This is a genomic window from Coralloluteibacterium thermophilum (assembly GCF_042654365.1).
Classification (GTDB): domain Bacteria; phylum Pseudomonadota; class Gammaproteobacteria; order Xanthomonadales; family Xanthomonadaceae; genus Coralloluteibacterium; species Coralloluteibacterium thermophilum.
This window is the reverse complement of sequence record NZ_JBHSGG010000022.1, coordinates 1-55,136: the sequence shown is the minus strand read 5'-3', so window position 1 is coordinate 55,136 and position 55,136 is coordinate 1. Positions and strand designations below refer to the sequence as shown.

Here is a 55,136-nt window from a genome sequence, read left to right as displayed (position 1 = left end):
ACGCCTCCGCAAGCCCGCCCCTTCCCCCGCCTGCGAGGGGAAGGCCGGGATGGGGGTGAGCGCGCGAAGCGCGTGCGTCGCGGCGCTGGAGCCAACAGCAGCGCAAAGGCGCCTCCACCCCAGCCCTCCTCCGCATCGCGGGGGAGGGAGCCGACGCGCTGCGCGGGAGGCGCCTCGCCATGCGAGGCGACGGTGTCCACAGTGGACAGGAACGGCTCCACGGCGGATGCCCGCACCACACGTCACGCAAGACAGCCCCTTCCCCCGCTGCGAGGGGAAGGCCGGGATGGGGGTGAGCGCGCCCAGCGCGTGCGTCCGCGGCGCTGGAGACAGCAGCAGAGCAAAAGCGCCCCCACCCCAGCCCTCCCCCGCATCGCGGGGGAGGGAGCCGACGCGCTGCGCGGGAGGCGCGTCGCCATGCGAGGCGACGGTGTCCACGGTGGACAGGAACGGCTCCACGGCGGATGCCGCACCACACGCCTACGCAAGCCCGCTCCTTCCCCCGCCTGCGGGGGAAGGCTGGGATGGGGGTGAGCGCGCAGCGCTGCTTGAGGAGCGGGTGAAGAGGAGTGAGGAACAGGTACGAGCAACCGCTTCCTCTGTTTCTCGTTCCTCTCCACTCACTCCTGCAGCATCACCGGACGGGGGCGAAGAACTGCTGGACGTAGCGTGTGCGGATGGGTTCGGCGTCGGGGGCGTGCGGGCGCGCTTCGATGTCGAAGGTGAGGCTGGGCTGGCGTCCTTCGCCGAGGCGGGCCTGGCCGAGATAGGACACCGCGCCGGCTTCGTCGATCGCGCGCATCTGCAGCGTCTGGCTGCGGCCGGTGTCGCCGGTGGCCGTCACCCGGACCTCGGCCGGAACCGGGGTCGGGTAGCCGGGACGCTCGCGCTTCTGGAGCGAGACCGTCAGCACCACGTTGGACGGGGACTGCACGATGGCGTAGCGACGCGCGACTTCGCGGGGCAGTTGCGTGCTCGGCATCGCGTTGTAGTGCAGCAGATAGGTCCCGGACTGCTGCAGGTTCTGCGCCGCCACGGCGGGCGCGGCGGAGAGAAGGGCGAGGGCGACGAGGCGGCGCATGGCGGGAGTGTGGGGTTGGGGTTTGGGGTTTGGGGTTTGGGTTTTGGGTTTTGGGTTTGGGCTCGGGGCTCGGGGCTTACTAGGGCTCAGGGCTCAGGGCTCAGGAAAGGGGCGTCGGGGGCTTCTTCGCCGCTCGTTCCTCATGCCTCCGCTCCCTCCTGCGCAGCAGGTACCACCAATCCGTTCCGGGCGTCCACCAGTCCGTGTGCGCGCAGCCAGGCGAAGGCCTCCTGCGCGTCCTGCTCGACGTAGGCGCGGGCGCTGCCCAGGCGGAAGGTGTAGCCCCAGGCGTCGAGGTCGGCGCAGGCGTGGTCGCGGCCGACGCCCAGGGCCTCGGCCAGCAGGACCTGCAGCACGCAGACCGCGTCCTCCTCGGCCACGGAGTCGGTCGCGTCCGTATGCACCCGGGCGCGCCGCTCCGGCGGCAGCACGATGAGGTGGCAGCTTTCGTGCAGGAGCGAGTGCATCGGCGTGTCGTCGCGCGCGTACACGCGGCTGCCGATGATGCCGGCCTCGGGCTCGCCCCAGTAGCTGCCGGGGATCGGCGCTCCGGCCGGGACCCGTTCGAGGTCCAGGCCGTAGCGCCGGAGCAGGGCCGCGACGGGCGCCCAGCCGAACTCGCCCAGCGTCAGCACGGCGCGGGGGGAGTCCATCGTGCGCGTCGGCTCAGGCCCGGGGCGAGGCCGCGGGGCGGCGGTCGTCGCTGTCCGGCAGCGAGACCGAGATGTCGAGCACGTCGTGGTCGCCGTCCTTCACCAGGTCGACCTTGACCGCATCGACGTCCACCGAGACGTACTTCTGGATGACCTCCAGCAGTTCGCGCTGCAGCAGCGGCAGATAGTCCGGGCCACCGCGCGAGCTGCGCTCCTGCGCGACGATGATGCGCAGGCGCTCCTTGGCGACGTTGGCGGACGGGGTCTTCGGGCGGGTGCGCAGGAAATCGAGAATGCCCATGCGTCAGCTCCCGAACAGCTTGGAGAAGAAGCCCTTCTTGTCGGCGCTGGTGAAGCGCATGGGGCGGTCCTCGCCGAGCAGGCGCGCCACGGCGTCGTCGTACGCCTGGCCGGCCTTGGCGTCCTCGGCGAGGATCACCGGCACGCCGGAGTTGGACGCGGAGAGCACCTCCGCCGATTCCGGGATGACGCCGATGGCCTTCAGCCCGAGCACTTCCTCGACATCCGCGATGCTCATCATCTCGCCCGCCTCGACGCGCTCCGGGCTGTAGCGGGTCAGCAGCAGGTGCTCGGTCACGCGGCCGCCGCTCTCCGCCTTGCGCGTCTTGGACGCGAGCAGGCCCAGGATGCGGTCGGAGTCGCGCACGGAGGACACCTCCGGGTTGACCACGACGACCGCGCGGTCGGCGAAGTACATCGCGAGGTAGGCACCCTTCTCGATGCCGGCCGGCGAGTCGCAGATGACGTACTCGAAGCCCTCCTCGGCGAGCTCCTTGAGCACCTTCTCCACGCCCTCCATCGTCAGCGCGTCCTTGTCGCGCGTCTGCGAGGCGGCGAGCACGAAGAGGTTCTCGAAGCGCTTGTCCTTGATGAGCGCCTGGCGCAGCGTCGCCTCGCCCTGCACGACGTTGACGAAGTCGTACACGACGCGACGCTCGCAGCCCATGATGAGGTCGAGATTGCGCAGGCCGACGTCGAAGTCGATCACCGCGACCTTCTTGCCGCGCTTGGCGAGGCCGTTGGCGATGCTCGCGCTGGAGGTGGTCTTGCCCACGCCGCCCTTGCCGGACGTCACCACGATGATTTCTGTCACTGATCGATTCTCCAGGGGGGTCTTGCCGTCGCGCGGGGGGAGGGGGCGCGTGCGGCGGGGTCTAGCTAGTTGAGTTCTTCGATGCGGAGATTGCCGTTGTCGAGCCACACCTGCACGGCCTTGCCGTGCAGCGCCTGCGGGATCTCCTCGAGCACCTTGTAGTGCCCGGCGATGGCGACCAGCTCGGCGTGGAACTCGCGGCAGAAGATGCGGGCCTGCTCGTTGCCCTGCGCGCCCGCCAGCGCACGGCCGCGCAGCACGCCGTAGACGTGGACGGACCCGTCGGCGATGACCTCCGAGCCGGCCCCGACCGTTGCGCAGACGGTGAGGTCGCCGCCCTGGGCGTAGATCTGCTGGCCCGAGCGCACCGGCGCCAGGTGCATGCGCGGCCCGCCCGCGGGCGCGGCCGGGGGCGGCGCGGGTGCGGGCGCCGGCGGTGGCGGAGGGGCGGGCGCGGGCGGAGCCGAGGCCGACTCGTACTGCGCGCGGAACTTGGCCAGGACCGGCAGGCCGAGGGCGGCGGCGAGCGCCTCGCTCTCGCTGCTGCCGTAGGCCAGGGCCACCGGCAGCACGCCGGCGCCGGTCAGGCCGTCGATGAGTTCGCGCGCCTGCGCCGGGCTGGGCAGGCGCGGAAGCCCGCCGAAATCCACGATGACCGCGGCCCGGGCGAAGAGCTTGGGCGCCCGTTCCACCCGTTCGCGCATCTCCTGCACCAGGCGCGGCACGTCGAGCAGACGCACGCGCAGGTTGGCGATGCCGACCTGGCCGATCTTCAGTTCGCCGGCCTGTTCGTAATCCGGTAAAGCTGCACCCATGTCTCTTCAGGTTCCCGTCGCGCGCGAGGCGCCGCCCGCAGGCCGGCGGCGGCCGGCCAGCCAGGGCACGTCCGGCAGTTCGTCGCCGTAGGTCTCGCGCACCCATTCGTAACTGCACAGGGTCTTGGCCAGCAGGCTGACGCGCCGGCCCGGACCCTCCATCACCTGCTGCCCGACCTCGCCGTACCCGAAGGTGCCGTGGAAGAGCAGGGCCGCGTCGCTGCCCTCGTCGAGGAAGACCTCGGAGGTCAGCATGGGCACCCGCACTTCCGCGTAGCTCTGCACGTCCGCGTAGAACACGCGGCCCACGCCCGCACCGCGGCGGGTGGTGGCCACGACGATGCGGTCCACGTAGAGGAAGGCGTCGTAGCGCTCGCGGAACCAGCGGAAGTTCGGGCTGTCGTAGTCGGCCGAGCGGTCCATGGCGATCAGGAAGCCGGCGAGCAGGCCGTCCACCTCGGCCACGCGGAAGTAGTCCGCGATCGACCAGAGGCGGTGCAGGGCAGGTGCATCGAGAGCGAGGATCGAGGGTCCGGCGGTGTTGTTGAGCGCGAGTACCGAATCCAGTTCGTGCTCGCGCACGTCGCGGACGAGGATCGTCATGGGGGGCTCCAGCCTGCTTGCGAGACGGCCCGGCCAGTCCTTGCGGCCGCGGCGGGGCAAGTATCGCACGCCCGGGCGCGGCCTTGGCATGCCGGGCATGACTTGCGTCCCGTGCCGCGGCGGGGCCGCCGACCTATGCTTGGTCGATGTACCAGCGCCTTAGCCACATCCAGCTGCTGCGCTTCGCCGGCCTGTTCACGTGGGCGATGGTGGGGCTGCCGCTGGTCTACAGCTGGTACTTCCCGGAGCAGTCCACCCTGCCGGCGCGGCCCCACGACGGCTGGCTGCTGGCGGCCTACCTGCCGTTCGGCGCGATCTACTGGTGGGTGACCCGGGGCCTGGGCACCCGGCGCCCGGGCTGGTCGGACGACCTGTTCCTGATCGCGCTCACGGTCTCGGCGCTGGCGGTGACCTACCTCAGCGTGTCCGGCCTGGGCGCGGTGCTGCTCATGGTGGTGGCCTGCGTGCTGCCCTGGCTGCTGCCGCTGACCATCGGCATGGTCTCGCTGATCATGGCGCACCTGGCGGTACTGCTGCTGTTCGAGAAGCTCCTGGCCCTGCCGCTGTTCGAGGCGGCGATGCAGTCGCTGCTCTACCTGGGCTTCTCGGGCTTCATCTTCGTGACGGGCTGGGTCGCCAAGCAGCAGGCCGAGGCCCGCGACGAGCAGCGCCGGCTCAACGCGGAGCTGCGTGCGACCCGGGCGCTGCTCGCGGAAAGCACCCGCCTGAACGAGCGCACCCGCATCTCGCGCGAGCTGCACGACCTGCTCGGCCACCACCTGACCGCGCTCAGCCTCAACCTGGAGGTGGCCGGGCATCTCTCGACCGGCAAGGTGCAGGAGCACGTGCGCAAGTCGCACACCCTGGCGCGCCTGCTGCTGACCGACGTGCGCGAGGCCGTCAGCCACCTGCGCGGCAGCGGGGCGATCGAGCTCACCATGGCGCTGCGGACCCTGGCCGAGGGCGTGCCGGGGCTGGACGTCCGGCTCGAACTGCCCGAGCACTTCGCCCTGGACGACCCGGAGCGCGCGCACGTGCTGCTGCGCTGCACCCAGGAGATCATCACCAACGCGGTGCGGCATGCCGAGGCGCGGACCCTGTGGCTGCGCTTCGAGCGCCGCAACGATGCCCTGCACGTGCAGGCCCGCGACGACGGCCGCGGCGCCGCCCAGGGCTTCTCGCCGGGCAACGGCCTGCGCGGCATGCGCGAACGCCTGCGCGCCCACGGCGGCGACCTCGAAGTGGTGGACACGCAGGGGACGGGCTTCGGCCTCGACCTGCGCCTGCCGCTGGCGGGATTCGACGCCGTGGCCCAGCATTCCCCGGACCCGTCCGGGTCCACGGACGCCGCGGCAGGGGCCGCCGGCGCCGATCCATCGCAGTCGAGGTGAGCATGATCCGCGTGTGTCTGGTCGACGATCAGACCCTGGTCCGCCAGGGCATCCGTTCCCTGCTCGAACTGGCGAACGACATCGAGGTGGTGGCGGAGGCCGGCGACGGCCGCCAGGCAGTCGAGCTGATCCCGCAGGTGCGCCCGGACGTGGTGCTGATGGACATGCGCATGCCGGTCATGTCCGGGCTCGAGGCGCTGCAGGCGCTCGGCGGCAGCGGCCGCCTGCCGCCGACGATCATCCTCACCACCTTCGACGACGACCAGCTCGTCCTGGCGGGCATCAAGGCGGGCGCCAAGGGCTACCTGCTGAAGGACGTCTCCCTGGAGCAGCTCGTCGACGCCATCCAGACCGTGGCCCAGGGCGGCTCCCTGGTCCAGCCGGCGGTGACCCAGCGCCTGCTTTCCGGCCTGGAGCACATGCAGAACGAGTTCGTGAGCCTGGACCGGCCGGACCCGCTGACGGAGCGGGAGACCGAGATCCTCCGCCTGATGGCCGGCGGCTTCAGCAACAAGGAGATCGCGAACTCCCTCGGCGTGGCGGAGGGAACCGTGAAGAACCACGTCTCCAACATCCTCTCCAAGCTCGGCGTCCGCGACCGCACCCGCGCGGTGCTCAAGGCCTTCGAGCTCAAGCTGGTCTGAGAGGTGTCCGCTCCTTCGATCCCCGACCTTCCCGATCCCCGCACCGGACGGTGCGACGACAGCTACATCCCTGCTAGCATGTGGGGCCCTGTGCGCCCGTCCGAAGTCCGGGCGCGCAGGCCGTCTTCTGGAGACCCCGAATGACCCGTTTTCTCGAGTTCGTCCTCGCGCTGCTGCTCGTGGCAGTGCTTTTCGTAGTGGTGGGCCTGCTGCTGCCCGCGGAGCGCAGCCTTAGCCACAGGGCGGAGAGCAATCGTCCGCAGCAGATCGTGTTCGACGTCCTGAACAGCTTCAGCCGCTTCAAGGACTGGAATCCGTTGCGCCAGAACGACCCGCAGGTGCGCTACACCACCTCCGGCCCGGTCTCCGGCGAAGGCGCCCGTCTCGAGTACTCCTCGCCGAACCGCCGCGGCGTCGGCAGCGGCGCCTGGGAGATCGTCGAGTCCGAGCCGCGCCAGCGCGTGGTCTATCGCCTCGAGAACGATGCCCGCGGCCGCGAGAAGACGATGACCTTCGAGCTGCGCCCGGTGGGCCGCAACGCGCGCAACGTCGAGCTGACCCAGACCTACAACGTCAAGTACGGCTACGACCTGCTCGGCCGCTACGCGGGGCTGTACCTCAACCGCACCGTCGGCAACGACATGAAGCGCGGCCTGGGCAACCTCAGCAACCTGCTGTCGACCATCCCGCGCTTCGACTACAGCACGCTCGAGCGCCCGGTGCAGATCGCCGAGATCGCCTCGAAGAACGTGCTGCTGGTGCCGACCAACGCGCCGCGCACGACCGAGGGCATCACCCTGGCGATCAACAACAACATGCAGTGGATCCGCCAGGTGATGGAGAAGAACCGCCTGGAGGCCGACGGCCCGCTGCGCCTGGTCACCACCGAGTACGGCGCCGAGAACTACGCGTTCGACCTGGTCCAGCCGGTGCGCGAGCGCCAGGGCACGGGTTCCGCCGCCCCGGCCGCCGGCCAGCGTGCCGAGTCGGACGAGGACGACGCGGCCGATGCCGCCGACGGCGACGTGCCGCGCCTGGTCAGGCTGCCCGAGAACTGGGCGGGTGCAGAGGGCGACGGCGCGCCGCTGCCGCAGCTCGAGATCGACCTCGAGGGCCCGGTGCAGTACACCCAGAGCTACGGTGGCCGCGCCGCCTACACGGTCGCCATCGGCCACCCGGCGGGCCTGCCGGCGGTGCGCGACCAGATCCGCGCATGGCTGCTGGTGCACGGCGAGGAGACCCAGGACCGTCCGTTCGACGAGTACCTGCGCGGTCCGCAGGACAGCTTCGCGGCGGACGCCGAGTTCGTCGTGTACTGGCCGATCAAGACCGCGGATCGTCCGGACTGGGTCGCGCCGACGCCGGTCGGCGGCGAGCAGGCCGACGAGAACGGTGAGAACGGCGAGGAGGCGGCCGGCGGCTCCCGCTGACGGCAGCCGCAGGCTGGACGCCCGATCCAACGAGGCCCCGGACCGACGGTCCGGGGCCTTCTCGTTTCAGGAAGCCGCGCCGCGGCTTCGCGATCGTCTGGAGGAACGCATGTCCGGATCCCACGGAAGCCCGGCCCTTCCGCAGCGGGCGCTGGCCGCCGCCGGTGCGGTGCTGTGCGCGCTCGCCGTCGGCCTCGCCGCCTACGCCTCGCACGGCGTCGATGGCCTGGCCCAGCAGCGGCTCGGTACGGCCGCCCTGTTCGCCTTCGGTCATGGGCTGGCGCTGGCCGCGCTGGCGCCGCATGCGCGCCGCCCGCTGGGGCGGCTCGCGCTGTGCGTGGTGCTGCTGGGGGTCCTGCTCTTCGCGGGCACCCTGGCGGCCTCGGTGCTGCTCGGGACCGGGACCCGTCTTGCGCCCACCGGCGGCAGCGCCCTGATGGTCGGCTGGCTGCTGTGGGCGGTCGCCGCGTCGGCGGCGAAGGAGTAGGGGAGCGCGTGCGGGGGAGGCCACCGCACGCAGCGCGACCTCGTACCGCCAGGAAGACGTCGAGGACCTCCCGGCGCCTCACTTCGCCGGGTCGGCGCCTCCCTGCGCCCAGCACCAGTGCCACGGCTCGTAGACGATGCCGTGCGGGTTGTCCCGCGGGTAGCTCAGGCGGAAGCCGATGCGCCCCGCGTTCGCCTGCAGCCATGCGAAGGCGGGCGTGGCCTCGAAGCTCTCCTCGGCCGGCGGCTCGCCGGGCGTGCCGATGTCCAGCGCGCGGCCGCTGTGGTGCTCGCTGTAGCCCGGTGCGGCGTTGACCGCGAGGATCGCGTCCATCGACAGTCCGCGCGCGCGCTTCCGCTGCACGATGCCGAGCTGGTAGGCGTGGCTGCGGTAGCCCGAGATGGCCTGCAGCACCACGCCGTCGCGCAGCGCCGCCTCGCGCAGGCGGCGCCAGGCGCGTGCCGCGGGTGCGAGCAGCCACAGCGGTCGCCGGAAGCGGTCGCGTCCCGCGTAGGCGAGGCGGCCCGGCTCGGGCACTTCCGCCAGGCCCGTGCGCGCGGCATAGGCGCCGGCGTCGAGCGCGAGCGCATCGAGGTGGGCGTGCAGCCGGTCGAGCGTGAGCGGGGCGTCCGACGGCGTGCCGCCGGCGTGCAGGAGATCCAGCGCATCGAGCGCCGCCTCGGCGCCCGCTCCGCGCAGCCAGTGCGGCAGCAGCGGCACCACGCCGTCGGGCCGTGCCGCGGCGAGATAGCGCCCGTCGACCTTGCGCCGGAGCAGCCAGTCCGCGCCCGCGAGCAGGCGTGCGTCGCGGTTGCCGCGCGCACGCAGCAGGCCCGCCGGCCAGAGCTCGATGTCGGGGGTGTTGACGAGGAACCGCGGGGCGCTGCGCATCGGCGGAAGGGTAGCAGGGGGGAGGAGCGGGAACGGGGAATGGGCAACAGGGACTCGGAATCGGGAATGGGAGCCGTCCGTTCCTCGACCCGATTCGCTCGTTGTTCTTCGCTCACTCCCCGGATCGCTCGCTCCCCGACACCCTCACGTCCCCGATCCATGCCGCAACGTCGTCCAGGAGAGCCCCATCCACGGTGCCGGCCTGCGCGTACTCGGCAGGGCCGGGCGGGCCCTCGCCGGCGATGAGCAGGTGGTTGAGCGCCGGATGGAGGCGCAGGGTCGCGCGCGGGTCGTCGCCGAAGGCCGCCTGCCAGCGCGCGTAGTCGTCGTCGGGGGTGACCTGGTAGTCGCGGCCGCCCTGCAGGACCAGCAGCGGCTGCGGGAGGCCGCGCGCGGTCTCCACGGGATCGTAGTCGCGCAGGTCGACCCAGTACGCGCCGGGCAGCCCGAGGAGGTTCTCGCCGGCGGGGCTGTCCGCGGTCAGGTCGGCCACCGCGGCCGCCCTGGCGCGCGCGTCGTCGATGGCGGCCTGTTCCTCGGCGCTGGTCTCGCCGTCGAGGCCGGCGAGCAGGGCGATCTGCGCGACGTACACGTCCTGCAGCGGCCGTGCCGGCGCCGCGGCCAGGATCAGGCCGGCGACCTCCGGCGCCCGCGCGCCGATGCGCGGCGCCATCTGCGCGCCGAGGCTGTGGCCGAGCACGAACACGCGCGCCGGGTCGATGGCCTCGTGCGCGCGCAGCAGGGCGACGGCCGCCAGCGCGTCGTCCACGACCTCGTCGTCCACCGTGAAGCTGCCGCCGAAGGCGTCCGGCGCGCTGCGACTGCGCTTGTCGTAGCGCAGGCTGGCGATGCCGCGCTCCGCGAGCCCGTGGGCGATGTCGCGCAGCGGACGGTTGGGTCCGACGGTTCCGTCGCGATCCTGCGGCCCGGAGCCGTGCACCAGGACGACGGCAGGAAAGGGCGCCTCGCCGGCCGGCAGGAGGAGGGTGCCGGGCAGGGCGTGTGCGCCGAGCGACACCGCATGCTCGACCGCGCCCGCCGGCGCCGGGGCGAGGGTTCCGGCGTCCACGCGCACGGCGGCCGGAACGACGCGGAAGCCGTCGATGTGGCCGTCCGCGTCCACCGCGACGCGGATGTCGATGGGCGTCATCGCGAAGTCCTGGGTCGCCGTGGTGACGAGGCGGCTGCCGATCCGTTCGCCGCGCCAGGGACCGCGCGCGCCGGGCGCGCCGAGGCGCTCCGGAAGGGTGTCCCACACCTCCGCCAGCCTGCTCGCGGTCAGGGCGGACGCGACGGCCGGCGCGAGCATGGCGTGCGCGTCGTCCCAGCGGCCGGCGTCGAGGTGGTCGACGAAGGTGCGGGCGACCGCGGCGGTGTCCGGATCCAGCTCGGCCGGCGTGGCCGCCGTCGTCAGGCTGCGCAGACCGAACCAGAACCCCGCGCCGATCAGCAGGCAGACGAGGGCGGCGATCGAGAACAGCAGCGTGCGGCGCATCGTCGTCCCCCTCAGCGCCGACGCTTTAGGAAGAACTTCAGCGCCGCGCCCATCCACACCGAGGACACCAGTTCCCAGCCTTGGGCGCCCTCGCGGTTGAGCAGCTCGGCGAGCCTGTCCGGCTTGGTCTCGCCCATGCCCCAGCGGTTCCTGGGCGCGAGCACCTTGTACTCCCAACGGTCGTTCATGCGTGGTCCTCCCCTCTTTGGTCGTCGGAATGCGGTGGCGGCTTCAGCCGCCCGTCGCGGCGCAGGGCGTCGCGCAGCACGTATTCGATCTGCGCGTTGACCGAGCGCAGCTCATCGTCGGCCCAGCGCTGCATCGCCGCCAGCACCTCGGCGTTGATGCGCAGCGGATAGGCCTTCTTCGCGCTCATCGCGGTACCGCCCCTGCGTCGTCCATCAGTACAGCGAGCCCGTGTTGACCACCGGCTGCGGCGCGCGGTCGGAGCAGAGCACCACCAGCAGGTTGCTGACCATGGCGGCGCGCCGCTCCTCGTCGAGCTCCACGGCCCCCGACTTCTGCAGCTCCTCGAGCGCCATCTGCACCATGCTGACCGCGCCGAACACGATGCGCGTGCGCGCGGCGACCACGGCATTGGCCTGCTGGCGCTGGAGCATGGCCTGGGCGATCTCCTGCGCGTAGGCGAGGTGGCTGATGCGCGCCTCGATCACGTCCACGCCGGCCTTGGCCAGGCGCTCCTGGATCTGCTCCTGCAGGTGGAGGGAGACCTCGGCCGGGTGGCTGCGCAGCGAGATCTGCCCGTCCTCGTGCTGGTCGTAGGGATAGCTCGAGGCCATGGCGCGCAGGGCGGCCTCGGACTGGATGTGCACGAAGCTCTCGTAGTCGTCGACGTTGTAGACCGCCTCGGCCGAGTCCACCACCTGCCACACGATCACCGCGGCGATCTCGATCGGGCTGCCGTCCAGCTCGTTGACCTTGAGCCGGCCGCTCTCGAAGTTGCGCACGCGCAGCGACACCTTGCGCTGCGAGTAGAAGGGGTTGTTCCAGCGCAGGCCCTGGTCCTTGACCGTGCCCACGTACTTGCCGAACAGGCTCTGCACGGCAGCCTGGTTGGGCTCGACCATGTAGAAGCCGCCGCAGGCGACCAGCAGCAGGAGGATGGCGAGCACGGCGATGCCGATGCCGAGCCCGTCGCCGCGCTGCAGGGCGGCCACCAGCAGCCAGACGGCGAGCGCGATGGCGCCGAGGATGCACACGAGGACGGGAATGCCGGAAACCGAACGGATGGGAGCCTCTTTCATGGCGATGGACCTTCGTGGGTGGACGGGGCCGGGAGGGGCGGACGGGAGGGGCAGGACCGGCGTGCGGCGGGGAGTTCGATCACCGCCCCCGGATGATTGATATCCAATTGATATCTCCCCCGCAAGTGCCCCATCGGGCTGGCAGGCGTGAAGGCGCCGCGTACACTCGCGCATCCGCATCGATCAGGAGTCGCCGTGTCGTCCAGCCCGTCCCCGTCCGTCAGTCTCGGCACCCCGCTCACCGCCGATGCCACCCGCGTCCTGCTGCTGGGGTCGGGCGAGCTGGGCAAGGAGGTCGCCATCGAGCTGCAGCGGCTGGGCGTGGAGGTGATCGCCGCCGACCGCTACGCGGACGCGCCGGCCATGCAGGTGGCGCACCGCAGCCACGTGCTCGACATGCTCGATCCCGAGGCGCTGCGCGCGCTGATCGCCGAGGAGATGCCGGACCTGGTGGTCCCGGAGATCGAGGCCCTGCACACCGAGACCCTGGTGGAGCTCGAACGCGACGAGGGCCTGCGGGTGATCCCGACCGCGCGCGCGGCCCGGCTCACCATGGACCGCGAGGGCATCCGCCGCCTCGCCGCGGAGACGCTCGGGCTGCCGACCTCGCCCTATCGCTTCGTCGACAGCCTGGAGGACTTCCGCGCCGCGGTGCGCGAGATCGGCCTGCCCTGCGTGGCCAAGCCGGTGATGAGCTCCTCCGGCAAGGGCCAGAGCACGCTGCGCAGCGAGGCCGACATCGACGCCGCCTGGGACTACGCGCAGACCGGCGGCCGCGCGGGGCGGGGTCGGGTGATCGTCGAGGGCTTCATCGACTTCGACTACGAGATCACCCTGCTGACCGTGCGCCACCGCGACGGCACCGCGTTCTGCGCGCCGATCGGCCACACCCAGGTCGACGGCGACTACCGCGAGAGCTGGCAGCCGCAGCCCATGAGCGACGCGGCGCTGGCGGCTTCGGAGGCGATCGCGCGCGCCGTCACCGAGGCCCTCGGCGGCTGGGGGCTGTTCGGTGTCGAGCTGTTCGTGAAGGGCGATGCGGTGTGGTTCTCCGAGGTCTCCCCGCGCCCGCACGACACCGGCCTGGTGACCCTGGTCTCGCAGGAACTCTCCGAGTTCGCCCTGCACGCCCGCGCCATCCTCGGCCTGCCGGTGCCGGTCGTCCGCCAGCAGGGGCCCTCGGCCTCCTGCGCGCTGCTGGCCGAAGGACAGGGCGTGCCTGTGTTCGGCGGGCTGGAGCGGGCGCTGTCGGCGCCGGACACGGCGCTGCGCCTGTTCGGCAAGCCGCGCGTGGAGGGCCGCAGGCGCGTCGGTGTCGCCCTGGCCCGCGCCGACGACATCGACACCGCCCGCGCCCGCGCGCGCGAGGCGGCCGCCGCCATCGACATCGCCCTGCGCTGAGCGGTCGCCGGGGCCGGGAGCGGCCCCCGGATGGGGCGGCTTCCGGCAGGAGCGGCTTCGGCCGCGGCCGGTCCATTCCGGCACGATCCGCCTCGTCGGTCGCGGCTGAAGCCGCTCCCACACCACTACGTGCCTCATCCAGTCGTGGCACGCGCCTCGATGCGCTTCAGCCTTCCTTGCCGGGATCGAGCGCCCGCCACGTGCCGTCGATGAGCGCCTCCAGCGGCCGGTAGCGGCGCTTGTAGTCCATCTTCGGGTGGCCGGCGATCCAGAAGCCCAGGTAGAGGTGGCCGCGGCCGGTCCCGCGGGCATGCAGGATCTGGCGCAGGATCGCCAGGGTGCCGAGGCCGCGCGCGGCCAGGGTCGGCTCGAAGAAGGTGTACACCGCCGACAGCGCGTCCCGGGCCACGTCGGTGACCGCGACCGCGACCAGTCGCCCGTCCAGCCGGAACTCGTAGAAGCGGGTCGGGCTCCATGTGCCCGCGAGGAAGCCGTCGAAATCCTCCGGCGCCGGTGCGTCCATGCCGCCGCCGGCGTGGCGCGCGGCGAGGTAGCGTTCGTAGAGGGCGAAGCGCTCCCCGGTATGGCCGGGGGCGCAGTCGGTCATCGCGATGTCCGCATTGCGCGCCAGGCAGCGACGCTGTGCGCGGTCGGGCGCGAAGGCGGCCACGGGCACCCGGACCGGCACGCAGGCGCGGCACTGCCGGCAGTGCGGCCGGTACACGTGGGCGCCGGAGCGGCGATAGCCCTGGGCGAGCGCGGACGGATAGGCCCGCGGCAGGCGCGGGTCGGCGGGGTCCAGCACCAGGTCGCGCGCCTCCCGGTCGTCGAAGTAGCCGCAGGGATGCGTCCCGGTCAGGTAGAGCCGCATCGGCCCGGACAGCGACATCGGTGCCTCCCTGCGTGCGCGGTGCGCGTCAGCCGGCGCCCTGCAGCTGGAAGGTGCCGGTCTCCACGGCCTCGGCGGGCGCCTCCTCCGGCTGCTGGCCGCCGAACACCTGGTACATGCCGCCGGCGATGATCGCCGCGGTCACGATGAGCAGGGCGATCTTGATGCGCTGGGTCATGGCGCGGCGGCGGCGGTTGGAGTCGCCGATGCCCGGCGCCGGCGGCGGCGTGAAGGAGTTGGGCAGGAAGCTGTCGGGGCGCGTGGTGTCGATCAGCCCCGCCTCGCGCAGCAGCTCGCGGGCGCGGACCTGGTCGCCGGTGTGCACCACCCAGACCGCCGGCTGCGGCTTGCCGCCGGGGCTCTCCCGGTAGCTGAACTGGCTGCGGCGGCCGCCCTTGTAGGAGCGGCCCTGGCTGATCCAGGTCTCGATGCCGTTGTCGTTGAGGAGGCGGGCGACGCCCTCGACGTTCTCGAGGCGGAGAGAGGAGAAGATCTGACGCATTTCAGGCCTTCGCGGTGCGGTCGATCACGCGGATCAGCCCTTCCTGGGCGGTGGAGGCGACCAGCCGGCCGTTGCGGTCGAAGATCTGCCCGCGCGCCAGCCCGCGCGCGCCCGAGGCGCTGGGGCTGTCGCAGGCGTAGAGCAGCCACTCGTCGACGCGGAAGGGGCGGTGGAACCACAGCGCGTGGTCGAGCGAGGCCATCTGCACGCCCGGCTGGTAGTAGCTGATGCCGTGCGGGAAGGTCGCCGTGCCGAGCAGCTGGAAATCCGACGCGTAGGCCAGCAGGGCCTGGTGCAGCAGGGGGTTGTCGTCCACCCGCTCGGTCAGGCGGAACCACACCTGCTGGAAGGGCGGCCGCTTCGGCGGCCTGAGCGGGTCGCGCGGATAGACGTGGCGGAAGTCGAAGGGGCCTTCCTTGGTCAGCCAGCGCTGGATCTTGGCCGGCAGCCTGGCGATGAGTTCCTCGGGAATGCCGGGGCCGGACTCCAGGTCCTCAGGGGCGGGGACCTCGGGCATCGAGGTCTGGTGCTCGGCGCCGGGCTCGGGCTGCTGGAACGAGCAGGTCATGACGAAGATCGGCTGCCCGTGCTGGATGGCGGTCATGCGCCGCACCGAGAAGCTGCCGCCGTCGCGCGTGCGCTCCACCGTGTAGACGATGGGATGCTCGATGTCGCCGGCGCGCAGGAAGTAGGCGTGCAGCGAGTGCACGCAGCGGGCGGTGTCGGTCAGCGTGCGCTGCGCCGCCGCCAGCGCCTGGCCCAGCACCTGCCCGCCGAACACGTACTTGGTGCCGATGTCGCGGCTCTGGCCGCGGAACAGGTTGTCCTCGAGGCGCTCGAGCGCGAGCAGGTCGGTCAGTTCGGCGACGACGGAGTCGGTCATGGACGGCGGGGACGGGCGGAATGCGGCCCACCAGTATACCGGGGGCCCTGCGGCGGCCCGGTGGGGACGGACGCCGCGGTTCAGTCCCCGTCGGCGCGGTCGATCCCGGCGGGCAGGCGCTGCAGCCCGCTGGCCGCGAGCACCCGCGGCCAGGGAAACCGCGGGCCCGGGTCGCGCTTGCGGAAGACGCGTCGGGTGGGGTCGTCGCTGGCCGGCTCCGTGCGGGTGTCGAGATCCTCATGGCCGGCGATGCCGCTCAGGGCCGGCAGCTCGCGGCGCAGCGCCGCCAGCAGGTCGATCAGGGTCCGGATCTGCGCTTCGGTGTAGGGCTCGTCCATGTCCTGGTGGCGCGAGTCCAGCCAGTGCGGATAGCGCCCGCTGTTGACCAGCTCGATGCCGACCGAGCGCTCGTTGTAGCCGCGGGTGTGGTGGGCGATGCGCTCCGGGCGCACGTAGACGTGCAGGGTGCCGTCGCGGTCGATGTAGTAGTGCCCGCTGTTGCCCGTGCCGCTGCCCGGGTACAGCACGGCCTCGCCGAAGCGCCGCGCGCTGGCGAGGTCGGGGGTCTCGGTGCAGTGGACGATCACCAGGTCGATGGCGCTGCGCGGGCGCTCGGCCAGGCGCAGTTCGTAGGGCAGGGGGGCGACGTGGGCTGTGGCGAGGACGTCGGCGGGCGGCAGGTCGGCAGGCATGCCGGAGATGGTGTCGCAGATCGGCGCGCCGCGCACGCCGTCGGGCGTGTCCTGCCCGTCGAGACGGCTGTCCGCCCATCAACGGGCGCTTCCGTCGTCGCGACGGCGCGACCGTGCGGGCTGGCGGGGAGCGGCCCCGGGTCCGCCGCGCTTCGCATTTGCGTCGAGGTGAGAAGTACATCGCGCGCGCGAGGCCCTATCATCGCCGCCCTCATGCGCAAGACCCGCCCCCATCCCGATTCCCCGCTCGGCCGCCTGCTCGCGACGTTGCCGCGGCCCGGCCGCGTGGAGTGGATCGGCCTGCGCCCGGCGCGCGAGGCGCCGATGCGCGTCGTCGATGCCGTCGTGGCGGTGGTGGGCGCCGGCCTCGACGGCGACCGCTATGAGGGCCGCAGCGGCACGCGCGAGGTCACCCTCATCCAGGCGGAGCACCTGCCGGTGATCGCCGCCCTGGCCGGACTCGACGCGCTGCCGCCGGAGCTGCTGCGGCGCAATCTGGTGGTGAGCCGCATCCCCCTGGTCGCGCTGGGCGGGCGCCGCTTCCGCATCGGCACGGCGCTGCTGGAGGGGACCGGTCCCTGCGATCCCTGCTCGAAGATGGAGGCCGCGCTCGGGCGCGGCGGCTACAACGCCATGCGCGGGCATGGCGGCATCACCGCGCGCGTGGTCGAGAGCGGCCTCATCCGTCTGGGCGACGCGCTGTGCCCGGTGGACGAGCGCCCGCTGCCCTCGGACATCGCCCAGCACGCCCTGTTCTGATCAGCCGGAGAGACCGACGCATGAAAGGCCACGTCATCCTGTCGCACGGGCTCGAGAGCAGCCCCAACGCCACCAAGGTGAGCGCGCTCGCGGCGGTCGCCGAACGGCTGGGCTGGAGCCACGAGCGACCGGACTATTCCGACATCGACGCAGGCCGCCGGGTCGCCGACATCGACCTGCGCATCGCGCGCCTGCGCGAACGCGCGGAAGCCGCCTGCGGCAAGGGCCCGGTGGTGCTGGCCGGCTCCAGCATGGGCGCCTTCGTCTCGGGCTTCGTCTCGCAGGAACTGCCCACGGCCGGGCTGTTCCTGATGGCGCCGCCGATCGCGATCGACGGCTTCCCGCGGCGCTTCGACGCCGCGCGCGTGCCGACTCGCATCGTCCACGGCTGGGACGACGAACTCATCCCCGCGCAGGCGGTGATCGACTGGGCCTACCCGCGCCGCGACGGTCTCGTGCTGGTCGCCGACAGCCACCGCCTCGCCGCGCACGTGGAGTTCTGCGCCGAGGAGTTCGGGCGCTTCCTGCAGGGGCTGTAGGGCGCCCGCGCGCGCCGGGGCGAGGCAGGACGCGCTTCGCCTGCGGTCGGGGGGCCGGGAATCTTCGGGCCGCCGGGCCAGGCCGCGGCACGGTGCCGCGGCCTGGCGGTCCCTCAGCGCGTCGGCGGCGGGAACACCGTCGGCGCGGGCGGGGCGACGACGGGGCGTACCGGGTTGGCCTCGAGCTCGCGCAGCAGGACCTGCACGGCCTGCTCGATGCTCGGGTCGCGGCCGGCTGCGACGAGTTCCGGGCGGTCGATCACCTCGATGTCCGGGGCCACGCCTTCGTTCTCCACCGCCCAGTTGCCCTCGGTGTCCATGAAGCTGAAGGTCGGCGTCAGCACCGCGCCGTTGTCCGCCAGGCGCGGCGTGCCCGAGAGGCCGATCAGGCCGCCCCAGGTGCGGGTGCCGATGAGGGTGCCCAGGCCCAGCTTGCGGAAGTAGTAGGGCAGGGCGTCGCCGCCGGAGCTGGACAGGCCGTTGATGAGCATGGCCTTGGGCCCGCGGTGCGACAGCAGCGGCGTGGCGTTGGGGTCGAGGCCGCGCCGCTTCCAGTAGTTGAGCGGTTCCCGCGCGAGCAGCTCGACCAGCCGGTCGGGGATGAAGCCGCCGCCGTTGTAGCGGTCGTCGATGATCAGCGCCTCCTTGTCCGCGTAGGCGACCAGGCCCTTGAACATCTCGCGGCTGCCCTCGACCGCGGTGTTGGGCACGTGGATGTAGCCGATGCGGCCGCCGGAGAGCCGGTCCACCAGGGCCCGGCGCTGCTGTACCCAGTCGGCGTAGCGCAGTTCCTGCTCCGACTCGATCGTCCGTACCCGTACCTCGCGCGCGCCGCGCTCGCTCGGGCTGCCGTTGACGCGCAGGGTCACCACCTTGCCGCCGGTGTTCTCCAGCAACCGGTAGACGTTGCCCACGCTGCGGGCATCCACGCCGTTGACCGCCAGGATGTAGTCGCCGTCGCGCACGTCCACGCCCGGCGCCGAAAGCGGCGAGCGCGCGGCGACGTCGCTGGCGTCCTCGGGGAAGATGCGCGCGATGCGGAAATAGCCCGAGGCATGGGCCTCGATCTCCGCGCCGAGCAGGCCGCCCGGCCGGCGTTCGACCTTGGGCTGGTCGCCGGACTCGACGTAGACGTGGCCGGCGTTGGCTTCGCCCGCGAGCTCGGAGAGCAGGTAGTCCAGGTCGGCGCGCGCGTTGACGTGGGGCAGCAGCACCTCGTACCGGGCGCGGATCGCCGGCCAGTCCTGGCCGTGCATGCCGGGGTCGTAGAACCAGTCGCGCATGATCCGCCAGGCGTCGACGAACATCTGGTTCCACTCGCGGCGCGGATCGATGCGCAGTTCCCAGGCGTCGGTCTTGAGGCGGTTCTGTTCGGCGCGCGAGGCCAGGGCGTCTCCCTCGGCGCCGGTCGCGTCGACGATGGAGAAGTTGCGGCCCTGCTGGACGAGCACCTTCTCGCCGTTGGCCGAGAGCGCGTAGTTGCGCACGCCGGCGGCGACGTTCGCCGGACGCTCGCCCTCGGTCTCCAGGAAACGCAGGGTGCCGGGCTCGCCCGGGCGGTCGCCGCCGGTGAGGAAGAACACGCCCTTGGCGTTGGCCTTGAGGTTCGAGTAGGAGCCCGCCTCGGCCTTGAGCGGCTGCACGCGCTCGGCGAAGCCCTCGATGTCGATGCGCACCTGCCTCGCCGGCTCGGCCGGCGCCGCCTCGCCTGCGCCCTCGATGGCGGTCTCGTCGCTCCTGGGCAGGAACAGCGCCGGGCCGTCGGCCTGCAGCGCCGCCGCGTAGATGCGCGTGGACCTGTTGTACAGCCAGTTGAACTCGTAGCTGCTGAAGGCGAGGTTGTAGTCGCGGTCGGAGAGGAAGTAGAGCCAGCGCCCCTCGGGGTCGAACGCCGGGCTGCTGACCGGGGCGGTGCCGTCGGTCAGGGCGCTGGAACGCCCGCTGGCGAGGTCGTGCACCCAGATCGACGGATTCCGGCCGGGGCCGGTCTTGACGTAGGCGAGCCAGCGCGAGTCCGGCGACCAGGTGTAGTCGGTGATGTCCTCGCGGGTGCTGCGATCCACCTCGACGATGCGCCCGCTGGCGACCTCGACCACGCGCAGCCGCTGGCGCTTGTCGCCGAAGGCCAGGCGCGCCGAGTCCGGCGACCACACGGGCGTGAAGCGCCAGATGTCGCCGTCGTGGGTGATCCGCCGCGGTTCGCCGCTGCCGTCCTGGGCGCGGATGTAGAGCTCGTACTCGCCCGAGGCGTCGGAGTAGTAGGCGATCCAGCGGCCGTCGGGCGACCAGGCGACGCTGTGCTCGCGCGCATCCGGCGTGTTGCTGACGTTGCGCGGCTCGCCTTCCTTCGCCGGGAGCGTGAACAGCTCGCCGCGCGCGGCGAAGGCCGCGCGCCGCCCGTCCGGCGCGATGTCGAAGCTCTCGACGAACTCCGCGGCCTTGACGTGGCGCGGCTGGGTCTCGGGGAAGTCGCCGGTCACGCGGATCGGCACCTGGGCCGCCTCGCCGCTGCCGGGATCGAAGCGCCAGATCGCGCCGCCGTTCTCGAACACGATGGCCTCCGGACCGGCCGAGGGCCACAGCACGTCGTAGTCGGAGAAGTCGGTGAGCTTGCGCGGCTCGCCGCCGGTGGGGGCGATCGCGTACAGGTTGAGCGTGCTGTCGTTGCGGTCGGAGACGAAGTAGACCGTGTCGCCCACCCACATCGGCTGGTGGTCGGTGGCCCGGTCGTCGGTCAGGCGCAGCGAGGTGTCGGCCGTGAGGTCGTAGACCCAGACGTCCTGCGCGCGGCCGCCGCGGTAGCGCTTCCAGGTGCGGAAGTCGCGGTCGATGGGCGTGTAGACGAACCGGCTGCCGTCCGGCGAGAGCATGCCGCCGCCGCTTTCGGGGATGGGCATCGGCCGTTCCATGCCGCCGTCGACCGGCACGAGGTAGGGCCGCCCGTCGCGGTTGCTGCTCGGGTTGCGGTTGGTGCGCACCACGACGTGGCTGCCGTCCGGCGTCCAGTCCAGCACGCGGTAGTCGGTGCCACCGCGCGGCGGCTGCGGCCCGATGTCGTTGTACCAGGTGAGCTGGCGCGGCGGCCCGCCCGCCGCCGGCATGACGTAGACCTGGCGGGTGCCGTTGTACTCGGCGGAGAACGCGATCTGGCTGCCGTCCGGCGAGAACTTCGGATACAGCTCCTGGCCCGGGTGCGAGGTCAGCCGCTGCGCGGTACCGCCGGCCGCGTTCACCACGTAGATGTCGCCCGCATGCACGAAGGCGATGCGCTCGCCGTGGATGTCGGGGAAGCGCAGCAGCTTGCTGGGCGAGTCGGCGAGGGCAGGGGCGGCGAGCGCCAGGGCGATGCCGAGGACGACGGGTCGGAACATGGAATTTCCTGCGGGAGGCGAACCGCGCGATCTTCCGGATTCGGCGAGGGCGACGGGAGTGCCGTCGGTTGGGTCCATTGGCGGTGACGGACCAGCACCCTTTACCCCGGCAGCGGCCGCGGAGTAAGGCCGCCGGCCGAACAACGACAGGTGCAGAGCTTCCGCGCCTGCGGCGCGGGTCCCTTTTGTCTTGGCAAAAGGAACCAAAACCGCCTTCGCCCGGCCGCTCGCCGGCGCTGACGCGCCGGTGCCCTGCGTTTCTCGCCGGGCGCTGCGGCGGCCGAACTCGCTTCGCTCGGACAGCGGCCGCCTGTCTTCCGCGCCAGCCTGCGATGCTCGGCTCGATCGGGCGCGGGATCTGCATGCAGCGCTCCTACCTCGTCATCCCGGCGATCGAAGGGATGCGGCTCTGCATCCACGCGCAGAGCAACTGCAAGTGCAGAGCTTCCGCGCCTGCGGCGCGGCCTACTTTTGTCTTGGCAAAAGTAGGCAAAACCGCTCCCGCGGGCCGCTCGCCGACGCTTCGCGTCGGTGCCCTGCGCGTCTCGCCGGGCGCGGCGGCGGCCGAACTCGCTTCGCTCGGACAACGGCCGCCTTCCTTCCGCGCCCGCCTGCGATGCTCGGCTCGCTCTAACGCGGGATGGCAGAGCAACGGCCAGAGCCAGAGCCAACGGCAAAACCAAAGCCAAGGCCAAGGCCAAGGCAGGAGCGTGCGTGTCGTTGCCGTTGCCTTAGCTGTTGCCGTTGCCGTTGCCGTTGCTCGTGACCTTCTTCGCCCTTAGAGCGAGCCGAGCACCGCAGGGCGAGGCGGAGAACAGGCGGGCGTTGTCCGAGCGAAGCGAGTTCGCCCGCCGCCGCCTCGACCGAGGAGCACAGGGCACCGGCGCGTCAGCGCCGGCGAGCGGCCGGGCGAAGGCGGTTTTGGTTCCTTTTGCCAAGACAAAAGGAACCCGCGCCGCAGGCGCGGAAGCTCTGGACCTGCCTGGATGCAGAGCCGCATCCCTTCGATCGCCGGGATGACGAGGTAGGGAGCGCTGCATGCAGATCCTGCGCCCGATCGAGCCGAGCATCGCAGGCGGGAGCGGAGGCCGGACGGCCTGCCTCCGCAGATCCCCCGGCACGGCGCCCGCCGGCACCCCATGCGCTACGCTGGCCTGCCGCCCCCGACGGCACCGCCATGTCCAACGCCCTCTGCCGCACCGACGACACGGTGCTCCTCATCGTCGACGTCCAGGAACGTCTGCTGCCCGCGATCCACGACGGCGAGGCCGTCGTCGACCGTTGCCTGCGGCTGGCGACCGCCGCGGGGACGCTCGGGGTGCCCGTGCTGGGCACCGAGCAGTATCCGCAGGGACTGGGGCCGAACGTCCCCGCGCTGCGCGCGCTGTGCGCGGACACCTTCACGAAGCGCCACTTCGCGGCGACGGCGGAACCGGGCTTCCTCGACTGGCTGCCGGCCTGCCGCAGCGTCGTGCTCGCCGGCTGCGAGGCGCACGTGTGCGTGCTGCAGACCGCCATCGGCCTGCTCGAGCACGACATCGAGGTCAAGCTGGTCGCCGACGCGGTGGGTTCGCGGGATCCGCGCAACCGCGACCTGGCGCTGCAGCGCCTGCGCGACTACGGCGCCGACGTCGTCGGCACCGAGATGGTGCTGTTCGAGTGGCTGCACACCAGCGCCCACCCGGCGTTCAGGACGGTCAGCCGCCTGATCCGCTGACGACGCCGGCCGCGCGCGGCGGCCGGCGTCGGGGCGGCTACTGGGCCGGCTCGGCGAGCTCGATCTCGCGGTCGCCGCCGGTCTCGCGCCGCGCATCCGCGGCGTGGTCGCGGGCGAGCAGCAGGTAGACCGCCGGCAGCACGAACAGGGTGAACAGCGTGCCGATCGACATGCCGCTGGCGATCACCAGGCCCATCGCGAAGCGCGAGGCGGCGCCGGGGCCGCTCGCGGTCAGCAGCGGGAACATCGCGAACACCAGGGCGGCGGTGGTCATCAGCACCGGGCGCAGGCGGATGCCCGAGGCCTCCTCGACCGCCTCGCGCCGGGACAGGCCGCGCTCGACCTGCAGCGTGTTGGCGAACTCGACGATCAGGATGCCGTGCTTGGCGATCACGCCCACCAGGGTCATCAGCCCGACCAGGGTGTAGATGTTGATGGTCGCGCCCGGCAGGTTGGTGAGCTGCATGCCGTTGAGGAGGCTCACGACCGTCAGCGTCAGCAGCGCGCCGGAGATCGCCATCGGCACCGTGAGCATCATGATCAGCGCATCGCGGAAGCTCTCGAACTGCGCCGCGAGCACCAGGTAGATCACGATCAGGGCCAGCAGCAGGGTCAGCAGGAAGGCCGAGCCCTCCTGCTTGAACTGCCGCGACTCGCCGCCGTAGTCGACGCTGTAGCCCTGCGGCAGCACCTCGGCCGCGGCGCGGTCCAGCACGCCGAGCGCGTCGCCCAGGGTCACGCCGGGGCGCGGCACGCCGGAGATGGTCACCGCGTTGAGCTGCTGGAAACGGTTGAGCTGCTGCGGCTGCACGCTCTCCTCGAAGGAGATCAGCGTGGACATCGGGATCAGCTGCCCCTCGCGGGTGCGGGTGTAGTAGTTCGCGAGCTGGTCGGCGTTGAGGCGGTCGCTGCGCTGCACCTGCGGGATCACCCGGTAGGAGCGGTTGTCCAGGGCGAAGCGGTTGGTGTAGCCGCCGGCGAGCATGGACGCCAGGTCCGCGCCCAGGGTGCGCATGTCGATGCCGAGCAGCGCGGCCTTCTCGCGGTCCACCACCACGTCGATGCGCGGCTTGTCGATCTTGAGGTCGGTGTCGAGGAAGATGAAGCGGCCGCTGGCCTGCGCGCGCTGGAGGATCTCGTCGGCGAGTTCCTGCAGGTTCTCCAGCGGGCCGATGCCGCCGACCACGAAGTTGATCGGCGTGCCGCCGCCGCCCGCCGTGGGCAGCGCCGGGGGGATGGCCGCGAAGGTGTTGAGCCCGCTGATCGCGCCGATGCGGGGCGTGATGTCCTGGTCGAGCACCTGCTGGGTGGTGCGCTCGCGCTGGCCCCAGGGCTCGAGCACGAAGCCCGCGATCGCGTTCGTCGTGGCGCCGCCGCCGGCACCGCCCATGCCGCCGTTGATGAGGAAGAAGTTGCTGACCTCCGGCGTCTCCTCGGCGATGCGGGTGAGTTCCGCGGTGGAGCGTTCGAGGCTGTCCAGGGTGGTGTACGGGTCGGCGGTGCCGAGCGAGAACACGAAGCCCTGGTCCTCCTGCGGCGCCTGCTCCGCGGGCATCGTCATGTAGAGCGGGAAGATCAGCGCGAACACGATGGCGCCGAACACCAGCACGACCGAGCGGGTGTCGAGGGCCGAGGACAGCCGGCGCTGGTAGGCCAGGCGCAGGCGCTCGAAGCGCGCGTCCAGCCATGCCTCCAGCCGGCCCTTCTCGCCGCGGTGGGGCTTGAGGATCTTCGCGCACATCATCGGCGTCAGCGTGAGCGCGATGACGCCGGAGAGCAGCACCGCGCCCGCCAGGGTGAAGGCGAACTCCACGAACAGCACGCCTGTCAGCCCGCCCTGGAAGCCGATCGGCAGGTACACCGCGACCAGGGTCGTGGTCATCGCCACCACCGGCCAGGCCAGCTCGCGCGCGCCCTTGATCGCCGCGGCGTAGGGGCTCAGGCCCTCCTCGATGTGGCGGTGCACGTTCTCCAGCACGATGATGGCGTCGTCCACCACGATGCCGATCGCCAGCACCATCGCCAGCAGGGTGAGCAGGTTGATGGTGAAGCCCATCAGCAGCATCAGGAACAGCGCGCCGATGAGCGACAGCGGCACCGCGATCGCCGGGATCAGCACGCTGCGCAGCGAGCCGAGGAACAGGTAGATCACGACGATGACGATGATCACCGCCTCGATGATGGTGCGCATCACCTCGGCGATGGCGTCCTCGATGTACTCGGTGCTGTCGTAGGGCACGTCGGCGCGCATGCCCTCGGGGAGCTGGGGCAGGATCTCGCCGTCCCACACCCGGCGGACCTCGCGGATCACGTCCAGCGAGTTCGCGTCCGGCGCGACGAACACGCCGATGAAGGTCGCGCTCTCGCCGTTGAAGGCCACCGAGGTCGCGTAGCTCTCCGAGCCCAGTACCACGTCGGCGACGTCGCCCAGGCGCACGATGGCGCCGTTGGCGGAGCGGACCACCAGCTGGCGGAATTCCTCGGGCGTGCGCAGGTCGGTCCGCGCGGTGAGGTCGATCGAGACCAGGTGTCCCTTGGTCGAGCCCACCGCCGACAGCACGTTGTTCGCCTGCAGGGCGGCGTTGACGTCGGAGGCGGTGACGCCCAGCGCGGTCATGCGGTCGGGCTTGAGCCAGACGCGCATCGCGAAGGTGCCGCTGCCCATGATCTCCGCGCGCTGCACGCCGGGGATGGTCGCCAGCCGCGGCTCCACCGCGCGCACCACGTAGTCGGTGATCTGGCTGTTGTCGAGCACGTCGCTGGAGAACGACAGGTACATCGCCGCCGTGGTCTCGCCCTGTTGCAGCTCGACCACCGGGTCCTCGGACTCCGCCGGCAGTTCGCCGCGCAGCTTGTTGACCTTGGCCGCCACCTGGGTGAGCGCCTCGTTGGGATCCACGTCCAGGCGCAGGTAGGCCTGGATGGTGCTGATGCCGGCGGCGCTGGTGGACACCAGGTAGTCGATGCCCTCCGCGCTGGCGACCTCGCGCTCCAGCGGCGTGGTGATGAAGCCCTGCATCAGGTCCGCGTCGGCGCCGAAGTAGGTCGTGCTGACGTTGATGACCGCGTTCTGCAGCTCCGGGTACTGGCGCACGTTGAGTTCGGCGCCGGCACGCAGGCCGAGCAGCAGGATGAACAGGCTGACGACGACCGCCAGTACCGGTTTGTTGACGAAGATGTCGGTGAATTTCATCGCGTGGTCTCGGTCACGCCAGCCCGCTCGCGCGGGCGAAGCCGGTCGCGCCGCCGGAGGCGGCGCCCGGTCCGTCAACGGTTATCGACCTCGGGGCGCGCCTGCGCCTCCGGAGCGTCCTCGCCGATCACCACCGCCGCGCCGTTGCGCAGCTTGAGCAGGCCGCTGCTCGCGACCCGCTCGCCGGGCTGCAGGCCCTCGAGCACGGCGATGAAGTCGCCGCGGGTGGCGCCGGTGCGCACGAAGCGCTGGTTGACCACCAGCGTCGGCGCCTGCCCGGCGGCCTCGCCGTCCTCCGGCGCCGCCTCGGTGATGACGTACACCGAGTTGCCGTAGGGATTGAAGCTGATCGCGGTCTGCGGGATCACCACCACCTCGGTCGGCTCGCCCAGATCGAAGCTCACCCGCGCGAAGGTGCCGGGGCGCAGGCTGCGGTCGGGATTGCGCAGAGTGGCCTGCACCATGAAGTTGCGGGTGTCGGGATCGACCTCCGGCTCGATGGCGGTGATCTCGCCCTCGAAGCTGCGCCCGTCCTGCGCGTCCACGCTCGCCACCACGCGCTGGCCGGTGCGTACCTCGGCCAGGCGCTGCTGCGGCAGGGTGAAGTTGAGGAAGATCGGGTCCAGCGACTGCAGGCTGACGATGGCGTCGCCCGGGCCGATGTACTGGCCGAGGTTGACCCGGCGGATGCCGAGCACGCCGGAGAAGGGCGCGCGGATGGTCTTCTGCGCGATCAGGGCGCGCTGCGCCTCGGCCTGCGCCAGGGTGCTCGCCGCCTCGCTGGCGCGCTGGTCGATCTCGGCCCGCGACACCAGCTGGCGCTCGCCCAGCTCGCGGTAGCGCTCGGCCTGGGTGCGCGCCAGCTCGGCGGAGGCCTCCAGCGCGCGCAGCGTGGCGATCTCGGTCGAGGCGTTGAGGTGCAGCAGGACGTCGCCGGCAGCGACCTCCTGGCCCGCCTCGAAGTGGATGGCGCTGACCACGCCGCCGGCCTCGGTGGTCACGTTGGCGCCGTTGACGGCCTCCAGGGTGCCGACCGCCTGCACCGCCTCGCTCCAGGTCTCGCGCACCGCCTCCGCCGCGGAGATGGTCGCGGGCGGCTGCGGCATGTTGTCCAGGAACTGGTTCATGGCGCGGTTGCCGAACCACTTCACGAAGAAGATGCCGCCGAAGACGATCGCGACCGCGAGCAGCATCCAGAACATCCGCTTGCCCGTGGACGGCCGGGCGGAGGAGGGGGAGGGCATGGGAACCGTTCCTTGATCGGCGCAGCGGGCGACATGCCCCTGCGGTGAGGTGGCGCATTGTCCGCATGCCGGGCCGGCGCCGCTACCTTGACGCGTCCTTCACGCTCTGCGTCGACCTCTCGCCGGGCGCCGCGTTTCGTGGAAAAGTGGCGCCTTCCCCCCGAGCGAGGACCGCCATGTCCACCATCCTCCGTCTTGCCGCGGGCGCGGCCCTGCTGGCCGTCGCCTTCGCCGCCGGCGCGGCGACCTACCGGAACCCCGCGGTCGCGCTGGAGGTGCCGGAGGGCTTCGAAGGCCCGACCGTCGAGACGCCCGCGCCGGGCGCGGAGACCGCGGCCTTCGTCCGCCGCGATCCGGGAAGCCCGGTCGGGGCGCTGCTGCAGGTGACCACCCAGACCTTCTCCTCGTCGCCCGCGGCCGGGATGGACCCGGACCGCGCCGCCATCACCTACCTGCGCGAGTTCCTCGGCGGCATCGAGCGGCGCCGCAGCGGCTTCGCCGCCTCGCAGCCGATGATGCTGGAGGTCGATGGCCACCGCATGGCGCGCGCCAACTGGACCGGCAACCACGGCGAGGTGGCGATGCGCGGCACCATGTACGCGCTGATCGTCGGCGACCGCCTGGTGGTGCTGCATGCCCAGGACCTCGCCGACCCCTCGCGCCGCCACGTCGAGGCGGCGATGCGCGCCATCGAGAACCTGCGCGTGGCCGCACGTTGATCCCGGTCCGGTCCCGCATGGTTTCCCTCCGCCTCGCCGTCGTCCTGCTCGCCGCCGTCCTGCAGCCGGCCGTGGCGGCGCCGCTCGCCATCCATCTGGCGGGCGACTCCACGATGGCGGAGAAGTCCGCGGACCGGCGTCCCGAGACCGGCTGGGGCGAGGCGCTGCCGGCCTATCTCGATCCGGCCCAGGCGCGCGTCGTGAACCATGCGGCCGACGGCCGCAGCACCCGCACCTTCGTCGAGGAGGGCCGGTGGCAGGCCCTGCTCGACGCCCTGCAGCCGGGCGATGCGGTCTTCATCCAGTTCGGCCACAACGACGCCTCGTCGCGCGCGGACCGCCACACCCCGCCCGAGGCCTACGCCGCCAACCTGCGCCGGTTCGTGGCCGAGGTGCGCGCGCGCCAGGCCCTGCCCGTGCTGTTCACGCCGGCGGCCCGACGGCACTTCGTCGACGGCAGGCTGGTCGACACTCACGGCGCCTACCCGGGGCTGGTGCGCGAGGTCGCGGCCGAACTCGACGTCCCCCTGGTGGACATGCAGCGCGAGAGCGCGGAGCTCCTCGCCGACCTGGGTGAGGTCGCCTCGCGGCGCCTGTTCCTGTGGGTGCCCGCGGGGCATCCGAACCATCCGGACGGGGTGCAGGACGACACCCATTTCTCCCCCGAGGGCGCCCAGCAGATGGCCGGGCTCGCGGTGGACGGACTGCGCGAGCTCGGCATCCTGCTGGGCGCGTTGCGGCCGCTCTAGCCGCCCGCGCCGGCCTGGTGCGGCGCCTCGTCGATCTCCTCGTCCGCCCCCGCCTGTTCGGACTGCGGTGCGGGCGCACCCGGGGCGCGGCCCTGGTCGGCGCGCTTGCCCAGCGCCGAGCCCAGCGCGCTCTGCAGCTTCGCGGCGGCGCCGCGGATGGCGTCGCGCAGGTTGTCGGCGTGTGCGGTGACGCTGATCGGCGGCAACCCCGCCGGCCGTACCTCCATCATGCAGCGCTTGTCGCCGCTGCCCGACTTGCCGCCGTTCACGTCGCCGAGGTGGACCTCCACGCGCGTGATCCGGTCCCGGAAGCGGGCGAGCTGGGTCTCCACCACGTGCTCGACGTGCTCCGCCAGCGAATCGCGGCCTTCGATGTGGTTGTCGGTGTTGGTCTGGATGTGCATGCGCTGTCCTGTTCGGGTCGATGCAGCCCGACGGCTGCAGCACCCGACGCTAGCGGCAAGGACATTCGCGGCGCGTCGAGAGCGCGCCCGGCGGTTCAGGCGGCGTGCGTGCCGTCGCAGTCCGGGGCGCGCACGCAGCGCCAGTAGGGACGCTGCGTGTCGTGTCGCCGCACCAGGCGCGTCGGCGCCTGGCACAGCGGGCAGGCCGGCGCGGTCGAGACCGTGGAGCAGCCGACCACCTTCGGGGGCGGCGTCGTGTCCTCGGGCGGCGGCAGGACCGCGTCGTCCTTCGGAATGGTCTCGACCAGGGCGAGCAATGCGTCGTCGACGACCAGTTCGATGGCGTGGCCGCGCGCGAAGGCGAGGGCGTCGGGGGCGACGTCGCGCAGGCCGAGCACCACGAGGCGGTCGGCGCGGTGGTCCTGCACGAGCTGCCAGAGTTTCTGCAGGTGCGCGAGGCGGATCCTGCGGCGCCAGTGCGCGCATTGCAGCAGTGCGACCTGCCGGTCGCGGCGGAGGACGAGGTTGGCGCCGTCCGCGCCGCCCAGCGCGGTGCGGTGGACGAGGAAACCGCGCTGGCGATGGGCCTCGGCCACCAGTGCCTCGACCTCGTGTGCCGGCAGCGCTGCGAGCGCGCGCACCACGGGCGGGGCGGTGCGGAAGCCGTGTCGGCGCCACAGGACGGTGACCGCCGCCAGCAGCGCCAGCGAGAACAGCCCGACGGCCAGTGGCAGGCGGTAGGCATGCGCGGCGACCAGTGCGGCGGGCGTAGCGTCGAGCTGCGCCAGCGCCCAGGACGGACCGAGGAGGGCGGCACACGCCGCGAGCACGCCGGCGATCAGCCAGGCCGCGGCGGCGCCCGTCCCCGAGGATGTCCTCTTGCTGCGTCCCGCGTTCACCGCCGATCCCCCGTGCCGATACGAACCTGCTGCCCGAGGGCAGCCGACGATTGTCGCCGAGCCGGGCGTGCCGCGTCATGCATCCTGCGGTGGCGACGCCCGCTCAGGGTGCGCCGCGCTGCAGCCGGCGCGCCATCGCCAGGCCGGCATGGCGACCGCTGGCGAAGCAGGCGGCCAGCAGGTAGCCGCCGGTCGGCGCTTCCCAGTCGAGCATCTCGCCGGCGCAGAACACGCCGGGCAGGGTGCGCAGTTCGAGCCCGGCGGTCGTCGCCTCCAGGCGCACGCCGCCGGCGCTGCTGATGGCCTCGGGCAGCGGGCGCGGCGCGCGCAGGCGCAGCGGCAGGCGCTTGACCAGCGCGGCCAGCGCGTCCGGTTCCGGCGGCCGCGCGCGGTCGATGCTCTCGTGCACGAGCGCGAGCTTGGCCCCGTCCAGGCCGGTGTGGCGGCGGAGGTGCTCGCCGAGCGAGCGGCCGCGGCGGGGCTGGGACAGCGCCGTGGCCAGGCGCGCGAGCGGCCGGCCCGGCGCGAGGTCGAGATGCAGCACGGCCTCGCCCTCGCGCGCGATCGCCGCGCGCAGGTCGGCGCCGATGGCGTACACCAGGCTGCCCTCGATGCCGGTCGCGGTGAGGACGCATTCGCCCTGCAGCGCCCGTTCCGTGCCGTCGGCGCCGAGCCAGTGGGCCACCACGGGCTTCAGCGGCGCCCCCGCGTGGCGTTCCGCGAGGTGCGCGCTCCAGCCCACGTCGAAGCCGCAGTTGGCGGGCGCCAGCGGCGCGACCTCGACGCCCTGGGCGCGCAGCAGCGCCTGCCACGCGCCGTCCGAGCCGAGCTGCGGCCAGCTCCCGCCGCCCAGGGCCAGCAGGGTGGCCTCGGCACGGACCCGGCGTGAGCCGTCGGGCGTGTCGAAGCACAGCAGGCCGTCCTCGCTCCAGCCGCGCCAGCGGTGGTTGACGTGGATGCGCACGCCGCTGTCCTTGAGCCGCCGGACCCAGCCGCGCAGCAGGGGCGCCGCCTTGCGGTCGAGCGGGAACACGCGGCCCGAGCTGCCGACGTAGGTCTCCACCCCCAGCCCGCGGGCCCAGGCGCGCAGCGCGTCGGCATCGAAGTCGCGCAGCCAGTCCGCCACGGCGTCCGCGCGCTCGCGGTAGCGCCCCACGAAGGTCCCGAACGGGTCCGAGTGGGTGAGGTTGAGGCCGCCCTTGCCGGCGATGAGGAACTTGCGGCCGACCGAACCCTTGGCCTCGTACAGGTCGACCTCGATGCCCGCGGCGCGCAGCACCTCGGCCGCCATCAGCCCGGCCGGGCCCCCGCCGACGACGACGGCCCCGGGCGCGTGCACCGCATCGGCCGGCATCAGGGCGTTTCGACGCCGAGCAGTTCGACCTCGAACACGAGCGAGGCGTTGGGCGGGATGGCCCGCCCGGCGCCGCGCCGGCCATAGGCCTCCTCGGCCGGAATGAGCAGCACCCGGCGGCCGCCGACGCGCATGCCGGCGACGCCGTCGTCCCAGCCGCGGATCACGCGTCCTGCGCCGAGCAGGAAGGAGAAGGGCTCGCCGCGGTCGTGCGAGCTGTCGAACTTCGCCCCGCGCTGCCGCGGCGCGTCCTCGTCGTAGAGCCAGCCGGTGTAGTGCACGGTCACCGTGCTGCCCGGGGTCGCCACGGGGCCTTCGCCGCTCGCTTCGTCGATGCGCGTGAGTTCGTCCACGCTGCCGCCCGGCGGCGGGCCGGGATCGGTGCACGCCGCGAGTGCGGCGACGAGGAGCAGGCAGAGGAGGGCGGCGATGGGACGCATGGCGGGGCGCTCGACGAGGGGCGGGGAGGGTAGCGCATGCGCGCGCCCGGCGCGGCGGCGCGCGGCCGGAGCCACCGGCACATGCCCCTTGGTACAGGTGGCTGCCGGCGTCGGTCGCGCTAGGGTCGGGCCGCCGTCGTCCACAGACGTGCCATCCAGGTGCGCGCGGCGGCCGGGAGGGATGACATGGCTCGATTCCGCGGGGCGCCCTGGGCGCTCGTGACGATCGCTCTGCTCGCGCTGGCGCCGGGGCTGGCCTTCGCCCAGGCCTGCCGCGACGCGGTGGTGCTGGTGCACGGCAACACCGGCACGCCGTCGCAGTTCGACAACACCTACCAGGAGCTGCTCCGGCGCGGCTGGTCGCCCGGGCAGATCTTCCGCCCCGACTGGGGCAGCAAGATCTGCGCGGCCTGCAACGACCACGCCGGCAGCGAGACGGTGCCGGTCGATGCCGCGCTGGTGGACGCCGCCGCCGCCTCCTGCACGGGGCGGATCGACGTGATCGGCCACTCCATGGGCGCCACGCTGGCGGCCAGCCGCATCCAGGCGCTGGGCATGCAGGGCTACGTGGACGCCTTCGTCGGCATCGCCGGCGCCTTCCGCGGGCTGCGTTCCTGCGGCACCTATCCCTGGAACGTCGCCACCACCACCTGCGGCGCCCAGGGGCTGTCGATGAACAGCCCGCTGGTCAATTCGCTCGCCAACCGCTCCTTTGGCGCGCGCATGTACTCGATCAAGTCCTACGCCGACCAGGTGGTCTGCCTGACCGGCGTCTGTACCGTCGGCGGCGTCCACAGTTCCCGCATCGACGGCGAGGACGGCAGCGACACCTACGTGTACGGGCACTTCGGCCTGCTGGAATACACCGCGGCGCGGCAGGTGGACCTGATCCAGTGACGGTTCTGAGGAGGAAGAGTGAGGAGGAGTGAGGAGCGAGCAGGAGCGGGCGTGCTCCTCGTTTCTCGCTCCTTCGCCGCAAAGCGCCTTCCCCCGCCTGCGGGGGGAAAGGCCGGGATGGGGGCGAGCGCGCGCAGCGCGCTGCTTCGAGGAATGCACGGAGCGGAGTGAAGCAAGTCCAGACAGCCACCTCTCCTCTTTTCTCACTCCTCCTGTCTCACATCCCGCAGCAGAAGCGCCCCCTCCCCAACCCTCCCCCGCTGTCCGCGGGGGAGGGGGCGGGTGGGGTTTGAGGAGTGGGTGCGGAGGAGCGGGGAACGATGGCTGGTGCCAGTGCGTGCGCCTCCTCTCGTTTCTGCCTCCTCATCTCTCGCTGCAAAGCTCCTTCCCCCGCCTGCGGGGGAAGGCTGGGATGGGGGTGAGCGCGCGCAGCGCGTTGCTGGGTGCGTGCGGCGAGGGTGAGGAATGCGTGGGAGGCGGGCCGTGGCCGCGTGCCTTCCCTCGTTCCTCAACATCCTGACCTCTCACTTCCCAAGTCGCATAATCCCGGGCTTCCCATCCGGAGTCGCCCATGGAGCCGGTCGTCGTCCTGCTGCTGGTCGTGGCGATCGTGGTTGCGCTGAAGATCGCCGGAGCCCTGCTCCGGCTGGTGCTGTGGGTGCTGATCGGGCTCGGCATCTACTGGCTGGCCGCGCCGCTGCTCGGACTGCCCTGGCCGTTCTGAGCCTCAGGCGCCCGCGTCGGCGGGCGCGATGAACACGGGGTTCGAGTAGAACCAGAGATCCTCCCAAGGGTCCTCGCCGGCGACGTCGGGCTGCGGCTCCATCTCGTCGGTGTTGGTGCCGCGGACGCGGACGAAGCGGGCCTCGCGCACGTCCTCCAGGCGCCACTCCATGCGGATCCACTCGCCGTCGCGCTCCCAGCCGCCGGCGTCCAGCGCCATCCGGTGCATGACCGGGGCGGTCTCGCCCGCGCGTCCCTCGATCAGCTCGACGTGGTGCAGGGGCGGCACCGGGCCGTTGGCGTTCCTGGCCGGTTGGCGCAGCGCGAGGCGGACGTGCACGTCCGCGCCGGCCGGCACCTCCAGGCGTTCGCCCAGCGTCGCCATGCGCGCAGGCTCGCCGGCGACGCTCACCTCCAGTTCGAGCCGGTCCACGAGGTCGCCGGTGGCGACGAACATGCGGCCGGCGCGCAGGGCGTCGAGGACGCCCGCCGGGTCGCGGCGCGCATGGATCCAGGTCTTGCTGTATTCGCCCGGATGGAAGTCGGCGCCGCCGCGGCTCGCATGCACGTGCGAGTCGGAGGTCGCCGTGATCCAGAACCGGCGGCCTTCGGCGAGCATGCCGTCCCAGACGCCGCCGACGGTCGCGGTCATCTGGTCGAAGCCGCCGTAGGTCGGCGCTGCGGCGTTGCGGTAGAGGCCGCGGGTCTCGCGGCTGGCCTGGTGGCCCGGCGCGCCTTCCATGCCGACCAGCACCTCGGGTGCCGCGTCCTGCCAGGCACGCAGCTCGCGCGGGGTCACGTCGCCCCAGGCGCCGTGCGCCGTGGCGGTGCGCGAGGGATGGTTGACGAACAGCACCGGCGTGGGATCGAGCGCGCGCATGAAGGCCAGCGCCTCCAGCATGAAGGCCTCGGTGTTGCGCGAGGGATCCTCGTGCACCTCGCGGCGGTTGTAGCCGGACTCGATCCGGAACAGCTGGTCGCGCTCGTCGTCGTGGATCGGGATGATCAGCGAGGCGTGCTCGGCGGCGGGCACGTCGAATTCCATCCCGTAGAAGATCATCAGCTCCGGCACCGCCGCGCGCGCCTCCAGCAGGGCGGGGTAGGCCTTCTGCGCGTTGACCCGCGAGTGGCCCGGGCCGCCGTGGTCGGTGGAGACCATCCAGCTCAGTCCGTGCGCGTGCGCCTGGCGCGCGTTGTCGAGGATGGCGTGCTCCGAGTCGCCGCCGCGGATCGGCTTGGGCGGATAGGTGCTCCAGTCCCAGGTCACGCTCCACTCGCTGTGGACGTGGTGGTCGCCGGCCAGCCACTCGCGGTCGTCGGCCAGGGCCGTGCCGGCGGCCAGGGCGCAGAGCGCGGCGGCGAGGACGGTCAGGCCGCGGCGGGCGCGGGTTCGCCGGGAAGCGGAGGGGAGGGCGGCGTGCGGGGCGCTCATGGTGAGGCGTGGCTCCTGGGCGATGGGTAAATCCGCCATCAGAACCCGGCGCCGTGACGTGCGTGTTGCAGCAGTGCGGGCCGCGCGGTCGCGCCGCGACCGGGCACGCGTCGCCGACGCCGCTCCCGCGGGCCGCCTCCGCGCCCGAGGGCCCACCCACCCGGCCGCAAAGCGCGCGGCAGGCTCTACACTTCCGCGATGGTCCTGAACGTCGCCGCCTATCACTTCGCTCCCGTCGAGGCGCCCGCCGCGCTGGCAGCGCGCCTGCGCGCGCATGCCGCCGATGCCGGCCTGCGCGGCACCGTGCTCGTCGCGCCCGAGGGCGTGAACCTGTTCCTCGCCGGCGCGGAGGCCGCGGTCCGCGCGCACGTCGAGCTGGTCCGTGCGGAACCGGGCTTCGGCGACCTGCGCGCGAAGTACAGCCGCAGCGCCACGCCGCCGTTCGCGCGGCTGAAGGTCAAGGTCAAGCGCGAGATCATCGCCTTCCGCCGCGAGAACGCCTCGCCGCTCGCCGGGCGCGCGCCGGAGGTGGCACCGGAGACGCTGGCGCGCTGGCTCGCGCAGGGCCGCGACGACGCGGGGCGCAGGCTGGTCCTGCTCGACACCCGCAACCGCGAGGAGGTCGCCTACGGCACCTTCGCCGGGGCGCTCACGCTGCCGATCGACAACTTCACCGACCTCCCCGAGGCGCTGGCCCCGCACCGCGAATCGCTGACCGACGCCACGGTCGTCAGCTTCTGCACCGGCGGCATCCGCTGCGAGAAGGCCGCGCTGTGGATGCGCGCGACCGGCATGGAGAACGTGCTCCAGCTCGACGGCGGCATCCTCGGGTACTTCGAGCGCGTGGGCGGGCAGGGCTACGACGGCGCCTGCTTCGTGTTCGACGAGCGGGTCGCGCTGGGCCCGGACCTCGCGCCCGCCGCCGCGCCGACGGCCGGCTGACCCGCCGTTTCCGCAACGCTGCGTGCCGGCCCCGCAGGAAGGCCGGCTGAACCGCCGTGCGGGCGTGGGCTCAAGCCCCGGGCGCACCGGCCGATCTGTCCTCCCGCGAGCGAGCTCCGTGAGCGGCCCGCGCTTCACCCGCCCCCCGGACCCCACATGCTCGCGAGTGCCTACGACCGTCCCCTCGTCCTGATCTCCATCGCCATCGCCGTGCTCGCCGCCTACACGGCGCTGGACATGGCCGGCCGCGTGTCCGCCGCCCGCGGCAGCGCGCGCCTGTGGTGGCTGGGCGGCGGGACCGTGGCGATGGGCTTCGGCATCTGGTCCATGCACTTCATCGGCATGCTGGCCTTCCGCCTGCCCATCGAGGTCGGCTACGACATTCCGCTCACCGCGCTGTCCCTGCTGCTGGCGCTGGCCGCCTCCGCGCTCGCGCTCGGCCTGGTGTCGGGGGAGGGCCTTCCGCGGCGGCGGCTGATCGTCGGCATGGTAGTCATGGGCGGCGGCATCGCCGGCATGCACTACACCGGCATGGCCGCGATGAAGCTGCAGCCGGGCATCGTCTACGACCCGCTGCTGGTGCTCGCGTCCCTGGTCATCGCGGTCGGGGCGTCGGGCGCCGCACTGTGGATCGCCTTCCGCCTGCGGCGGGGCATCCCGCGCGTGCGCCTGCGCAGACTGGCCGCGGCGGCGCTGATGGGCGCGGCCATCGCCGGCATGCACTACACCGGAATGGCGGCCGCCGGATTCCCGGAGGGCAGCCTCTGCGGCGGCGCGCTGAACGGGCTCGGGCAGGACGGCATCGCCGGGCTGGTCATCGTGATCGCGCTGGCGGTGCTCGCGGTGGCGCTGCTCACCTCGGTGCTCGACGCGCGCATGGAGCAGCGCACCGCGGTGCTGGCGGATTCGCTCGCCGCGGCCAATGCCGAACTCACCCAGCTCGCGATGCAGGACCCGCTGACCCGGCTGCCGAACCGCGTGCTGCTGGAGGACCGCGCGAGCAAGGCGATGGCGGCGGCGCGCCGCGAGGGCGCGCAGCTGGCGCTGCTCTTCATCGACCTCGACGGCTTCAAGGCGGTCAACGACGCCTTCGGCCATCACGGCGGGGACCGCCTCCTCGTCGAGGTCGCCGGCGGCCTGGCCGCATGCGTGCGCGCCGAAGACACGCTCGCGCGCCTCGGCGGCGACGAGTTCGTCCTGCTCGCGCGGATCGACACGCCGAGCGATGCGGCCGCGCTCGCCGAGCGCGTGCTCGCCGAGCTGCGCCTGCCGCGCCAGGTCGAGGGCACCCCGGTCTCGGTCGGCGCCAGCGTCGGCATCGCGCTGTTCCCGCACGACGGCGACGACATGCCCGCGCTGCTGGCGGCCGCCGACGCCGCGATGTACCACGCCAAGGGCAGCGGTCGCGGGACCTACAGCTACTTCGCGCCGTCGATGACCGCCGACGCCCGCGCCCAGCTCCAGTTGATCCACGAACTGGGGCAGGCCCTGGGCAGGCGCGAGTTCGTGCTGCACTACCAGCCCAAGTTCGAGGCGGGCAGCGGCGTGCTCGCCGGCGCCGAGGCGCTGCTGCGCTGGAACCATCCCGAGCGCGGCCTGCTCGCGCCGGCGGACTTCATCGACCTCGCCGAGCGCACCGGGCTCATCCTGCAGATCGGCGAGTGGGTGCTGGACGAGGCCTGCCGGCAGCTCCGCGCGTGGCGCGAGCAGGGCCGTCCCCCGCTGGCGGTGGCGGTGAACCTGTCCGCGCTCCAGTTCTCGCACCCCGAACTGGTGGCGACGGTGGGCAGGGCGCTGCGCGCCCATGACGTCCCGCCGGAGCAGCTCATCCTGGAGATCACCGAATCCACCGCGATGCAGGACGTCGAGGCGAGCCACGCGGTGCTGGAGGCCCTCTCCGCGCTCGGCGTGCGCCTGTCGATCGACGACTTCGGGACCGGCTACTCGAGCCTGCTGTACCTGAAGCGCCTGCCGGCCAACGAACTCAAGATCGACCGCGGCTTCGTCAGCGAGCTGGCCCGCGGCAGCGAGGATGCGGCCATCGTCAGCGCCATCGTCGCGCTGGGCGACGCGCTCGAACTCACCGTGGTGGGCGAGGGCGTGGAGACGCGCGCCCAGCTCGAAGTGCTGAGCGAGCTGGGCTGCGATGCGCTGCAGGGCTACCTGCTGGGACGGCCCGTGCCGGTGGAGGAGTTCCGCTTCGACGGCAGCGCGGAATGCCGGCCGCAGCACGGCGCGGCGGCGGCCGGTGCGCCGCGCGCCGCCGTGACCGATGGCGGTTGACGCCCCGGACGAGGCGCGAACAGCATCGACCGGCCTTCGGATGCCGCACCGGCATCCGCGTCCCGCGCACCTGCGCCCGCCGGAGATCCTGACCCCGTGCAACGCCGCGACTTCCTGAGCCTGTCCGCCGCCGGCCTCGCCGGCCTGATGCTGCCCATGCCGTTCTCGCGCGCCATCGCCGCCGAGGAACTGCTCTCGCCGCTCGATCCCGCGCTCAAGAAGCGGCTGGCCGACGCCGCGCTGGCCGCGGCCCGCGCGGCGGGCGCGAGCTACTGCGACGTGCGCATCGGGCGCTACCTGCAGCAGCACGTCGTCACCCGCGAGACGCGCGTGCAGAACGTGGTGAACCTGGAGTCGACTGGCGTCGGCATCCGCGTGCTGCGCGACGGCACCTGGGGCTTCGCCGCGACGAGCCGGCTGGACGCCGACAGCGTGGCCGCCGCGGCACGGGAGGCGGCGGCCATCGCCCGCGCGAACGCGCAGGTGGGCGATGCGCGCGTCGAGCTCGCGCCGGTGCGCGGCGTCGGCGAGGTGCGCTGGGCGACGCCGCTGCGCGTCAACGGCATGGCGGTGCCGATCCGCGAGAAGGTGGACCTGCTGCTCGACGTCAACGCCGCGGCGCTGGCCGCCGGCGCGAGCTTCGTCAACTCGACGATCTTCCTGGTCAACGAGCAGAAGTACTTCGCCTCCACCGACGGCTCCTACATCGACCAGGACATCCACCGCATCTGGGCGCCGATGACGGTGACGGCGGTGGACAGCGATTCCGGGCGCTTCCGCAGCCGCAACGGCCTGTCCGCCCCCATGGGCATGGGCTACGAGTACCTCACGCCGGACCCGGCCGAGGCCTTCGCCCTGCCGGCCGGCGTGATCGGCTACCGCAACGCCTACGACATGCGCGCCGACGCCATCGCCGCGGCCGCACAGGCGAAGGAGAAGCTCGCCGCGCCGTCGGTGCGCCCGGGTCGCTACGACCTCGTGCTCGATCCCTCGCACCTGGCGCTCACCATCCACGAGTCGGTGGGCCACCCGCTCGAGCTCGATCGCGTACTGGGCTACGAAGCGAACTACGCCGGCACCAGCTTCGCCACGCTCGACAAGCGCGACGCGGGCTACCGCTTCGCCAGCGACCAGGTCACCTTCGTCGCCGACCGCACCGAGCCGCACAGCCTGGGCGCGGTGGGCTACGACGACGAGGGCGTGCCGGCGCGGCAGTGGGACCTGATCCGCGACGGCATCCTGGTCGACTACCAGGCCACGCGCGACCAGGCGCACATCCTCGGCCACGACGCCTCGCACGGCTGCAGCTATGCCGACTCCTGGTCGAGCGTGCAGTTCCAGCGCATGCCCAACGTCTCGCTGGCGCCGGGCAGGTCGCCGCTCTCGGTGGAGGAGATGATCGCCGGCGTGGACGACGGCATCTACATCCACGGCCGCGGCTCGTACTCCATCGACCAGCAGCGCTACAACGCGCAGTTCGGTGGCCAGCTCTTCTACGAGATCAAGAACGGGAAGATCACCCGCATGCTGGAGGACGTCGCCTACCAGATGCGCACCCCGGAGTTCTGGAACGCCTGCTCGGCCGTCTGCGACGAACGCGACTACCGCCTCAACGGGTCCTTCTTCGACGGCAAGGGCCAGCCCGCCCAGGTGTCCGCCGTCTCCCACGGCTCCAGCACCGCGCGCTTCGATGGCGTCAACGTGATCAACACGGCGAGGAGCCTGGGGTGAGCTTGAGGAGTGAGTGGGAGGAGTGAGAAACGAGTACGAGCAGCCGTCAGCCCTCGTGTCTCGCTTCTCATGTCCCGCTTCTCGCAGCAGAGCGCCCTCTCGCCAACCCTCGCCCGCTGTCCGCGGGGGAGGGGGTGGTGGGGCTTGGGGAATGCGTGAGGAGGAGTGGGAAAGGAGTGCCGGCAGCGCTCTGTTTCTCGTTCCTCACTCATCCACCCTCACTTCTCGCGGTAAAGCCGTTCCCCGCCAGCGGGGGAAGGCTGGGGGGTGAGCGCGCGCAGCGCGCTGTGGGGGAGGCCGGGGGACGGACGCGAGCCATCGTGCCTTCCTCGTTCCTCACTCCTCATGTCTCGCTTCTCGCCCAACGCCCCACCCATGCCTAAAGTCATTTGCACATGCCCCCGCTCCGCGGTGAGCATCGGGTGTCGCCCCGCCGTGCGGTGTGCGCAACGCGACATCCCGATCCGACCCTTGCCCGTGCCCCTGCGGCCGGTGGAGAACTGATGTGCAACGACGCGACTTCCTGACCCTCACCGGGCTCGGTCTCGGCGGCATGCTGCTGCCGTCCTACTTCGGCCGCGCCATCGCCGCCGAGGAACTGGTCACCACCATGGAGCCGGCGCTCAAGAAGCGCCTGGCCGACGCGGCGCTGGACGCGGCGCGCCAGGCCGGCGCGAGCTACAGCGACGTGCGCATCGGGCGCTACCTGCGCCAGTTCGTGGTCACCCGCGAGGACAAGGTCCAGAACGTGGTGAACACCGAGTCCACCGGCGTGGGCATCCGCGCACTGGTCAACGGCACCTGGGGCTTCGCCGCGACCAGCCGCCTGGATCCCGACAGCGTCGCCGCCGCCGCCCGCCAGGCCGCGGCCATCGCCCAGGCCAATTCGCGCACGCAGACCACGCGCGTGCAGATGGCGCCGACCCGGGGCGTGGGCGAGGTGAGCTGGCGCACGCCCATCCGCAAGAACGCGATGGAGGTGCCGATCAAGGAGAAGGTCGACCTGCTGCTCGACGTCAACGCCGCGGCGCTGGCCGCCGGCGCGAGCTTCGTCAACTCGACCATCTTCCTGGTCAACGAGCAGAAGTACTTCGCCTCGACCGAGGGCTCCTACATCGACCAGGACGTGCATCGCATCTGGACGCCGATGCAGGTGACCGCCATCGACAAGGACTCGGGCAAGTTCCGCACCCGCGCGGGGCTCTCCTCGCCGATGGGCATGGGCTACGAGTACCTCGACGCCGACCCCGCCGACCGCATCGAGCTGCCCGGCGGCGCGGTGGTCTACCGCAACTCCTACGACCTCCGCGCCGACGCCGTCGCCGCCGCCCGGCATGCACAGGAGAAGCTCGCCGCGCCGTCGGTGCGCCCGGGCCGCTACGACCTCGTGCTCGATCCCACGCACACCTGGCTCACCATCCACGAGTCGGTCGGCCATCCGCTCGAACTCGACCGCGTCCTCGGCTACGAGGCCAACTTCGCCGGCACCAGCTTCGCCACGCTCGACAAGCGCGAGGAGGGGTTCCAGTACGCCAGCGACATCGTCACCCTGTTCGCCGACAAGACCCAGCCCGGCAGCCTCGGTGCGGTCGGCTACGACGACGAGGGCATCAGGACCAAGCGCTGGGACCTGGTCAAGGACGGCGTCCTGGTCAACTACATGGCGACCCGCGACGAGGTGCACATCCTCGGCGAGGAGGAGTCGCACGGCTGCAGCTACGCCGACTCGTGGTCGAGCGTGCAGTTCATGCGCATGGCCAACGTCTCGCTGGCGCCGGGCCGCACGCCGCTCACGCCGGCCGAGCTCATCAAGGACGTCGAGAACGGCGTCTACATCATCGGCAACGGCTCGTTCTCGATCGACCAGCAGCGCTACAACGCACAGTTCGGCGGCCAGCTCTTCTACGAGATCAAGAACGGCGAGGTCACGCGCATGATCGAGGACGTCGCCTACCAGATCCGCACGCCCGAATTCTGGAACGCCTGCTCGGCGATCTGCGACGAACGCGACTACCGCCTCGGCGGTTCGTTCTTCGACGGCAAGGGCCAGCCGAGCCAGGTCTCGGCGGTCTCGCACGGATCCGCCACGGCACGCTTCGACGGCGTCAACGTCATCAATACGGCTCGCAGCCTCGGTTAAGGAGAAAACACACCCATGAGCATCCTGACCGAACAGGAATCCAAGGCCATCCTCGACAAGGTGATCGCCCTGTCGACCGCGGACGAGACCACGGCCGTGCTGGCCGGCTCGGTCGCCGGCAACGTGCGCTTCGCGCTGAACAACATCTCCACCAGCGGCAGCGTCAGCGACGTCGACCTGCTGGTGACGGTGTCGTTCGGCAGGCGCAGCGGCTCGGCCAGCATCAACCAGTTCGACGACGCCTCCCTCGAGCGCGTGGTGCGGCGCGCCGAGGAGCTGGCCCGGCTGGCGCCGGAGAACCCCGAGTTCATGCCGGCCATCGAGAAGCAGACCTACCGTCCGAGCCCGGCCTTCGACGAGAGCGTTGCGGCCATCACGCCCGAATACCGCGCCCGCGTCGCCGCCGACTCGATCGGGCCGTGCAAGGCGGAGAACCTCGTCGCGGCGGGCTTCCTGCTCGACGGCACCAGCTTCTCGGCGATCGCCAACAGCAAGGGCAACTTCGCCTACGGCCGCTCGACCAACTTCAACTACACCTGCACCGTGCGCACCGAGGACGGGCAGGGCTCGGGCTGGGTCGGCAGCAACGTCGCCCGCGTGTCGGAGTTCGATGCCGGCCGCGTGATCCGCACCGGCATCAGCAAGGCCAAGGGGTCGGCCGGCGCGCGCGCGCTGGAGCCGGGCAAGTACACCGTGATCCTGGAGCCCGCGGCGGCGGCGGGGCTGGTGTCCTTCATGATGTCGGGCTTCGACGCCCGCCAGGCCGACGAGGGCCGCAGCTTCCTGACCAAGCGCGGCGGCGGCAACAAGATCGGCGAGCGCGCCTTCGACGAGCGGGTCAGCATCTACTCCGACCCGTGGCACGCCGACGTGCCGGTGCTGCCCTGGGACGAGGAGGGCCTGCCGCGCGAGCGCATCGACTTCGTGGACAAGGGCGTCGTGCGCGGGTTGCGCTATTCGCGCTACTGGGCCGACCGGAACGGCGCCCAGGCCACGGCGCGTCCGGGCAACCTGATCGTGCCCGGCGGCACCAAGTCCACCGCGGAACTGGTGGCCGGCACGCAGCGCGGCATCCTGGTCAGCCGCACCTGGTACATCCGCATGGTCGATCCGCAGACCATGCTGCTGACCGGCCTGACCCGCGACGGCACGTTCTACATCGAGGACGGCGAGATCAAGTACCCGATCAAGAACTTCCGCTTCAACGAGTCGCCGGTGATCATGCTCAACAACGTCGAGGAGCTGGGGCGGTCGATCCGCGTGGCCGGCGACGAGTCGGGCTACATCATGATGATCCCGCCGATGAAGCTGCGCGACTTCACCTTCACCTCGCTGTCGGACGCAGTGTGACCGTTCGCGGTGCGCGCACGGCACGACGTCGCGCGCGCACCGCCCGTTCCTTCCGGATCCCCATGCCGCAGGGCGCGCATCACGATTCCAAAGCAGCGGTGGGCGCCGGCGGCATGTCCGCCGCCGGTGGCGGCACCGCGCGGGCGGGGGCCTGACATGGACCGCCGCGCCTGCCTTCGCCTGATGCTCGGTGGTGCCGCCGGCCTTGCGCTCGGGCCGCTTGCCGCCCGCGCGCAGGCCGGGGGGCAGGGCGCCTACGACTTCTGGTTCACCCGCCTGATGTACGACTCGGGCAACTGGGACGTCGATCAGCGCATGCCCTCCAATCTCATCACCACGCTGATCGACCACACCACGCTGCGGGTCGATCCGCGCGAGCGCGTGGTCGCGCTGGCGGACCCGGCGATGCTCGGCGCGCCGTTCTGCTACATGGCCGGGCACAAGCTGGTGCAGTTCACGCCCGAGGAGCGCCGCAACTTCGAGCGCTACGTGCGCAACGGCGGCTTCGTGTTCGTGGACGACTGCAACCACGACATCGACGGCCTGTTCGCCAAGTCCTTCGAGGCGCAGATGGCGGACATCTTCGGCGACGACGCGCTGAAGAAGCTGCCCAACGACCACCCGCTGTATTCCAGCTTCTTCGAGTTCGACGGGCCGCCGACCACTGCCTTCGAGCTCAACGGCTGGGGCGACGACCTGGTGCACGACTACCTCAAGGGCATCGAGATCGACGGCCGCCTGGGCGTGCTCTACAGCAACAAGGACTACGGCTGCGAGTGGGACTACGACTGGCGCAACAAGCGCTGGCTGGCCGAGGACAACACGAAGTTCGCCGTCAACATCGTGATGTACGCGCTGACCGCCTGAGCCTTCCTCCCGAACCGCGGCCGGCCTCGCCGTGCCGCACACCGAACCGCCTCACGGACCCGCAATGACCGACACCGCCAGCACCGAATCCGCCGTCCAGGCCCAGCTCGCACGGCTGGGCGAACTCCGGGCCGCCATCGCGCGCGCGGTGGTCGGCCAGGACGAGGTGGTCGAGCAGCTGCTGATCGGCCTGCTGGCCGGCGGCCACTGCCTGCTCGAAGGCGTGCCCGGCCTGGGCAAGACCCTGCTGGTGCGCTCGCTGGGCCAGGCGCTGGCGCTGGACTTCCGGCGCATCCAGTTCACGCCCGACCTGATGCCCTCCGACATCATCGGCACCGAGATCCTTGAGGAGGACCACGGCACCGGGCGGCGCGTGTTCAAGTTCCAGCGCGGGCCGGTGTTCACCAGCCTGCTGCTGGCCGACGAACTCAACCGCACGCCGCCCAAGACCCAGGCCGCGCTGCTCGAGGCCATGCAGGAACACACCGTGAGCTACGCCGGCGCGACCCACGCGCTGCCGAAGCCCTTCTTCGTGCTGGCGACGCAGAACCCCATCGAGCAGGCGGGCACCTATCCGCTGCCCGAGGCCCAGCTCGACCGCTTCCTGCTGCACGTGCGCGTGGCCTACCCGACCGAGGCGGAGGAGCGCGCGATCCTGGTGCAGACCACCGGCAGCGCGCAGGCCGCGGTGCCGGAGGTGATGGGCGCCGAGGAGGTCGTGGCGCTGCAGGCGCTGACCCGCGAGGTCCACGTCGGCGAGGATCTCGTCGCCTGGATCACGCGCCTGGTGCGCGCCACCCGTCCCGGGCCGGACGCGCCCGAGGCGGTGCGGCAATGGGTCAAGTGGGGTGCCGGCCCGCGCGCGGGACAGGCATTGATGCTTGCCTCGCGCGCCCGCGCCCTGCTGCACGGCCGCTTCGCTGCCACCCGCGAGGACGTGCAGGCGCTCGCCGGCCCGGTGCTCCGTCATCGCCTGCTGCTGTCGTTCGCGGCGGAGGCCGAGCAGAAGAGCCCGGACGACGTCGTCGCGGCCCTGCTCGGCGCGGTGCCGTTCCCGGCCTGATCCATGGGAATGCGTGCCGTCGCGGCTGAAGCCGCTCCTACACTCGCTGGCTGGCGCAGGCCTCCTGTAGGAGCGGCTTCAGCCGCGACCACCGCCCTCGGTCGCGGCATGGCGCCCGTCGTCCTCGGCCGTTCGCGGGGGCCGCGCGCTTGATCGATCTCATCCCGCCCGACCTGCGCGCCGCGCTGCCCGACCTGCGCCTGGCCCCGCGTCGGCCTGCGGTCGCCGGCGGCATCGGCCAGCACCACAGCCGCAGCCGCGGCGAGGGCCTGGAGTTCTCGCAGTACCGCGCCTACGAGCCCGGCGACGAACTGCGCCGCATCGACTGGAAGCTCTACGCCCGCTCCGACCGCTACTTCGTGCGCGAGGCCGAGCGCGACAGCCCGCTCACGCTGTGGCTGCTGGTCGACGCGTCGGCATCGATGGGCCAGGCCGACGCCGCACGCCCGGACCGGTCTCGGCTCGACGCCGCGCGCGCGCTCGCGGCCGCATGCATCGCCGTGGCGCTGCGCCAGGGCGACCGCTTCGGGCTCGCCATCGCGGGCGACGGCCGCCTCGACCTGGTGCCTGCCGCCGACGGCCCCCGCCAGCGCGACCGCTGCCACCTCGCCCTGCATGCGCTCCACGCCCGCGGCGGCTGGCCGGAGGACGCGGCGCTGCGCCCGCTGTGGGAGCGGGTGGCCGCAGGCGATCTGCTGCTCCTGCTCGGCGACCATTTCGACGAAGCCGGCGTCGCGGTGGCGGAACGCCTCGCGGCCGCACGCCGCGAGGTGTCCAGCATCCAGATCCTCACCGGCGAGGAGCGCGACTTTCCGTTCAGGGGCGGCCACCGCTTCCGCGACGTCGAAGGCGGCGCCGAGGTGCTCACCGACGCCGCCTCGGCGCGGAGCGGCTTCCTCGCCGAGTTCGCCGCCGCCCGCACCGCGCTCGCCGCCCGGCTCGCCGCCGCCGGCATCGCGCACGCGACCTGCTTCATCGACGAACCACTGGACGCACCGCTGCGGCGCCTGTTCGGCCTGCGGGGGAGGGGCGGGGAGTGAACTGGCAACTTCCATGCCTCCGCCCCCGACGCCTTCCCCCGTCTCGCGGAGCGGCGAGAAGTGAGTGGAGAGAAGCGAGGAACGAGGGTTCCACGGCCCACTCGTTTCTCACTTCTCCGCCCTCACTCCTGCTCAAAGCGCCCCCACCCCAGCCCTCCCCCGCTGCGCAGGGGAGGGGGCTGCCGGCGCTTCGTCGGCGAGGCCGACGTGCAGGCGCGGTAGGCAAGGACGAAGCGCTTCCCGCCGCACACACCCGACTCCTTCCCCCGCCTGCGGGGGAAGGCAGGGATGGGGGTGAGCGCGGAGCGGCGAGAAGTGAGTGGAGAGAAGTGAGGAGCGAGGGCTCAGTGGCCGACTCGTTTCCCACTTCTCATATCTCACTGCTGTTCAAAGCGCCCCCACCCCAACCCTCCCCCGCTGCGCGGGGGAGGGGGCTGCCCGCGCCTTGTCGGCGAGGCCGAGGTGCAGGCGCGGTAACTACGAACGAATCGCTTCCCGCCGCACGCACCCAACTCCTTCCCCCGCTTGCGGGGGAAGGCTGGGATGGGGGTGAGCGCGGAGCGGCGAGAGGCCACTGGAGAAGAGTGAGGAATGAGAGTTCCACGGCCCACTCGTTTCCCGCTTCTCCGCCCTCACTCCTGCTCAAAGCGCCCCCACCCCAGCCCTCCCCCGCTGCGCAGGGGAGGGGGCTGCCGATGCTTCGTAGGGGGAGCTGGCATGCAGGTGCGGTAACTACGAACGAAGCGCTTCCCGCCGCACGCCCCCAACTCCTTCCCCCGCCTGCGGGGGAAGGCTGGGATGGGGGTGAGCGCGCAGCGGCGAGGAGTGAGTGGAGAGAAGCGAGGAACGAGGGCACAACGGCCTACTCGTTTCCCACTTCTCTTCCCTCACTCCTGCCCAAAGCGCCCCCACCCCAGCCCTCCCCCGCTGCGCGGGGGAGGGGGCTGCCGATGCTCCGTAGGGGGAGCTGGTATGCAGGTACGGTAACTACGAACGAAGCGCTTCCCGCCGCACACACCCGACTCCTTCCCCCGCCTGCGGGGGAAGGCTGGGATGGGGGTGAGCGCGGAGCGGCGAGACGCGGGCGGAGAGAGGTGAGGAACAACGAGGGCTCGACGGCCTACTCGTTTCCCACTTCTTCGCCCTCATTCCTGCTCGAAGGTGCGCAGGGGAAGGGGCTGCCGATGCTTCGTAGGGCGCAGCGCCGCTGCGGACGCGTGTCCGCGCGCCGGGGTGGCGCATGAGTCCGACCCTGCTCGTGCCCGCCGCACTCGCAGCGCTTGCCGCGCTCGCGGTGCCGTTGCTGATCCACCTCATCCGCCGCGCGGACGAACGCGTGGTGGATTTCGCGGCGCTGCGCTGGCTGCGGGTCCGTCGGCGGCCGCAGCGCAGGGTGCTGTTCGAGGAGCGCGCGCTTCTCGTCGCGCGCCTTCTCCTCGTCGCCCTGCTGGCGCTCTTCCTGGCCGCGCCGGCACTGGTGCAGCCGCCCGGCGGCGGCGCATGGGTGCTGGTCGTGCCCGGGGCGAACCCCGCGGCGGCGCGCGGGCAGGCGATGGATGCCGAGTGGCGCTGGCTGGCGCCGGGCTTCCCGCCGCTGTCGGAGCCGCAGCCGGCCGCGCGGCAACCGGTGGCGAGCCTCCTGCGTGAGGCGGATGCCCGCCTGCCTGCGGACGCCCGCCTGACCGTCGTGGTGCCGGAGATCCTCGACGGTCTCGACGGCGCACGCCCCGCGCTTGCGCGCGAGGTGGCGTGGCACGTGGTGCCCGGTGCGCCCGCACGCGGCGAGACCGCCGGCGAGCCGCCGCGCCTCGCGGTGCGCTACCCGGCGGACCGGGCCGACAGCCTGCGCTACCTGCGTGCCGCCGCACGCGCCTGGGGTGCGGAAGGGGCGTTCGACGCGGCCCAGTCCGACGCTGTGCCCGGCGGCGACAGCGACACCCTGGTCTGGCTGCATGCGGAGGTTCCCGCCGCGGTCCGCGCATGGGCGGAGGAGGGCCGCACGCTGGTCGTCGAGGCGGATGCGGCGCTCGAAGGGGAGGGCATGCCGGTACCGGCGTGGCGCGACGCCGGCGGGGCGGTCCTCGCCGAGGAGCAGCCCTTGGGTGCCGGACGCCTGCTGCGCCTGGCGGCGCCGCTGCGGCCGGAGGCGCTTCCCGTGCTCCTCGATCCGGCGTTTCCGGGCCAGTTGCGTGCCCTGCTGCAGGCATCGCCGATGCCGGCGCGGGCGCCCGCGCCCGCCGTCGCACCGGCCCGCGCCGAGGCCGCCGTCCGGGGGCTCGGTGCGGCCGACGGTGCGCGCAGCCTGCAGCCGTGGCTGGCGTTGCTGATCGGCCTGGTCCTGCTCGTCGAGCGCCTGCTCGCGAGCCGCCGGCAGCGGTGGCGCGCATGAGCGCCGCGCTCGCCCGCCTGCACGTCCTGCGTGCGACGGCGCGTCGCCGGCGCATGGCCGCGGACGCGCTCGTCGCGCTGCCGCTCCTGCTCGGTCTCGCCGTGCTGGCATACCGGCTCGGGGGCGCGGTGGCCGCCAGCGGAGCCCTGCTCGCCGGCGTGGCCGTGGGCGTCTGGTTCGTCCGTCGCCGCGCAGCCGTCGTCGATCTCCCCTGGGTCGCGCGCCGGCTGGATGCGAGCGTGCCCGCATTGGAGGACAGCACGGCGCTGCTCCTGCACGCGCCCGGGGGCGGGCTCGCGGCACTGCAGCGGGCGCGCATCGCCGCCCGCATCGAGACGCTGGCGTTGCCGGACCTGCGCCCGGCATGGCCGCGCATCGCGCTGCTCCTCGCGTGGGCGGCCGGGGCCGTGCTGGCGGTCGCGGTCCTGCTGTGGCCGCGGGCGCCGGGCGGCATCGACGGCGAGGCGCTGCGGAGCGGCGGCGACGCGCGCGATGCCGCGACCGAAACGCGCATCCTCGCGGCCTCCATCGCCATCGCGCCGCCGGCCTACACCGGCCTGCCGACGCGCACCGAGCCCGCGCTCGACGCGAGCGCGCCGGCCGGCGCCACCCTCGACTGGCGCCTGCGCCTGGACCCGCAGCCCACCGCGGTGCACCTGGCGACCCACGAGGGCGAGCGCATCCCGCTGCGGCGCGAGGGGGGCGAGTGGCGCGGCCGCCACGTGCTCGACGCCTCGCTGCTCTATCGCGTCGAGGTGGAGGGCGCGCCGCCGGCCGACGCCAGCCTGCACCGGCTCGATGCAGTCCCGGACCAGCCGCCGCAGGTGCGCGTGATCGAGCCCGACCAGAACGTGGTGATGGCCGAGCCCGGACAGGCCACCTGGACGCTGCTGTTCGAGGCCAGCGACGACTACGGCCTCGGCGAGGCGCGCCTGCACCTGACGCTCGCCCAGGGCAGCGGCGAGAACGTCGCCTTCAGCGAGCAGGCCCGCGTGGTCGAAGGCGAGGGCGAGCCCACCCGTCGCCGCTATGCGCTGACGCTGGACCTCGCCGAACTCGGCCTCGGTGCGGGCGACGACCTGGTCGCACGCCTCGACGTGGACGACACCCGCACGCCCGAGCGCCAGACCACGCGCAGCGCCGCCGTGGTCCTGCGCTGGCCGCCGCCGCAGGGCGGCGACGCCACCGGCTTCGACGGCCTCGTGCAGCGCACGCTCCCGGCCTACTTCCGCAGCCAGCGCCAGATCATCATCGACACCGAGGCGCTGCGTGCCGAGCGCATGCGCATGCCGAACGACGAATTCGTGACGCGCTCGGACGCCATCGGCGTCGACCAGCGCCTGCTGCGCCTGCGCTACGGCCAGTTCATGGGCGAGGAGGCCGAGGGCGGAGGCGAGGGCCACGGGCACGACCACGACGACCATGCCGGACACGACCATGGCCCCGGCGAGCACCACCATCGCGCCGCGCCTGCACCGCCGCCGCGGCGGCCCGCGAACGACTCCCTGTTCGCCGATGCGGCCGCCCACGAGGACGCGCCGGCCGAGCCGGAACCCGAGGCGCCCGCACCGGCGCCCGCCTTCGGCGACGCGGGCAACGTGCTCGCCGAGTACGGGCACGTGCACGACCATGCCGAGGCCGCGACCCTGCTCGATCCGGAAACCAAGGCACTACTGCGCGAGGCACTCTCGGCGATGTGGCAGTCCGAGGGCTTCCTGCGCCAGGGCAATCCGGTCTCGGCGCTGCCGCATCAGTACCGCGCGCTGGAGTTCATCAAGAAGGTGCAGCAGTCCGACCGCATCTACCTCGCCCGCGTCGGCCTCGAGCTGCCGCCCATCGACGAGAGCCGCCGGCTCAGCGGCGACCTCGACGGCGTGACCGACCGTCCCGATCGCGTGCCCGCATCCACCGCCGGTGCGCCGGAACTGGCGGCGCTGTGGCGGGCCCTGGACGACGGTGCGCCGGCGGAGGCCGACCTCGACGCCGCCAGCCGCTGGGTGCTGGACAACCAGGAGCGCCTCGACGACCCGCTGGCCCTGGTCGCGGCCATCGACGCCGTGCAGCGCGACCCGGGCTGCGCCGCCTGCCGCGACCGCCTGCGCGCCGCGCTGTGGCCGGCCCTCCCGGTGCCCGCCGCCGGCGTGCTGCCGCGTCCGGCGCCCGACGCGGCGGGCGCGGCCTATCTCGACGCGCTGCGGGAGGATGCGCCGTGATCGCCGGCGTCAAGGTGGCGTGGCTGGTGGCGGCGCTGCTCGCGCTGGCCGTCGTGCTGGGCGCGGTGCGCGTCGCCCTGGCCGCACGGGCAAGGCGGCTGCGCGGCATGCACGCGCTGGGGATCGTCGTGCTGCAGGCGGCCGCGGCGGTCGCCCTGCACGCGGTGCTGTTCCCGCCCACCACCGCGCACGCGGGCGGCACGCTGACGGTGCTCACCACCGGCGGCGAGGCAGACGGGGCGCCCGGCGCCGCCGTGGTGGCGCTGCCCGAGGCCGCGGGCGGCGGCGAGCGCGTGCCCGATCTCGCCACCGCGCTGCGCCGGCATCCGGACACGCGCACCCTCGACGTGCGCGGCGCGGGCCTCACGCCGCGCGACCTCGACGCCGCCCGCGGCCTCGACGTGCGCTTCGAGCCGCCGCCCCTGCCGCGCGGCCTGGTGGCGCTCGACCTGCCGTCGCGCGTGGTGGTCGGCGCACGGTGGTCCCTGCGCGGGCGGGTGGAGGCCGTGCCCGGCGGCCGCGTGGAACTGCGCGACCCCTCCGGCGCGCTGGCCACGCAGGCCGCGCTGGGCGAGGACGGCGCCTTCGCACTCGATGCGGTGGCGCGCGCGCCCGGCCGCATCCTGTTCGAGCTGCGCGTGCTGGACGCGACGGGCGAACGCGTGGAGCGGATCGACGTCCCGCTCGCCGCGGAGCCGGGGCGCGCCGCGCGCGTCCTGCTGCTCTCCGGCGCGCCGAATCCCGAGCTGCGGCAACTGCGCCGCTGGGCCGCGGATGCAGGCATCGCCCTCGATTCCCGCATGCAGATCAGCCGCGACCTGCACTTCGGCGCGGCGCCGGCCTTCGAGCCCCAGGCGCTCGCGGAGGCCGATCTCCTCGTTCTGGACGAGCGGGTGTGGACCGGTTTCGACCCTGCACAGCGCCGGGCGCTGCGCGACGCGGTGGAGCAGGGCCTCGGCGTGCTGCTGTGTGCGACCGGCCCGCTGGACGACGCCGGCGCTGCCGCACTGGCGGAATTCGGCCTGCACGTGGCGCCCGAGCCGGATTCAGAAGAACCCCTGCCGGTGCGGCTCGCCGGTGCCGGCGAGGACGCACCGCTGCTGACCTCGGCCCCATTGCGCATCGAGGGCGACGCCACCGCCACGCTGCTGGCCTCGGACGGCGGCGCGCCCCTCGCGCTCTGGCGCGCGCAGGGCAGGGGCCGCATCGCCGTCAGCCGGCTCACCGACAGCTTCAGGCTGGCGCTGGAGGATGCGCCCGCCGCGCACGCCAGCCTGTGGAGCGACCTCGTCGCCGCACTGGCGCGCCCGGCGGAGGCGACGCCCATCGACACCGGCGAGGACCGCGGCGTCGGCATCCGGCGCATCCTGTGCGGCATCGGTGCCGGCGCGCAGGTGCGTGCGCCCTCCGGCACGGACACGGCGCTGGTGCCGGACGCGGGCGGCTGCGCGGCCTGGTGGCCGGCGGAGGCGGGTTGGCATCGGCTGCTCGGGGGCGGGGAGGACATCGACCTCCACGTGCGCGCGGACAGCGGCACCGGCGCACTCGATGCCGCGCGCCTGCGCACCGACACCCTCGCGCTCGCCGCCCAGCCTGCCGCCCGTGCGGCACCGGCGCAGGCCGACATCCCGCGCCCGCGCTGGCCCTTCTTCCTGCTCTGGCTCGCCCTCGCCGGCGCCCTGTGGGGACTCGAACGGCACGCGCGCCGAGGCGTCGGAAGCGCCGGGCAGGCCTGAGTTCCATGCGCATGTGCGGCTGCCGTTTGCCGAGCCCCGCCTGAGCCGCTAGCCTCCGCTCCACGGCACCGCAACGGGTGCCGGGCGTCCCGCGCCGGAAGGCAAGGACGTCACCTCAGGGGGAGGGACAGGGATGCTCCGGATCGTCGTGATCGCAATGCTTGCGTGGCCGCTCGTCACGCTCGGGCGGGACTGCGCGCCAGAGGCGCTGAAGGACGAACTCCTGCACCGCCAGGACGCCGACCAGTCCGCACGCAGGGCCGTTCTGGCCGAGCCCGGGTCGCGCGATGCGTTCGATGCGGCGCTGCGCGTCGATGCCGACAACACCGCCTACATGCGCGAGCTCCTCGCCGCCTGCGGCTGGCCCACGCGTTCGTCCGTGGGCGAAGACGCCGCCCGCGCGGCATGGCTCCTGACCCAGCACGGCGGACATGGACCCCGAGTACCAGGTGCTCGCCGCTCGGCAGATGGAGCACGCCGTGCATCGCGGAGAGGCCGACAGCCGCCGCCTCGCGCTCCTCGTCGACCGCAACCGCCGGCTCAATCATCAGCCGCAGGTCTACGGCATGCAGTCGTTCGTCGCGGGCGAGGGCGTCGTCGCCTTCTACGGCATCGTCAACCCGCGCCAGCTCGACGAACGCCGCGCCGCGATCGGATTGCCTTCGTTCTACTGCTGAGCGCGGGAAGTATCCGCGCAGAACGGAAACGCACGGATCGAATGGCCGCCGGGGGTGCTGTTCGCGTCGGTCGAATGCGCGGAAGGGGGATGACGTGCGTGATTCGGCGAACAGGCAGATGCGCGTCCAGGTCCCACCTGCGTGTCGCTCGGGGAAGGTGCTCGGCGAAGCGGCAGGAGGCCGCTCTCGACCGTGAGCGCTCCCGAAACCGCGCCCTTTAGCTCCGCATGGCTCCAACTACTGCTCGGAAGAAATACGAGCGGGATTAGGCTGCAGGATTAGGCTGCGGGAAAGGTGCAAGCTATTGATAACTAGCTAGATTCCTCTGTTGGTCGGCAGAGTTTGAATCGGTTAGGCTGCGGGACTAGGCTGCAGTTCGCAGTCGAATAGGTGTTAGCTGCTTGGGAAACGCTATCACATGTCAAACAACAGTCGACGTTACGCTGGAAAGCTGCACTACCTCGACAGCGAGGAGTATCTTGATGTCCCGGCACTCATCTTCCGAGAGTCGGAGATCAGCTTTACATTGATCTCGGTTATCGAGTTCGGGCGGTGGCAAACTCTAAGTGGCGCGGTCGCGACGTTGCAGCCTGACGGGTCGTATTTGGCGGCTAATGTCACGATGAGCAATGGCGCTCACTCGGAGCCATGGTCCATCACGCTGTGCGTGGAATTCGAGGATCCGGGTGAAGCTATTGAAATTTCCGGTCGAATATCCCGGGGATCAGAGGCCTATCTGTTCTCGGGCGAGCTGGATTCTGCTGCCTAAGCAGCTAACAATTCGTCCAAGCCGACGCCGCTTCGCGGCGCGGCTTAACTCAGGTGTTAGCCAGCAGGGGGGGAACAATGCCGGTACCCAAGGATGAGATCCAAGACGCTCTTGGTACATCTCTGACAAACGAGGTTGTTGCTCGGCTTCGTCGCACGGTGCATGTACCACGGCCACTCCTCGAGACGCTGCAGCGTTCAGCGCTATCGGAGAACTGGGGAAATGATCTTTACGTCTTAGAAAAGTACTTGGCAGTCCATTTTGCTTGGAGCATCGAGCAAGACGCGTACACAACCACCGACACACAACTGATAGTTACGGCTGGGCATCTGCAGACCAGGTACGGAACGCCGCTTTATTTGGTTCTGGAGCGCAACAATCAACCTAACAGGCAGCCGCTCTACTGCGTGCATGTCGGCTCCGATATTTCTGCACCCTCACTGCCAACACCGCCAGAATTGCCCGTGCCGTCATCCATCCCTCGCGGCGGTGAAATCGTGATGCTTCACGAGCACATCCTTCAAGACAACGCCGATCGCGTTCCTTTCCTGGAGCGGACGCCTCCCGTATCGCAAATGTGCGCGGTGTCCGGTGCAATCCAATGGTCAATTAATCGCGACCTACAGCTTCCGTATTGGTACTTTGGGCGCATGAACTACCTGGTGCCCTTGTACATGCAGAGCCGTGAGGACATTACTCTTGCTCCCGATCTAATTGCTCCGGTTCAAGTCAATCCAGAAAACATGATCGTTCGTACTGTCCTGCTTCCTCATATGCCATACGCGAACGCTCGCGTTTCTGTTAAGCGCCATGACCAGCTTCCACACTGGATGCTCAATGCTTGGAACGCATCTGCCGCAACTGTCTCTAGCAATCAAATTGACAACCCGGAGCCGGCACAGTCTGCTGGCTAACAATTCGTTCAAGCCGATGCCGCTTCGCGGCACGACTTAACTCAAGCGTTCGACGTTACTGGGGAGCAGCCAATGCGCATCAGGTATCGAAAGCCAAGCCTCAAGACAGTTCTCGGACTTACGGCGGCGAAGAAGAAGGTCAAGCGCGACCTCGGTATCTACAAGGTTACAGCAGTTCTGAATGCTTCTAAGAACGCCAAACGGCGGGCCAAGCGTGCCGTCGGCTGGGAGTCAGGGGGTGCAAAGTTGTTCCGTTTCATCACTAGACTGTTCAAGTGACAGGCGCTGCTTGGTCTCAAGAATCAAGTGCAACACTGGCAGAGAACGCTGCGACTTCCTCGGCCAT

The 55,136-nt window shown here is 72.0% G+C and carries 51 protein-coding genes; 27 read left to right on the top strand and 24 right to left on the bottom strand.

The window, feature by feature from the left end:
• Positions 1–634 precede the first annotated feature (634 nt).
• The 6 genes from ACFO3Q_RS07840 to ACFO3Q_RS07815 form a co-directional block, all read right to left on the bottom strand.
• Complete coding sequence (locus tag ACFO3Q_RS07840; protein ID WP_377004097.1) at positions 635–1,081, bottom strand: DUF4426 domain-containing protein; 447 nt, start codon at positions 1,079–1,081, stop codon at positions 635–637.
• A gap of 140 nt (positions 1,082–1,221) precedes the next feature.
• Entirely contained in the window at positions 1,222–1,734 is a 513-nt protein-coding gene (locus tag ACFO3Q_RS07835) for a hypothetical protein (RefSeq protein ID WP_377004096.1), read from the bottom strand.
• A 13-nt stretch (positions 1,735–1,747) separates the two neighbouring features.
• On the bottom strand, positions 1,748–2,035 hold the full coding sequence (gene minE / locus ACFO3Q_RS07830) for a cell division topological specificity factor MinE (protein ID WP_377004095.1): 288 nt from the start codon (positions 2,033–2,035) through the stop codon (positions 1,748–1,750).
• Positions 2,036–2,038: 3 nt separating this feature from the next.
• Positions 2,039–2,848: a septum site-determining protein MinD gene (minD, locus tag ACFO3Q_RS07825; RefSeq protein WP_377004094.1), complete on the bottom strand. Its 810-nt coding sequence runs from the start codon at positions 2,846–2,848 to the stop codon at positions 2,039–2,041.
• 65 nt (positions 2,849–2,913) lie between these two features.
• Positions 2,914–3,663, bottom strand: coding sequence for a septum site-determining protein MinC (gene minC / locus ACFO3Q_RS07820; protein ID WP_377004093.1), 750 nt, complete (start codon positions 3,661–3,663; stop codon positions 2,914–2,916).
• A gap of 6 nt (positions 3,664–3,669) precedes the next feature.
• Entirely contained in the window at positions 3,670–4,266 is a 597-nt protein-coding gene (locus ACFO3Q_RS07815) for a GNAT family N-acetyltransferase (protein ID WP_377004092.1), read from the bottom strand.
• A gap of 146 nt (positions 4,267–4,412) precedes the next feature.
• On the opposite strand from ACFO3Q_RS07815, the gene ACFO3Q_RS07810 reads away from it, so the two are divergent.
• From ACFO3Q_RS07810 to ACFO3Q_RS07795, 4 genes are all read left to right on the top strand, one after another.
• Entirely contained in the window at positions 4,413–5,657 is a 1,245-nt protein-coding gene (locus tag ACFO3Q_RS07810; protein ID WP_377004091.1) for a sensor histidine kinase, read from the top strand.
• A gap of 2 nt (positions 5,658–5,659) precedes the next feature.
• On the top strand, positions 5,660–6,301 hold the full coding sequence (locus tag ACFO3Q_RS07805; protein WP_377004090.1) for a response regulator: 642 nt from the start codon (positions 5,660–5,662) through the stop codon (positions 6,299–6,301).
• Positions 6,302–6,441: 140 nt separating this feature from the next.
• A complete protein-coding gene (locus ACFO3Q_RS07800; RefSeq protein ID WP_377004089.1) occupies positions 6,442–7,731 on the top strand; it encodes an SRPBCC family protein in 1,290 nt (429 codons plus the stop codon).
• 109 nt (positions 7,732–7,840) lie between these two features.
• The gene (locus ACFO3Q_RS07795; RefSeq protein WP_377004088.1) at positions 7,841–8,218 is read left to right on the top strand and encodes a DUF423 domain-containing protein; all 378 of its coding nucleotides are present in this window, start codon (positions 7,841–7,843) and stop codon (positions 8,216–8,218) included.
• A 78-nt stretch (positions 8,219–8,296) separates the two neighbouring features.
• Here the strand turns inward: ACFO3Q_RS07795 and ACFO3Q_RS07790 are convergent, their stop codons facing one another.
• The 5 genes from ACFO3Q_RS07790 to ACFO3Q_RS07770 all read right to left on the bottom strand — a co-directional run bounded on the left by ACFO3Q_RS07790 (position 8,297) and on the right by ACFO3Q_RS07770 (position 11,869).
• Positions 8,297–9,109 (bottom strand): M15 family metallopeptidase, encoded by an 813-nt coding sequence (locus tag ACFO3Q_RS07790; RefSeq protein ID WP_377004087.1) that lies wholly within the window; start codon positions 9,107–9,109, stop codon positions 8,297–8,299.
• A gap of 112 nt (positions 9,110–9,221) precedes the next feature.
• A complete protein-coding gene (locus ACFO3Q_RS07785; protein ID WP_377004085.1) occupies positions 9,222–10,604 on the bottom strand; it encodes an alpha/beta hydrolase in 1,383 nt (460 codons plus the stop codon).
• 11 nt (positions 10,605–10,615) lie between these two features.
• The gene (locus ACFO3Q_RS07780) at positions 10,616–10,792 is read right to left on the bottom strand and encodes a DUF4177 domain-containing protein (RefSeq protein ID WP_377004084.1); all 177 of its coding nucleotides are present in this window, start codon (positions 10,790–10,792) and stop codon (positions 10,616–10,618) included.
• Entirely contained in the window at positions 10,789–10,980 is a 192-nt protein-coding gene (locus ACFO3Q_RS07775) for a type II toxin-antitoxin system antitoxin (protein WP_377004083.1), read from the bottom strand. Before ACFO3Q_RS07775 ends, ACFO3Q_RS07780 begins: the two co-directional genes overlap by 4 nt.
• Positions 10,981–11,005: 25 nt before the next feature.
• Positions 11,006–11,869, bottom strand: coding sequence for an SPFH domain-containing protein (locus ACFO3Q_RS07770; protein ID WP_377004082.1), 864 nt, complete (start codon positions 11,867–11,869; stop codon positions 11,006–11,008).
• Between the two features lie 195 nt (positions 11,870–12,064).
• Between ACFO3Q_RS07770 and purT the strand changes: the two genes are divergently transcribed.
• The gene (gene purT / locus ACFO3Q_RS07765) at positions 12,065–13,270 is read left to right on the top strand and encodes a formate-dependent phosphoribosylglycinamide formyltransferase (protein ID WP_377004081.1); all 1,206 of its coding nucleotides are present in this window, start codon (positions 12,065–12,067) and stop codon (positions 13,268–13,270) included.
• 166 nt (positions 13,271–13,436) lie between these two features.
• Here the strand turns inward: purT and ACFO3Q_RS07760 are convergent, their stop codons facing one another.
• From ACFO3Q_RS07760 to ACFO3Q_RS07745, 4 genes are all read right to left on the bottom strand, one after another.
• Positions 13,437–14,159 (bottom strand): arginyltransferase, encoded by a 723-nt coding sequence (locus ACFO3Q_RS07760; RefSeq protein ID WP_377004080.1) that lies wholly within the window; start codon positions 14,157–14,159, stop codon positions 13,437–13,439.
• Positions 14,160–14,187: 28 nt separating this feature from the next.
• Positions 14,188–14,661, bottom strand: a complete 474-nt coding sequence (locus tag ACFO3Q_RS07755; protein ID WP_377004079.1) for a pathogenicity-like protein — start codon at positions 14,659–14,661, stop codon at positions 14,188–14,190.
• Between the two features lies 1 nt (position 14,662).
• Positions 14,663–15,544, bottom strand: a complete 882-nt coding sequence (gene tesB, locus ACFO3Q_RS07750) for an acyl-CoA thioesterase II (RefSeq protein WP_377004078.1) — start codon at positions 15,542–15,544, stop codon at positions 14,663–14,665.
• Between the two features lie 80 nt (positions 15,545–15,624).
• Entirely contained in the window at positions 15,625–16,236 is a 612-nt protein-coding gene (locus ACFO3Q_RS07745; protein ID WP_377004077.1) for an N-acetylmuramoyl-L-alanine amidase, read from the bottom strand.
• A 213-nt stretch (positions 16,237–16,449) separates the two neighbouring features.
• Between ACFO3Q_RS07745 and ACFO3Q_RS07740 the strand changes: the two genes are divergently transcribed.
• Entirely contained in the window at positions 16,450–16,995 is a 546-nt protein-coding gene (locus ACFO3Q_RS07740) for an MOSC domain-containing protein (protein WP_377004076.1), read from the top strand.
• A gap of 20 nt (positions 16,996–17,015) precedes the next feature.
• Positions 17,016–17,534: a hypothetical protein gene (locus tag ACFO3Q_RS07735; RefSeq protein ID WP_377004075.1), complete on the top strand. Its 519-nt coding sequence runs from the start codon at positions 17,016–17,018 to the stop codon at positions 17,532–17,534.
• Between the two features lie 113 nt (positions 17,535–17,647).
• Here ACFO3Q_RS07735 and ACFO3Q_RS07730 read toward each other — a convergent pair whose 3' ends face one another.
• Positions 17,648–20,905: a S41 family peptidase gene (locus ACFO3Q_RS07730; RefSeq protein ID WP_377004074.1), complete on the bottom strand. Its 3,258-nt coding sequence runs from the start codon at positions 20,903–20,905 to the stop codon at positions 17,648–17,650.
• A 1,177-nt stretch (positions 20,906–22,082) separates the two neighbouring features.
• Between ACFO3Q_RS07730 and ACFO3Q_RS07725 the strand changes: the two genes are divergently transcribed.
• A complete protein-coding gene (locus tag ACFO3Q_RS07725) occupies positions 22,083–22,622 on the top strand; it encodes an isochorismatase family protein (protein WP_377004073.1) in 540 nt (179 codons plus the stop codon).
• Positions 22,623–22,659: 37 nt separating this feature from the next.
• On the opposite strand, the gene ACFO3Q_RS07720 is transcribed toward ACFO3Q_RS07725, so the two are convergent.
• Positions 22,660–25,815, bottom strand: coding sequence for an efflux RND transporter permease subunit (locus ACFO3Q_RS07720; protein ID WP_377004072.1), 3,156 nt, complete (start codon positions 25,813–25,815; stop codon positions 22,660–22,662).
• Positions 25,816–25,889: 74 nt separating this feature from the next.
• Complete coding sequence (locus ACFO3Q_RS07715; protein WP_377004071.1) at positions 25,890–27,059, bottom strand: efflux RND transporter periplasmic adaptor subunit; 1,170 nt, start codon at positions 27,057–27,059, stop codon at positions 25,890–25,892.
• Between the two features lie 176 nt (positions 27,060–27,235).
• Here ACFO3Q_RS07715 and ACFO3Q_RS07710 point away from each other — a divergent pair, with 176 nt between their 5' ends.
• On the top strand, positions 27,236–27,778 hold the full coding sequence (locus tag ACFO3Q_RS07710) for a hypothetical protein (protein ID WP_377004070.1): 543 nt from the start codon (positions 27,236–27,238) through the stop codon (positions 27,776–27,778).
• A gap of 17 nt (positions 27,779–27,795) precedes the next feature.
• Positions 27,796–28,527: a rhamnogalacturonan acetylesterase gene (locus ACFO3Q_RS07705; protein ID WP_377004069.1), complete on the top strand. Its 732-nt coding sequence runs from the start codon at positions 27,796–27,798 to the stop codon at positions 28,525–28,527.
• Here the strand turns inward: ACFO3Q_RS07705 and ACFO3Q_RS07700 are convergent.
• From ACFO3Q_RS07700 to ACFO3Q_RS07685, 4 genes are all read right to left on the bottom strand, one after another.
• A complete protein-coding gene (locus ACFO3Q_RS07700; protein WP_377004068.1) occupies positions 28,524–28,931 on the bottom strand; it encodes an HPF/RaiA family ribosome-associated protein in 408 nt (135 codons plus the stop codon). The genes ACFO3Q_RS07705 and ACFO3Q_RS07700 overlap by 4 nt on opposite strands.
• A gap of 95 nt (positions 28,932–29,026) precedes the next feature.
• The gene (locus ACFO3Q_RS07695) at positions 29,027–29,830 is read right to left on the bottom strand and encodes a restriction endonuclease (RefSeq protein ID WP_377004067.1); all 804 of its coding nucleotides are present in this window, start codon (positions 29,828–29,830) and stop codon (positions 29,027–29,029) included.
• Positions 29,831–29,933: 103 nt separating this feature from the next.
• Positions 29,934–31,184: a TIGR03862 family flavoprotein gene (locus ACFO3Q_RS07690; protein WP_377004066.1), complete on the bottom strand. Its 1,251-nt coding sequence runs from the start codon at positions 31,182–31,184 to the stop codon at positions 29,934–29,936.
• On the bottom strand, positions 31,184–31,624 hold the full coding sequence (locus tag ACFO3Q_RS07685) for an FKBP-type peptidyl-prolyl cis-trans isomerase (protein WP_377004065.1): 441 nt from the start codon (positions 31,622–31,624) through the stop codon (positions 31,184–31,186). The genes ACFO3Q_RS07690 and ACFO3Q_RS07685 overlap by 1 nt, the downstream gene beginning before the upstream one ends.
• Before the next feature lie 186 nt (positions 31,625–31,810).
• On the opposite strand from ACFO3Q_RS07685, the gene ACFO3Q_RS07680 reads away from it, so the two are divergent.
• On the top strand, positions 31,811–32,521 hold the full coding sequence (locus tag ACFO3Q_RS07680; protein WP_377004063.1) for an alpha/beta fold hydrolase: 711 nt from the start codon (positions 31,811–31,813) through the stop codon (positions 32,519–32,521).
• A 571-nt stretch (positions 32,522–33,092) separates the two neighbouring features.
• Entirely contained in the window at positions 33,093–33,245 is a 153-nt protein-coding gene (locus ACFO3Q_RS07675) for a hypothetical protein (RefSeq protein ID WP_377004062.1), read from the top strand.
• 3 nt (positions 33,246–33,248) lie between these two features.
• Here ACFO3Q_RS07675 and ACFO3Q_RS07670 read toward each other — a convergent pair whose 3' ends face one another.
• A complete protein-coding gene (locus ACFO3Q_RS07670) occupies positions 33,249–34,676 on the bottom strand; it encodes a CehA/McbA family metallohydrolase domain-containing protein (protein ID WP_377004061.1) in 1,428 nt (475 codons plus the stop codon).
• 198 nt (positions 34,677–34,874) lie between these two features.
• On the opposite strand from ACFO3Q_RS07670, the gene ACFO3Q_RS07665 reads away from it, so the two are divergent.
• From ACFO3Q_RS07665 to ACFO3Q_RS07615, 11 genes are all read left to right on the top strand, one after another.
• Positions 34,875–35,618 carry a sulfurtransferase gene (locus ACFO3Q_RS07665; RefSeq protein WP_377004060.1) on the top strand — a complete coding sequence of 248 codons (744 nt, stop codon included), beginning with the start codon at positions 34,875–34,877 and terminating at the stop codon, positions 35,616–35,618.
• Positions 35,619–35,774: 156 nt separating this feature from the next.
• A complete protein-coding gene (locus tag ACFO3Q_RS07660) occupies positions 35,775–37,901 on the top strand; it encodes a putative bifunctional diguanylate cyclase/phosphodiesterase (RefSeq protein WP_377004059.1) in 2,127 nt (708 codons plus the stop codon).
• A 96-nt stretch (positions 37,902–37,997) separates the two neighbouring features.
• Positions 37,998–39,632: a TldD/PmbA family protein gene (locus tag ACFO3Q_RS07655; protein WP_377004058.1), complete on the top strand. Its 1,635-nt coding sequence runs from the start codon at positions 37,998–38,000 to the stop codon at positions 39,630–39,632.
• Positions 39,633–40,137: 505 nt separating this feature from the next.
• On the top strand, positions 40,138–41,772 hold the full coding sequence (locus tag ACFO3Q_RS07650) for a TldD/PmbA family protein (protein WP_377004057.1): 1,635 nt from the start codon (positions 40,138–40,140) through the stop codon (positions 41,770–41,772).
• 15 nt (positions 41,773–41,787) lie between these two features.
• Entirely contained in the window at positions 41,788–43,122 is a 1,335-nt protein-coding gene (locus tag ACFO3Q_RS07645) for a TldD/PmbA family protein (protein WP_377004056.1), read from the top strand.
• 156 nt (positions 43,123–43,278) lie between these two features.
• A complete protein-coding gene (locus tag ACFO3Q_RS07640; protein WP_377004055.1) occupies positions 43,279–43,989 on the top strand; it encodes a DUF4159 domain-containing protein in 711 nt (236 codons plus the stop codon).
• Positions 43,990–44,053: 64 nt separating this feature from the next.
• Entirely contained in the window at positions 44,054–45,052 is a 999-nt protein-coding gene (locus tag ACFO3Q_RS07635; protein WP_377004054.1) for an AAA family ATPase, read from the top strand.
• Positions 45,053–45,201: 149 nt separating this feature from the next.
• Entirely contained in the window at positions 45,202–46,092 is an 891-nt protein-coding gene (locus ACFO3Q_RS07630; protein WP_377004053.1) for a DUF58 domain-containing protein, read from the top strand.
• A gap of 1,240 nt (positions 46,093–47,332) precedes the next feature.
• Positions 47,333–48,481, top strand: coding sequence for a BatA domain-containing protein (locus ACFO3Q_RS07625; protein WP_377004052.1), 1,149 nt, complete (start codon positions 47,333–47,335; stop codon positions 48,479–48,481).
• Positions 48,478–50,694 carry a DUF4175 family protein gene (locus ACFO3Q_RS07620; protein ID WP_377004051.1) on the top strand — a complete coding sequence of 739 codons (2,217 nt, stop codon included), beginning with the start codon at positions 48,478–48,480 and terminating at the stop codon, positions 50,692–50,694. The genes ACFO3Q_RS07625 and ACFO3Q_RS07620 overlap by 4 nt, the downstream gene beginning before the upstream one ends.
• Entirely contained in the window at positions 50,691–52,430 is a 1,740-nt protein-coding gene (locus tag ACFO3Q_RS07615; protein WP_377004050.1) for a carboxypeptidase regulatory-like domain-containing protein, read from the top strand. Before ACFO3Q_RS07620 ends, ACFO3Q_RS07615 begins: the two co-directional genes overlap by 4 nt.
• A gap of 115 nt (positions 52,431–52,545) precedes the next feature.
• Here ACFO3Q_RS07615 and ACFO3Q_RS07610 read toward each other — a convergent pair whose 3' ends face one another.
• A complete protein-coding gene (locus tag ACFO3Q_RS07610) occupies positions 52,546–52,863 on the bottom strand; it encodes a hypothetical protein (protein WP_377004049.1) in 318 nt (105 codons plus the stop codon).
• On the opposite strand from ACFO3Q_RS07610, the gene ACFO3Q_RS07605 reads away from it, so the two are divergent.
• The 4 genes from ACFO3Q_RS07605 (at position 52,862) to ACFO3Q_RS07590 (ending at position 55,069) form a co-directional block, all read left to right on the top strand.
• Positions 52,862–53,107, top strand: coding sequence for a DUF6624 domain-containing protein (locus ACFO3Q_RS07605; protein ID WP_377004048.1), 246 nt, complete (start codon positions 52,862–52,864; stop codon positions 53,105–53,107). The genes ACFO3Q_RS07610 and ACFO3Q_RS07605 overlap by 2 nt on opposite strands.
• A gap of 418 nt (positions 53,108–53,525) precedes the next feature.
• Positions 53,526–53,876: a hypothetical protein gene (locus ACFO3Q_RS07600; protein ID WP_377004047.1), complete on the top strand. Its 351-nt coding sequence runs from the start codon at positions 53,526–53,528 to the stop codon at positions 53,874–53,876.
• Between the two features lie 77 nt (positions 53,877–53,953).
• Positions 53,954–54,790: a DUF3825 domain-containing protein gene (locus tag ACFO3Q_RS07595; RefSeq protein ID WP_377004046.1), complete on the top strand. Its 837-nt coding sequence runs from the start codon at positions 53,954–53,956 to the stop codon at positions 54,788–54,790.
• Between the two features lie 72 nt (positions 54,791–54,862).
• Positions 54,863–55,069: a hypothetical protein gene (locus ACFO3Q_RS07590; RefSeq protein WP_377004045.1), complete on the top strand. Its 207-nt coding sequence runs from the start codon at positions 54,863–54,865 to the stop codon at positions 55,067–55,069.
• Positions 55,070–55,136: the final 67 nt, after the last annotated feature.

Bases quoted from the DNA above. Each gene is read 5' to 3' on its own strand.
- ACFO3Q_RS07685 (WP_377004065.1), bottom strand. From the start codon at position 31,624: ATGCGTCCCATCGCCGCCCTCCTCTGCCTGCTCCTCGTCGCCGCACTC.
- ACFO3Q_RS07690 (WP_377004066.1), bottom strand. From the start codon at position 31,184: ATGCCGGCCGATGCGGTGCACGCGCCCGGGGCCGTCGTCGTCGGCGGG.
- ACFO3Q_RS07725 (WP_377004073.1), top strand. From the start codon at position 22,083: ATGTCCAACGCCCTCTGCCGCACCGACGACACGGTGCTCCTCATCGTC.
- ACFO3Q_RS07735 (WP_377004075.1), top strand. From the start codon at position 17,016: ATGAAAGGCCACGTCATCCTGTCGCACGGGCTCGAGAGCAGCCCCAAC.
- ACFO3Q_RS07680 (WP_377004063.1), top strand. From the start codon at position 31,811: ATGGCTCGATTCCGCGGGGCGCCCTGGGCGCTCGTGACGATCGCTCTG.
- ACFO3Q_RS07810 (WP_377004091.1), top strand. From the start codon at position 4,413: ATGTACCAGCGCCTTAGCCACATCCAGCTGCTGCGCTTCGCCGGCCTG.
- ACFO3Q_RS07730 (WP_377004074.1), bottom strand. From the start codon at position 20,905: ATGTTCCGACCCGTCGTCCTCGGCATCGCCCTGGCGCTCGCCGCCCCT.
- ACFO3Q_RS07610 (WP_377004049.1), bottom strand. From the start codon at position 52,863: ATGTCCGCCGTGCTGGGTCAGGAGCCATGCCGCGCGGGCGGCGTCTTC.
- ACFO3Q_RS07640 (WP_377004055.1), top strand. From the start codon at position 43,279: ATGGACCGCCGCGCCTGCCTTCGCCTGATGCTCGGTGGTGCCGCCGGC.
- ACFO3Q_RS07635 (WP_377004054.1), top strand. From the start codon at position 44,054: ATGACCGACACCGCCAGCACCGAATCCGCCGTCCAGGCCCAGCTCGCA.
- ACFO3Q_RS07720 (WP_377004072.1), bottom strand. From the start codon at position 25,815: ATGAAATTCACCGACATCTTCGTCAACAAACCGGTACTGGCGGTCGTC.
- ACFO3Q_RS07595 (WP_377004046.1), top strand. From the start codon at position 53,954: ATGCCGGTACCCAAGGATGAGATCCAAGACGCTCTTGGTACATCTCTG.
- ACFO3Q_RS07705 (WP_377004069.1), top strand. From the start codon at position 27,796: ATGGTTTCCCTCCGCCTCGCCGTCGTCCTGCTCGCCGCCGTCCTGCAG.
- ACFO3Q_RS07780 (WP_377004084.1), bottom strand. From the start codon at position 10,792: ATGAACGACCGTTGGGAGTACAAGGTGCTCGCGCCCAGGAACCGCTGG.
- ACFO3Q_RS07770 (WP_377004082.1), bottom strand. From the start codon at position 11,869: ATGAAAGAGGCTCCCATCCGTTCGGTTTCCGGCATTCCCGTCCTCGTG.
- ACFO3Q_RS07700 (WP_377004068.1), bottom strand. From the start codon at position 28,931: ATGCACATCCAGACCAACACCGACAACCACATCGAAGGCCGCGATTCG.
- ACFO3Q_RS07775 (WP_377004083.1), bottom strand. From the start codon at position 10,980: ATGAGCGCGAAGAAGGCCTATCCGCTGCGCATCAACGCCGAGGTGCTG.
- ACFO3Q_RS07795 (WP_377004088.1), top strand. From the start codon at position 7,841: ATGTCCGGATCCCACGGAAGCCCGGCCCTTCCGCAGCGGGCGCTGGCC.
- ACFO3Q_RS07605 (WP_377004048.1), top strand. From the start codon at position 52,862: ATGGACCCCGAGTACCAGGTGCTCGCCGCTCGGCAGATGGAGCACGCC.
- ACFO3Q_RS07790 (WP_377004087.1), bottom strand. From the start codon at position 9,109: ATGCGCAGCGCCCCGCGGTTCCTCGTCAACACCCCCGACATCGAGCTC.
- ACFO3Q_RS07835 (WP_377004096.1), bottom strand. From the start codon at position 1,734: ATGGACTCCCCCCGCGCCGTGCTGACGCTGGGCGAGTTCGGCTGGGCG.
- ACFO3Q_RS07815 (WP_377004092.1), bottom strand. From the start codon at position 4,266: ATGACGATCCTCGTCCGCGACGTGCGCGAGCACGAACTGGATTCGGTA.
- ACFO3Q_RS07715 (WP_377004071.1), bottom strand. From the start codon at position 27,059: ATGCCCTCCCCCTCCTCCGCCCGGCCGTCCACGGGCAAGCGGATGTTC.
- ACFO3Q_RS07660 (WP_377004059.1), top strand. From the start codon at position 35,775: ATGCTCGCGAGTGCCTACGACCGTCCCCTCGTCCTGATCTCCATCGCC.
- ACFO3Q_RS07760 (WP_377004080.1), bottom strand. From the start codon at position 14,159: ATGTCGCTGTCCGGGCCGATGCGGCTCTACCTGACCGGGACGCATCCC.
- ACFO3Q_RS07590 (WP_377004045.1), top strand. From the start codon at position 54,863: ATGCGCATCAGGTATCGAAAGCCAAGCCTCAAGACAGTTCTCGGACTT.
- ACFO3Q_RS07740 (WP_377004076.1), top strand. From the start codon at position 16,450: ATGCGCAAGACCCGCCCCCATCCCGATTCCCCGCTCGGCCGCCTGCTC.
- ACFO3Q_RS07625 (WP_377004052.1), top strand. From the start codon at position 47,333: ATGAGTCCGACCCTGCTCGTGCCCGCCGCACTCGCAGCGCTTGCCGCG.
- ACFO3Q_RS07670 (WP_377004061.1), bottom strand. From the start codon at position 34,676: ATGAGCGCCCCGCACGCCGCCCTCCCCTCCGCTTCCCGGCGAACCCGC.
- tesB (WP_377004078.1), bottom strand. From the start codon at position 15,544: ATGACCGACTCCGTCGTCGCCGAACTGACCGACCTGCTCGCGCTCGAG.
- ACFO3Q_RS07710 (WP_377004070.1), top strand. From the start codon at position 27,236: ATGTCCACCATCCTCCGTCTTGCCGCGGGCGCGGCCCTGCTGGCCGTC.
- ACFO3Q_RS07785 (WP_377004085.1), bottom strand. From the start codon at position 10,604: ATGCGCCGCACGCTGCTGTTCTCGATCGCCGCCCTCGTCTGCCTGCTG.
- ACFO3Q_RS07840 (WP_377004097.1), bottom strand. From the start codon at position 1,081: ATGCGCCGCCTCGTCGCCCTCGCCCTTCTCTCCGCCGCGCCCGCCGTG.
- ACFO3Q_RS07600 (WP_377004047.1), top strand. From the start codon at position 53,526: ATGTCAAACAACAGTCGACGTTACGCTGGAAAGCTGCACTACCTCGAC.
- ACFO3Q_RS07745 (WP_377004077.1), bottom strand. From the start codon at position 16,236: ATGCCTGCCGACCTGCCGCCCGCCGACGTCCTCGCCACAGCCCACGTC.
- minC (WP_377004093.1), bottom strand. From the start codon at position 3,663: ATGGGTGCAGCTTTACCGGATTACGAACAGGCCGGCGAACTGAAGATC.
- ACFO3Q_RS07620 (WP_377004051.1), top strand. From the start codon at position 48,478: ATGAGCGCCGCGCTCGCCCGCCTGCACGTCCTGCGTGCGACGGCGCGT.
- ACFO3Q_RS07755 (WP_377004079.1), bottom strand. From the start codon at position 14,661: ATGCGTCAGATCTTCTCCTCTCTCCGCCTCGAGAACGTCGAGGGCGTC.
- ACFO3Q_RS07675 (WP_377004062.1), top strand. From the start codon at position 33,093: ATGGAGCCGGTCGTCGTCCTGCTGCTGGTCGTGGCGATCGTGGTTGCG.
- ACFO3Q_RS07800 (WP_377004089.1), top strand. From the start codon at position 6,442: ATGACCCGTTTTCTCGAGTTCGTCCTCGCGCTGCTGCTCGTGGCAGTG.
- minE (WP_377004095.1), bottom strand. From the start codon at position 2,035: ATGGGCATTCTCGATTTCCTGCGCACCCGCCCGAAGACCCCGTCCGCC.
- ACFO3Q_RS07805 (WP_377004090.1), top strand. From the start codon at position 5,660: ATGATCCGCGTGTGTCTGGTCGACGATCAGACCCTGGTCCGCCAGGGC.
- ACFO3Q_RS07665 (WP_377004060.1), top strand. From the start codon at position 34,875: ATGGTCCTGAACGTCGCCGCCTATCACTTCGCTCCCGTCGAGGCGCCC.
- ACFO3Q_RS07645 (WP_377004056.1), top strand. From the start codon at position 41,788: ATGAGCATCCTGACCGAACAGGAATCCAAGGCCATCCTCGACAAGGTG.